General features: G+C 65.5%; 51 protein-coding genes and 1 tRNA gene (2 of these 52 running past the window's edge). 30 read left to right on the forward strand and 22 right to left on the reverse strand.

Features of this window, described 5'->3' with window-relative positions; translation table 11 throughout:
• Window positions 1–1,166, forward strand: the end of a protein-coding gene (locus EKH81_RS09370; protein WP_238392155.1) for an efflux RND transporter permease subunit. 1,402 nt of this gene lie to the left of the window's left edge; only the last 1,166 of its 2,568 coding nucleotides appear in the window; the start codon falls outside the window, past its left edge; the stop codon is at window positions 1,164–1,166.
• 182 nt (window positions 1,167–1,348) lie between these two features.
• Here the strand turns inward: EKH81_RS09370 and EKH81_RS09375 are convergent, their stop codons facing one another.
• Together EKH81_RS09375 and EKH81_RS09380 are read right to left on the reverse strand one after the other, a co-directional pair.
• Window positions 1,349–4,297, reverse strand: coding sequence for a hypothetical protein (locus EKH81_RS09375; protein WP_132058286.1), 2,949 nt, complete (start codon window positions 4,295–4,297; stop codon window positions 1,349–1,351).
• A 669-nt stretch (window positions 4,298–4,966) separates the two neighbouring features.
• On the reverse strand, window positions 4,967–7,300 hold the full coding sequence (locus EKH81_RS09380; protein ID WP_132058287.1) for a COG1361 S-layer family protein: 2,334 nt from the start codon (window positions 7,298–7,300) through the stop codon (window positions 4,967–4,969).
• Window positions 7,301–8,117: 817 nt separating this feature from the next.
• On the opposite strand from EKH81_RS09380, the gene EKH81_RS09385 reads away from it, so the two are divergent.
• From EKH81_RS09385 to EKH81_RS09415, 7 genes are all read left to right on the forward strand, one after another.
• Complete coding sequence (locus EKH81_RS09385; RefSeq protein ID WP_132058288.1) at window positions 8,118–9,110, forward strand: carbohydrate kinase family protein; 993 nt, start codon at window positions 8,118–8,120, stop codon at window positions 9,108–9,110.
• A gap of 112 nt (window positions 9,111–9,222) precedes the next feature.
• A complete protein-coding gene (locus EKH81_RS09390) occupies window positions 9,223–11,187 on the forward strand; it encodes a HEAT repeat domain-containing protein (RefSeq protein ID WP_132058289.1) in 1,965 nt (654 codons plus the stop codon).
• Window positions 11,188–11,229: 42 nt separating this feature from the next.
• Window positions 11,230–11,535, forward strand: a complete 306-nt coding sequence (locus tag EKH81_RS09395) for a MazG nucleotide pyrophosphohydrolase domain-containing protein (RefSeq protein ID WP_132058290.1) — start codon at window positions 11,230–11,232, stop codon at window positions 11,533–11,535.
• 48 nt (window positions 11,536–11,583) lie between these two features.
• Window positions 11,584–12,060, forward strand: coding sequence for a YbaK/EbsC family protein (locus EKH81_RS09400; RefSeq protein ID WP_132058291.1), 477 nt, complete (start codon window positions 11,584–11,586; stop codon window positions 12,058–12,060).
• Between the two features lie 410 nt (window positions 12,061–12,470).
• Window positions 12,471–12,890 carry a DUF4149 domain-containing protein gene (locus EKH81_RS09405; RefSeq protein WP_132058292.1) on the forward strand — a complete coding sequence of 140 codons (420 nt, stop codon included), beginning with the start codon at window positions 12,471–12,473 and terminating at the stop codon, window positions 12,888–12,890.
• Between the two features lie 2 nt (window positions 12,891–12,892).
• On the forward strand, window positions 12,893–13,318 hold the full coding sequence (locus tag EKH81_RS09410; RefSeq protein WP_132058293.1) for a GIY-YIG nuclease family protein: 426 nt from the start codon (window positions 12,893–12,895) through the stop codon (window positions 13,316–13,318).
• Window positions 13,319–13,371: 53 nt separating this feature from the next.
• Window positions 13,372–13,587 carry a YgaP family membrane protein gene (locus EKH81_RS09415; protein ID WP_132058294.1) on the forward strand — a complete coding sequence of 72 codons (216 nt, stop codon included), beginning with the start codon at window positions 13,372–13,374 and terminating at the stop codon, window positions 13,585–13,587.
• A 9-nt stretch (window positions 13,588–13,596) separates the two neighbouring features.
• Here EKH81_RS09415 and EKH81_RS09420 read toward each other — a convergent pair whose 3' ends face one another.
• Together EKH81_RS09420 and EKH81_RS09425 are read right to left on the reverse strand one after the other, a co-directional pair.
• Entirely contained in the window at window positions 13,597–15,132 is a 1,536-nt protein-coding gene (locus EKH81_RS09420; protein ID WP_132058295.1) for a phosphoenolpyruvate carboxykinase (ATP), read from the reverse strand.
• A 227-nt stretch (window positions 15,133–15,359) separates the two neighbouring features.
• Complete coding sequence (locus EKH81_RS09425) at window positions 15,360–16,121, reverse strand: GTP cyclohydrolase III (protein ID WP_132058296.1); 762 nt, start codon at window positions 16,119–16,121, stop codon at window positions 15,360–15,362.
• A gap of 443 nt (window positions 16,122–16,564) precedes the next feature.
• Here EKH81_RS09425 and udk point away from each other — a divergent pair, with 443 nt between their 5' ends.
• The gene (gene udk / locus EKH81_RS09430; protein ID WP_132058297.1) at window positions 16,565–17,308 is read left to right on the forward strand and encodes a uridine kinase; all 744 of its coding nucleotides are present in this window, start codon (window positions 16,565–16,567) and stop codon (window positions 17,306–17,308) included.
• On the opposite strand, the gene EKH81_RS09435 is transcribed toward udk, so the two are convergent.
• Complete coding sequence (locus tag EKH81_RS09435) at window positions 17,309–17,629, reverse strand: DUF5785 family protein (protein ID WP_132058298.1); 321 nt, start codon at window positions 17,627–17,629, stop codon at window positions 17,309–17,311.
• A gap of 144 nt (window positions 17,630–17,773) precedes the next feature.
• On the opposite strand from EKH81_RS09435, the gene EKH81_RS09440 reads away from it, so the two are divergent.
• On the forward strand, window positions 17,774–18,532 hold the full coding sequence (locus EKH81_RS09440; protein ID WP_132058299.1) for a TIGR04282 family arsenosugar biosynthesis glycosyltransferase: 759 nt from the start codon (window positions 17,774–17,776) through the stop codon (window positions 18,530–18,532).
• Between the two features lie 51 nt (window positions 18,533–18,583).
• Here EKH81_RS09440 and EKH81_RS09445 read toward each other — a convergent pair whose 3' ends face one another.
• The 3 genes from EKH81_RS09445 to EKH81_RS09455 form a co-directional block, all read right to left on the reverse strand.
• Complete coding sequence (locus EKH81_RS09445) at window positions 18,584–19,582, reverse strand: type I restriction enzyme HsdR N-terminal domain-containing protein (RefSeq protein WP_162224592.1); 999 nt, start codon at window positions 19,580–19,582, stop codon at window positions 18,584–18,586.
• A gap of 74 nt (window positions 19,583–19,656) precedes the next feature.
• Window positions 19,657–20,418 (reverse strand): hypothetical protein, encoded by a 762-nt coding sequence (locus tag EKH81_RS09450; RefSeq protein WP_132058301.1) that lies wholly within the window; start codon window positions 20,416–20,418, stop codon window positions 19,657–19,659.
• 296 nt (window positions 20,419–20,714) lie between these two features.
• Window positions 20,715–20,861, reverse strand: coding sequence for a hypothetical protein (locus tag EKH81_RS09455; protein WP_162224593.1), 147 nt, complete (start codon window positions 20,859–20,861; stop codon window positions 20,715–20,717).
• Window positions 20,862–21,163: 302 nt separating this feature from the next.
• Here EKH81_RS09455 and EKH81_RS09460 point away from each other — a divergent pair, with 302 nt between their 5' ends.
• The 4 genes from EKH81_RS09460 (at window position 21,164) to EKH81_RS09475 (ending at window position 23,153) form a co-directional block, all read left to right on the forward strand.
• Window positions 21,164–21,403, forward strand: a complete 240-nt coding sequence (locus tag EKH81_RS09460; protein WP_132058302.1) for a helix-turn-helix domain-containing protein — start codon at window positions 21,164–21,166, stop codon at window positions 21,401–21,403.
• A 165-nt stretch (window positions 21,404–21,568) separates the two neighbouring features.
• Window positions 21,569–21,651, forward strand: a tRNA-Ser gene (locus tag EKH81_RS09465).
• Between the two features lie 301 nt (window positions 21,652–21,952).
• The gene (locus EKH81_RS09470; RefSeq protein WP_132058303.1) at window positions 21,953–22,663 is read left to right on the forward strand and encodes a class I SAM-dependent methyltransferase; all 711 of its coding nucleotides are present in this window, start codon (window positions 21,953–21,955) and stop codon (window positions 22,661–22,663) included.
• A gap of 163 nt (window positions 22,664–22,826) precedes the next feature.
• A complete protein-coding gene (locus tag EKH81_RS09475; protein WP_132058304.1) occupies window positions 22,827–23,153 on the forward strand; it encodes a HalOD1 output domain-containing protein in 327 nt (108 codons plus the stop codon).
• Between the two features lie 132 nt (window positions 23,154–23,285).
• Here the strand turns inward: EKH81_RS09475 and EKH81_RS09480 are convergent, their stop codons facing one another.
• The 4 genes from EKH81_RS09480 to EKH81_RS09495 all read right to left on the reverse strand — a co-directional run bounded on the left by EKH81_RS09480 (window position 23,286) and on the right by EKH81_RS09495 (window position 27,708).
• Complete coding sequence (locus tag EKH81_RS09480; RefSeq protein ID WP_132058305.1) at window positions 23,286–23,816, reverse strand: GNAT family N-acetyltransferase; 531 nt, start codon at window positions 23,814–23,816, stop codon at window positions 23,286–23,288.
• Window positions 23,817–23,898: 82 nt separating this feature from the next.
• Window positions 23,899–24,417 carry a hypothetical protein gene (locus EKH81_RS09485; protein ID WP_132058306.1) on the reverse strand — a complete coding sequence of 173 codons (519 nt, stop codon included), beginning with the start codon at window positions 24,415–24,417 and terminating at the stop codon, window positions 23,899–23,901.
• A 98-nt stretch (window positions 24,418–24,515) separates the two neighbouring features.
• Entirely contained in the window at window positions 24,516–25,586 is a 1,071-nt protein-coding gene (locus EKH81_RS09490; protein WP_132058307.1) for a phosphotransacetylase family protein, read from the reverse strand.
• A gap of 10 nt (window positions 25,587–25,596) precedes the next feature.
• Window positions 25,597–27,708 (reverse strand): acetate--CoA ligase family protein, encoded by a 2,112-nt coding sequence (locus EKH81_RS09495; protein ID WP_238392156.1) that lies wholly within the window; start codon window positions 27,706–27,708, stop codon window positions 25,597–25,599.
• Window positions 27,709–27,941: 233 nt separating this feature from the next.
• Here EKH81_RS09495 and EKH81_RS09500 point away from each other — a divergent pair, with 233 nt between their 5' ends.
• From EKH81_RS09500 to EKH81_RS09525, 6 genes are all read left to right on the forward strand, one after another.
• On the forward strand, window positions 27,942–28,478 hold the full coding sequence (locus tag EKH81_RS09500; protein WP_132058308.1) for a CBS domain-containing protein: 537 nt from the start codon (window positions 27,942–27,944) through the stop codon (window positions 28,476–28,478).
• Between the two features lie 161 nt (window positions 28,479–28,639).
• Entirely contained in the window at window positions 28,640–29,752 is a 1,113-nt protein-coding gene (locus EKH81_RS09505; protein WP_132058309.1) for a branched-chain amino acid ABC transporter permease, read from the forward strand.
• On the forward strand, window positions 29,749–31,107 hold the full coding sequence (locus EKH81_RS09510) for a branched-chain amino acid ABC transporter permease (protein WP_132058310.1): 1,359 nt from the start codon (window positions 29,749–29,751) through the stop codon (window positions 31,105–31,107). The genes EKH81_RS09505 and EKH81_RS09510 overlap by 4 nt, the downstream gene beginning before the upstream one ends.
• Window positions 31,108–31,163: 56 nt before the next feature.
• On the forward strand, window positions 31,164–31,937 hold the full coding sequence (locus tag EKH81_RS09515; protein WP_238392168.1) for an ABC transporter ATP-binding protein: 774 nt from the start codon (window positions 31,164–31,166) through the stop codon (window positions 31,935–31,937).
• A gap of 88 nt (window positions 31,938–32,025) precedes the next feature.
• Window positions 32,026–32,730 carry an ABC transporter ATP-binding protein gene (locus EKH81_RS09520; RefSeq protein ID WP_132058547.1) on the forward strand — a complete coding sequence of 235 codons (705 nt, stop codon included), beginning with the start codon at window positions 32,026–32,028 and terminating at the stop codon, window positions 32,728–32,730.
• Window positions 32,731–32,850: 120 nt separating this feature from the next.
• A complete protein-coding gene (locus EKH81_RS09525) occupies window positions 32,851–33,696 on the forward strand; it encodes a M55 family metallopeptidase (protein WP_132058312.1) in 846 nt (281 codons plus the stop codon).
• 24 nt (window positions 33,697–33,720) lie between these two features.
• Here EKH81_RS09525 and EKH81_RS09530 read toward each other — a convergent pair whose 3' ends face one another.
• On the reverse strand, window positions 33,721–34,806 hold the full coding sequence (locus tag EKH81_RS09530; protein ID WP_132058313.1) for a saccharopine dehydrogenase family protein: 1,086 nt from the start codon (window positions 34,804–34,806) through the stop codon (window positions 33,721–33,723).
• Between the two features lie 122 nt (window positions 34,807–34,928).
• Between EKH81_RS09530 and leuS the strand changes: the two genes are divergently transcribed.
• Window positions 34,929–37,637 carry a leucine--tRNA ligase gene (leuS, locus tag EKH81_RS09535; RefSeq protein WP_132058314.1) on the forward strand — a complete coding sequence of 903 codons (2,709 nt, stop codon included), beginning with the start codon at window positions 34,929–34,931 and terminating at the stop codon, window positions 37,635–37,637.
• Window positions 37,638–37,714: 77 nt separating this feature from the next.
• Here the strand turns inward: leuS and EKH81_RS09540 are convergent, their stop codons facing one another.
• Window positions 37,715–38,068: a hypothetical protein gene (locus EKH81_RS09540; protein ID WP_132058315.1), complete on the reverse strand. Its 354-nt coding sequence runs from the start codon at window positions 38,066–38,068 to the stop codon at window positions 37,715–37,717.
• 203 nt (window positions 38,069–38,271) lie between these two features.
• Between EKH81_RS09540 and EKH81_RS09545 the strand changes: the two genes are divergently transcribed.
• Complete coding sequence (locus EKH81_RS09545) at window positions 38,272–39,228, forward strand: phytoene/squalene synthase family protein (RefSeq protein WP_132058316.1); 957 nt, start codon at window positions 38,272–38,274, stop codon at window positions 39,226–39,228.
• On the opposite strand, the gene cruF is transcribed toward EKH81_RS09545, so the two are convergent.
• Genes cruF through EKH81_RS09560 form a run of 3 tightly spaced genes read right to left on the reverse strand, consistent with a single transcriptional unit; the run spans window position 39,225 to window position 42,386 of the window.
• Window positions 39,225–40,082 (reverse strand): bisanhydrobacterioruberin hydratase, encoded by an 858-nt coding sequence (cruF, locus tag EKH81_RS09550; protein WP_132058317.1) that lies wholly within the window; start codon window positions 40,080–40,082, stop codon window positions 39,225–39,227. The genes EKH81_RS09545 and cruF overlap by 4 nt on opposite strands.
• The gene (locus EKH81_RS09555) at window positions 40,075–40,902 is read right to left on the reverse strand and encodes a prenyltransferase (RefSeq protein WP_132058318.1); all 828 of its coding nucleotides are present in this window, start codon (window positions 40,900–40,902) and stop codon (window positions 40,075–40,077) included. The genes cruF and EKH81_RS09555 overlap by 8 nt, the downstream gene beginning before the upstream one ends.
• A gap of 2 nt (window positions 40,903–40,904) precedes the next feature.
• On the reverse strand, window positions 40,905–42,386 hold the full coding sequence (locus tag EKH81_RS09560; RefSeq protein ID WP_132058319.1) for a phytoene desaturase family protein: 1,482 nt from the start codon (window positions 42,384–42,386) through the stop codon (window positions 40,905–40,907).
• Between the two features lie 149 nt (window positions 42,387–42,535).
• Here EKH81_RS09560 and EKH81_RS09565 point away from each other — a divergent pair, with 149 nt between their 5' ends.
• Window positions 42,536–42,844, forward strand: a complete 309-nt coding sequence (locus tag EKH81_RS09565; protein WP_132058320.1) for a hypothetical protein — start codon at window positions 42,536–42,538, stop codon at window positions 42,842–42,844.
• 14 nt (window positions 42,845–42,858) lie between these two features.
• Here the strand turns inward: EKH81_RS09565 and EKH81_RS09570 are convergent, their stop codons facing one another.
• Window positions 42,859–43,572 (reverse strand): class I SAM-dependent methyltransferase, encoded by a 714-nt coding sequence (locus EKH81_RS09570; protein ID WP_132058321.1) that lies wholly within the window; start codon window positions 43,570–43,572, stop codon window positions 42,859–42,861.
• 106 nt (window positions 43,573–43,678) lie between these two features.
• On the opposite strand from EKH81_RS09570, the gene EKH81_RS09575 reads away from it, so the two are divergent.
• The gene (locus EKH81_RS09575) at window positions 43,679–43,945 is read left to right on the forward strand and encodes a hypothetical protein (protein ID WP_132058322.1); all 267 of its coding nucleotides are present in this window, start codon (window positions 43,679–43,681) and stop codon (window positions 43,943–43,945) included.
• A gap of 27 nt (window positions 43,946–43,972) precedes the next feature.
• On the opposite strand, the gene EKH81_RS09580 is transcribed toward EKH81_RS09575, so the two are convergent.
• Together EKH81_RS09580 and btuC are read right to left on the reverse strand one after the other, a co-directional pair.
• Window positions 43,973–45,238, reverse strand: a complete 1,266-nt coding sequence (locus EKH81_RS09580; RefSeq protein WP_132058323.1) for a heme ABC transporter ATP-binding protein — start codon at window positions 45,236–45,238, stop codon at window positions 43,973–43,975.
• Window positions 45,239–45,548: 310 nt separating this feature from the next.
• A complete protein-coding gene (gene btuC, locus EKH81_RS09585) occupies window positions 45,549–46,655 on the reverse strand; it encodes a vitamin B12 ABC transporter permease BtuC (protein ID WP_132058324.1) in 1,107 nt (368 codons plus the stop codon).
• Between the two features lie 60 nt (window positions 46,656–46,715).
• Between btuC and EKH81_RS09590 the strand changes: the two genes are divergently transcribed.
• From EKH81_RS09590 to EKH81_RS09600, 3 genes are all read left to right on the forward strand, one after another.
• Complete coding sequence (locus EKH81_RS09590; protein ID WP_238392157.1) at window positions 46,716–47,891, forward strand: PGF-CTERM-anchored ABC transporter substrate-binding protein; 1,176 nt, start codon at window positions 46,716–46,718, stop codon at window positions 47,889–47,891.
• A gap of 72 nt (window positions 47,892–47,963) precedes the next feature.
• Window positions 47,964–48,245, forward strand: a complete 282-nt coding sequence (srp19, locus tag EKH81_RS09595) for a signal recognition particle subunit SRP19 (protein WP_132058325.1) — start codon at window positions 47,964–47,966, stop codon at window positions 48,243–48,245.
• Complete coding sequence (locus EKH81_RS09600; RefSeq protein ID WP_132058326.1) at window positions 48,245–48,472, forward strand: H/ACA ribonucleoprotein complex subunit GAR1; 228 nt, start codon at window positions 48,245–48,247, stop codon at window positions 48,470–48,472. The genes srp19 and EKH81_RS09600 overlap by 1 nt, the downstream gene beginning before the upstream one ends.
• A gap of 25 nt (window positions 48,473–48,497) precedes the next feature.
• On the opposite strand, the gene EKH81_RS09605 is transcribed toward EKH81_RS09600, so the two are convergent.
• Window positions 48,498–51,854, reverse strand: a complete 3,357-nt coding sequence (locus EKH81_RS09605) for a DUF7282 domain-containing protein (protein ID WP_132058327.1) — start codon at window positions 51,852–51,854, stop codon at window positions 48,498–48,500.
• Window positions 51,855–52,343: 489 nt separating this feature from the next.
• Between EKH81_RS09605 and EKH81_RS09610 the strand changes: the two genes are divergently transcribed.
• From EKH81_RS09610 to thiD, 3 genes are all read left to right on the forward strand, one after another.
• On the forward strand, window positions 52,344–53,372 hold the full coding sequence (locus EKH81_RS09610) for a presenilin family intramembrane aspartyl protease PSH (RefSeq protein ID WP_132058328.1): 1,029 nt from the start codon (window positions 52,344–52,346) through the stop codon (window positions 53,370–53,372).
• Window positions 53,373–53,478: 106 nt separating this feature from the next.
• On the forward strand, window positions 53,479–54,405 hold the full coding sequence (locus EKH81_RS09615) for a sulfide-dependent adenosine diphosphate thiazole synthase (RefSeq protein ID WP_132058329.1): 927 nt from the start codon (window positions 53,479–53,481) through the stop codon (window positions 54,403–54,405).
• A gap of 1 nt (window position 54,406) precedes the next feature.
• Window positions 54,407–55,765 carry a bifunctional hydroxymethylpyrimidine kinase/phosphomethylpyrimidine kinase gene (gene thiD / locus EKH81_RS09620; RefSeq protein WP_132058330.1) on the forward strand — a complete coding sequence of 453 codons (1,359 nt, stop codon included), beginning with the start codon at window positions 54,407–54,409 and terminating at the stop codon, window positions 55,763–55,765.
• Window positions 55,766–56,072: 307 nt separating this feature from the next.
• On the opposite strand, the gene EKH81_RS09625 is transcribed toward thiD, so the two are convergent.
• On the reverse strand, window positions 56,073–56,571 hold the 3' portion of the coding sequence (locus tag EKH81_RS09625) for an ornithine cyclodeaminase family protein (protein WP_132058331.1). The gene runs 500 nt beyond the window's last position; only the last 499 of its 999 coding nucleotides appear in the window; its start codon lies off the right edge, out of view; its stop codon occupies window positions 56,073–56,075.

The following is a 56,571-nucleotide window of genomic DNA, read 5'->3' on the forward strand; positions in this document are numbered from 1 at the left end:
CGGGCTACGCCACCGGACTCGACACCTCGTTTTCGGACGAGGAGTTCCTCCCGCCCGAGGAGACGCCCGCGTACCTCGCCGGTCTGCCCGAACCGTTCGCGCCGAGCGAGTACACCGTCACGCGCGACATCAATTTCCTCGAAGACAACTTCGAGACGAGCGAGGACGAGCAGGTGGTGGTGTACGTCGAGGCACCGATGGAGCGCGACACCGCGCTCGAATCCCTCTACCGCGCTGGCGACGACCCGCCCGAGACGTTCGTCCGGGATGGCCGCCACGCTCGCGAGCAGAGCGTCGTCACCGTCATCCAATCGCTCGCCGCGACCGACCCCGAGTTCGCCCGCCTCGTCGCGCGCAACGACCGCGACGGCAACGGGATTCCCGACGACAACTTAGACCAAATCTACGACGCGCTCTTCGCCTCGGAGTACTCGGCGCTCGCCAGCGAGTACCTCACCGAGGACCGCCGGAGCGCGCGGGTCGTCTACGCGGTGCAGGGCGACGCCGACCAGCGCGAAGTCACCGCCGACGCCCGGACGGTCGCCGACCGATTCCGGTACGAGGCGACCGCGACGGGGAACATCGTCGTCTTTCAGGCCATCTCGGACCTCATCTTCGAGTCGGCCATCGTGAGCCTCGCGGTCGCGCTCGCGGGGACCGCCGTCTTCCTCGTCATCGTCTACGGCGTCCTCCTCGGGCGGCCGTCGCTCGGGGTCGCCAATCTCGTGCCCATCGTGGTCACGGTCGCCGCGCTCGCGGCGACCATGCGCGCGGTCGGCATCTCGCTCAACGCCTTCACGGCGACGGTCCTCGCCATCACCATCGGTCTCGGCATCGACTACTCGGTTCACGTCGTCCATCGGTTCGTAGACGAGTACCAACGAGAACGCAGTCCGCTCCCGGCGCTCGACCGGACGCTCACGGGCACAGGCGGCGCGCTTACGGGAAGCATGTTTACGACCGTCTTCGGCATCGGCGTTCTCGTCCTCGCGGTGTTCCCGGCTATCGGCCAATTCGGCCTTCTAACCGCCCTGAGCGTGGTCTACGCCTACCTCGCGTCCGTCGTGATTCTGCCCTCCGTGCTGGTCGTGTGGGCGCGGGTCGTCGCCGAGCGACGACCCGCGCCCGCCGACGTATCGGGAGACGAATCACCAACCGACGATTGAGAGGCACCCGACCCACGACTGAAAGGCCGTTGACCGACGACGGAGAAAGTCCCGACCCACGACTGAAAGACCGCCGACCGACGACTCGCCGACTGCGGAGTCGCCAGTCGGCGACTTCGCAGTCGGCGGTAGCACTCCTCACGACGCGATACACTCGGAAAAATGAAGCCGAACGGTCGGCGTTACGCTGCTGCTTCGAGCGCCGACGGTGCGACGAACGACTCGTTTCCGGCGGTCTCGTTCGCGAACTCCTCGGGCGAAAGTTCCTCGCCGTCGAGGACGAGCGTCGCGTTGCCGTCAACCGAGTAGTCAGTCAGTTCGCCCGAGAACTGGAACGCGTCCAGTTCGCCCGGCGAGAGCTGGCCCTCGACCGTGGTGTCGGTCACGGTGTCGTTCTCCTCGGCGGTGTTCTCGACCAGCGTCACGTCCTCGCTGAACGTGAAGCTGTAGTTCACCTCGTCGTCGTCGCTCCGGATTTCGACCTCGTTTTCGAGGTCGGCCTGTGCGTCGGTCTCGTTGTCGTCCGCGGCGGTTTCGTTCTCCACCGCGGTGGTCTCATTTCCCACTTCGGTCTCGTTGGTGTCCGTCTCGTTACCGTCGGTGACTTCGGTGGTCTCCTCGACGTCCTCGCCCGCCTCCACGACTTCGAACTGGACGATGTCGGTGTTGTCACCGTCGTCCACTTCGAGCGTGTAGGTTCCGGGCTGGACGTTCTCCGTGCTGAGGTTCACCGACCACTGGCCAGTCCGACTCCACTCGTCGGTCGCGGCCGAGTCGAACTCCTCGGCGCTCGGGCCGTCGATGACCTCGACCGTGATGGTGTTGTCGTCGGGCTTGCGGTTCGTCACGCCCTGCACGACCATCGAGTCATCCGCTTCGATGGGGCTTATCTGCTGTTGGAACGCGTCGCCAGCCTGCTGGTCGACCTCGCCCTCGGGCACGATGGCTTCGACCGAGGTCGAAGCGTCGGCGTACCGGAACGCCTGGCGAAGCACGAGGTCGTCGCTTCCGGCCTCACCGGTCGTCTCGTCGATGATGCGCTCGGTCACTTGCTGCTGAGTGAGACCGAGTCCGAAGCTCTGGACCCAGTTTTCGAGGTCCGCGATTTCCGCACCGTCCTGACCGGGCACGACGCCGTCACCGACGACGGTGTCCCGACCGAGTCCGATGACCATCGCCTCTATCTCGCCCTCGTTGAGCTGTCGGCCCTCTTGGGTGATGAGTTCGATGTCGTCCTCTTCGAAGATGTCGTTGTCGTCCACGCTGACTGTCTCGGTGACGGTGCGACCGCGCGTGTCGACCATCACGACCAGCACTTCGTCGAGACCGGGCGCGACGCCCGACACTTCGACGGTGCCGTCTTCGACTGCGACCTGCTGATTGTAGGTTCTGAAGACCCACGTGGACTGTTGAGTCGTCTCGTTGTCCTGAGTGGTGTTCTGGTCCTGCATTGCCACGGGTTCGCCGACGCCGAACGAGGCGGCGAGCGAACTGTTCTCGCCCGCCTCACCGAGCGTGGGTTCGGAGACGATTATCGAGCTCTGCTCGCTCGTCGCGCTGCTGAACTCCGACGTCGTCAGCGTTTCGCGAACCGTCTCGTTTTCTGCTCGCACGTCCTCGGCCTCGACCACGCCGAAGCGGTAGCGGCCGGGGATGCTCATGATGTCGTTCGCCTGCGAGAGCGTCACGTCGCGCTCCTCCCACTCGCCGTCGGAGTCCACGCTGATGAGGTCGCCCTCGTCGAACTCGCCGTCCTCGTTGACGTCCACGAGCTCCCAGTCGCCCTGGTCGCGGACGTAGATGGCGACGTCGTCCACGCCGGGCGCGGCGGTTCCGGACACGTCCTCTTCCTGTCCGGCGATGTACGTGCCTGCGGGGTTCTCTATCGAGAGCGTTCCCTGGCGCACGTCGAGCGTCCGGTCGTCCTCGGTGTCGCCGACGTCGTCGGCGATTTCTTCGAGGGGTCTGTCCTCCTCGTAGACGTTGATGTCAACGTTCGTGTCGTCGAGGTACGTCGTGTCTATCTGGCCGACGCCGAGTCCGGTGTCCTCGTTGATTTCGAGTTCGGCGTACGCGAAGTCCGCGCTTCCGTCGTCGTTCGTATCGACGGTTCCGCGCTCAACAACGTCGTCGACATCGCGGAAGACGCGCTCGTCCACCTGATTATTCCGGAAGTCGGTGTCTTCGATGGTGACGAAGTGGGTCGCGCCAGCGGTCGAACCGCGGACGGTGTACTGGACGTTCTGGCCGCGCGTCGCTTCGTCACTGTCGATGTCGAGCGAGATGTCCTGGTCGGTGGTCAGCGAGATGGCCGACGAGCGAGTGGCCGAGTCGAAGTCGAGGTTGTCCCAGCCGTCCACCGTGATGGTGTAGTCGCCCGCGTCTTGGTCGCTCAGGTCGATGGCCCAGTAGGCCGAATCGACGCTGGTGTCCTGTAGCTCGCTCTCGTTGAACTGCCCGACGCCCTGCAGGTACTCGACGCCGGTCCCGGTACCGCGCTGGCCGGGGTTCGCGATTCGCTCGGGGTTCTCGGCGTACGCGCCCGTGACTTCCTCGCGCTGGGCGTCCGTGAGCGATTCGACATCGGTCAGCACGTCGCCGGTGATGTCGTTCCCGTTCTCGTCGGTAATCTCCAGCGAGAGGTCCTCGGCGTTCTGGAAGTTCCACTCCGAGCGGATGAGGAGCGTCTCGTCTTCCTGAACCGACGAGCCTTCCACGTCGATGCCGCGCTCGTTGAAGATTTCGAGGTCGGTCACGCGGGGTCGCTGGACCGTCACGCCGATGTTCTGGGCCCGGCCGTCGATGGCGTACTGGCCCAGCTCTTGGTCCTGCGGGATGGGCGTTTCGAGCGGCACGCCTTCCGCGTTACCCGAGACGCCGATTAGGTTCGAGGCGTCCACTGGCTCGCCGTCGTCGGTTACGAGTTCGAGGTCGTCTTCACCTTGATAGACGACCGGCTTCTGCTCCGAGACGACGACCTGATTCGGTCCGCCGACGCCGGGATTGAACGTTGGGTCTTCGCCGCCGCGCTGTACGTCAGCGCCAAGTGCGACTCCGGCCGCCGCGGCCGAGAGCACCATCAGTGCGGAGAAGACGAGTGCGATTGTTTTCTCTCTTGAAATTTGTGTCATTCTGTGTGTCGTGTGTTCGTGGATACGGAGCGTTCGACACCCCCTATCGCTGTTCGACTGCCTGTACCCCCCAACGCGGCGTCGCACGCCGTCACCTCGTCGTCACCGTACCCTGCTGCTTTCCGAGTTTCACCTCGAAACAGTCGAACACCGATTCACGTATAAAGAGCGACGACTGTTTTTGCCCCCCGAACTTAGGTATGACCTAATACCCGGCGGCTATCAGGGGCTGAACATCCAGCAATGGAGAATACCAACACTAATCGGGAATGTCTGACCGCCTATCCGGAGATAGGCCGAGGGTAGTATCGAACGACAATCACGTCGGCGTTTCGCCCCGCTCGCGACCCGATGACGATGCTGACGGCGGGAAATCGGGTAGAAGGCCGTGTTACGCCGTGTTTCGCCGCCGATACGCACGAGGAACGTGTCGGCGAAAAAACTGTACGTCGTCGGAGATGTTAGGGTAAACTAACCGAACTGTCTGCTCGGTGAACGCTCCGCGGTCGGTCCGGGTTCGGCCCGGTTCTCGCGCACTTATATGCCGTTATCCGAAAATTGTCGCCGATTCTCGACCTGACGCGGGGTTCCGTCCGTCGTTACCGCGAGTAATCCGAGGTGTCGCCGGAGCGAGCGACAGTAGGCAGTTGCAGTCACGCGACCGGCGCCTCAAGACAGGAGGCGGGCGAGACTGTCGCGCTTCCACCACGCGAGAGCCAACACGACAACTGCGCCGCCGAGAGCGACGAGTCCGGCCGCGGGGACGTCGGAGGGAAGTCCGAACCCCCCGCGCTCGGCCTCGGTCACGGTCACTGGGACGCGATACGTGTCCGACAGCACCGAGTCGCCGCGCTCGTTCTCGTAATTGAAGTCCATCGAGACGGGGTACACTTTCGGAATCGCGCCGCCCGCCGCGCTCATCCCGAACACGAGGGTGGCCGACTCGCCGGGTTCGAGTCGGGGGACGAACGCCTCGTCGTTGTCGCTCGAAAGCGGGTCGCTCGCGAACAGTTTGGCCTCCACGTCTTCGAGCGTCTCGTTTCCGGCGTTCGTGACCCGGAACTCCACGACCGCCGACGACCCGGCGCTCAGGGTGGCGTTGACCGGTTCGACCTCGAACTCGTCTACGTCCGGGGCCACCTCGACGCGGGCGTCTATCGTCTCGCTGACCCGGAGGTCGCCGTCTTGGTTCCGGTACCGCACTCGGAACGACACCTGCCGGGGGCCGGGTTCGGCCTGCGTGTTCACGTCCACCGCGAACTCGAAGGGGACCGACTCGCCGGGCGCGAGGTCGCCGACCGCGTACTCGGTCTCGCGCGGTTGGAGGTTCGGATTCTCGGTCTCGACGACGACCACCGCGTTCGAGGCGGGGCGGTCGCCCGTGTTGACGACCGACCCGAGCAGGTCGCCGGTCTCGCCGACCCGGAGGCTTCCGCCCACCTCCCGAACGTCGAACGTCTGCTCGTCGCCGACCGCGACCTGCGCGTCGAGTTCGTCGCCGAATCGGGTCTCGCCGTCCTGATTCCGGTAGCGAACTCGGAACGACACCTGCCGTAAGCCGGGGTCGGAGGCGTTCGGCACGTCCACGGTGTACTCGAAGTCGGCCGACTCGCCGGGACCGAGGTCGCCGAGTGCGACCTCGCTCTCGCGCGGTTGGAGGTTCGGATTTTCGGTCCTGAACACGACCACCGCGTCGGTGGCGTTGACTTCGCCGGTGTTGACGACCGTGCCCGAAACCGTGCCGCTGTCGCCGACGCGGAGGTCGCTCGTGGCGTTTCGGAGCGCGAACGTCTGCTCGCGCGCCACCGCGATGCGGGCGTCGAGCGGGTCGCTCGTCCGGGTGTCGCCCTCCCGATTTCGGTACTGCACGCTGAAATCGAGTTGTCGCGGGCCGGGGTCGGTCGTGTTCGCGGTGTCCACCCTGAAACTGAAGTTCGCCGACTCGCCCGGCCCGAGGTCGCCGACCGCGTACTCGGTCTCGCGCGGTCGAAGCGTGTCGTTCCCCCCGCCGAGGACGACCACCGCGTCGGTCACGTTCGCGTTCCCGGTGTTGACCACCCGGCCGGTGACGACGCCGGTGTCGCCGACCGTGAGATTGCTATCGACGTTCCGCAGGCCGAACGCCTGCTCACCCCCGACCGCGACCCCGAACGAGAGGCTGTCGGACCGGCCGCTCACGCCGTTGGGGTCCTGATACGAGACGACCGCGTCCGCGAGGTAGGTCCCCGGTGCGGTGTCCTCGCTCGCGCCGACCGTGACCTCGAAGGTCTGACTCTCGCCGGATTCGAGGCGACCGAGGAAGACGCTGGTGCGGTCTTGGGGTGTGTCTGCTCCGCCGAAGAAAATCGAGGAGTTGCCCGCCGAGAGCGCGACTCGCGTGTCGGTCGCCGTCTGCGTTCCGGTGTTGGTGACGTTCAATCGGTAGGTGGCGGTGTCGCCCGCGGGGACGCTCGTGAGATTTTCGGTCGTGACCGCGAACTCCGGGCGGTCCTCGACCACGACGGTCACGAACGCGGTCTGGGTCCGGGTGCCGTCGCCGTACTCCGGTTGGGCGTTCGTCCGGTAGCGCACGAAGTTGGTGTAGTCGTACGTCACCTCGACTGGAATCTGGTACGTGCCGGGGTCGAGCGACTCCGACACGTCGAACGTGAACGCGAACGGTCCCGACGCGCCCTCGGGGACGCTCCCGGCGAGCACCTCGCCGGAGCGGACATCGATGCCTCTCCGAAGGGTGTCGTCCATCCGGTCCTCGTCGATTTCGAGCCTGACGTTCCGGGCGGTCGTGACCCGCTCCTCGTACTGGGCGGGACCGCCGCGGTCGATGTCGCCGTTGTTCGAGGCGAACACCTCCAGCGTGACTCGCTCGCCCGCGCCGATTCGATTCTCGGTCGCCGAGAGTTCGACGTTCGGACGGCCGACGACCGTTCCCTCTTCTTGGGCGAGTACAGGCGTGACTCCGGCGGCGACCACTAGCGCGACGACGAGGAGCGTTCCGGGCCTCATCGTCGCTCCGTCGGTCGAACGTTGGTCTGCTCAGTCGCTCGGTAGCGGTCGAACTCCCGGTGTCCCGTGTCGCGTCCCCGGTTCCCCATTCCTGACAGGACTTCGCGCGGCGAACCTAAGAAAGCATGGGCTACTAGGGGTGTACGCTTCGAGAGGCTGCCGACGTTCTTTCGCGGGTATCCGGACGATTCGTGTGTCTCTCGACTACCCGCACGTCACCAAGGGGGACTGCAACGCCGAGTCGGTGACTCAGTCGGTCGAGAGGACCGCACTCGCACGTCACCAATGAGGACCGCACCGCGACCGCAGGCCACGCCCTCCCCAGCCGATTCCGTCGCTCACACCTTCGGCGTTCGCTCGGTCATCCCTCGCGCGCTTTGGGCGCGCCCTTGTGGCGCGCCAGCGCGCGCCGTGACCCACGGACGAGGTTTCGCGTGACTCGACGTAGTTCGTGGCGCGTGCGGTCGCACCCCGAAGTGGGTGCGACGAACCGCGCGAGGGATGAGTATCGCAGGCCGAAGGCCGAGAAACGCAGTCGGTTGGGGAGGGCGTGGCGTTCGCGGTTGCGGTGCCGTGCGGTCTCATAGGTGACGTGCGAGTGCAGTTTACGAAGTTGCACAGTTGGCAAAGCGATGCAGTTCACGAAGCTGTGCAGTTCACGAAGTCGTGTAGTTCGCAGAGTCGTACAGTTCACGAAATCGTACAGTCCACAGAATCAACGTTGACCGCAATCGAGAACACACAAATCATCGATACCACACAATCCAGCAAATCCTTTAGCACTCCGAACCGACCCCAAAAACAACGTCTCATATCCATGACGGACTACGACCCAGACGTTCTCGTCGCCGGAGAGACACTGATAGACTTTCTGCCCGAGACCCCGGGGCCGCTCTCGTCCGTCGAGGCGTTCTCCCGGCGGGCGGGCGGCGCGCCCGCGAACGTCGCGGTCGGACTCGCGCGCCTCGACGCGACCCCGTGGTTCTGGACGCGAGTCGGCGCGGACCCCTTCGGCGACCATCTGGCCGAGACGCTCGCGGGCCACGGCGTCCCCGACCGATTCGTGGAGCGCGACACCGACGCCAAGACCGCGCTCGCGTTCGTGAGCCACGACGACGACGCCGACCGAGAGTTCACCTTCTACCGCGACGGGACCGCCGACACCCGGGTCGAACCCGGCGCGATTCCGGACGAGACGCTCGATGCGGTCGAGTGGGTGTACGTCGGCGGCGTGATGCTCGCCGCCGAACCGGGCCGGACCGCGACGCTCGACCTCGCCGAGCGCGCGGCGGCCCGCGACTGCACCGTCGTCTTCGACCCCAACGCCCGGCCCGAACTCTGGACGAGCGCGAGCGAGTTCGCCGACCTCGCGGCAGAGATGCTCGGCCGCGCCGACGTGGTGAAAGCGACCCGCGACGACCTCCGCGAAGCGGGCATCGAAGCCGAAACGCCGTCGGCGCTCGCGCGGGCCGTGTGCGAGCGCGGGCCGCACACCGTCCTGCTGACGCTCGGCGAGTCGGGCGCGTTCGCGTTCGCGACCGACGACGCGCCGTGGGGACCGGACGAGACTTCACACTCCGGATACGAGGTGGACCCGGCCGACACCACGGGCGCGGGTGACGCCTTCACCGCGGGTGCGCTCGCGGCGCTCGCTTCGGACGACGCTGTGCCCGCGAGCGAAGGCGCGTCTCCGCTCGCAGGCGCGTTGGAGTTCGCGAACGCGGTCGCCGCGGTCACCACGACCGCCGCGGGCGCGATGACTGCGCTCCCGACCCGCGAGGAGGTTCGGGCGTTCCGCGACTCGCGGTAACTCTCCGGGTCGTCGGCAACCGGGACCGTCCGAACGTCGTCCGCCCCACTATATCGAATTTGTCATATCAGTATTAAGTATCTTTATGGCTTATCATTCTCTACTGAGGGACATGATTTCTGTCGAAGACGCGAAGCCAGCCCTCAGCGGTGCCGGGGTGGCAGTTGCGGCGTCGTTCGCCGTGAATCCCACGCTCTCGGTCGCGGCGGGTGCGCTGGCCGCGACCGTGACGAAATCGCTCGTCAAGGCGAGGACGAACTTCCTCCTCGCGGGCGGCCTGATGTTCGTCCTCATCGGTCTCGTCGGGTCGGTCGCGGGGACGCTCCCCGGTAGTCCCGTCATCGCGGTCGCTGGCGTGGTCGGCGGTCTCGTCGGCGGGGTGTTCCTCTGGATAGACGCCAAACTCCAGCAGTCCGCGCTGGGCCGAATTGCACGAATCATCTGGACGATTATCAACTTCAAGGCAACGCTCCTCGTCATCATCAAAATCAGTATCGTGCTCCCGCTCACCTTCTTCGCGGGCGTCGCGGGGGCCGAGATTCCCATCATCGGGGACGCCGCGTTCGTGCTGTACTGCTTCGCGGTGCTGGCGTCGTTCTACGCGATGGACCAAGGGAAATCCATCCTTCAGGTTCGCCGAAAGGTCAGGCCGAAGGCGCAGGTCGAAGTCTCCGACGTCAAAACCGCCGCCCAGAAGGCGGAGTCGGCGGCGCAGAAAGCCGAGACCGCCGGAGCCACCGTCCGGGACATGGAGGACACCGACGACGTGAAAGCCGCCGCGTCGTCCGCGAAGGAGAGCGTCGGTTCCGCTCGGAAGAAAGTGAGCGGTGCGGTGTCCACCTCGGATTCTGACGGGGCCGAAGCGACCGTCGCGGACGCCGACGCCCCGGCGTCGGCGTCCGCAGCGACCGGCGGTGCAACGGCCGACGACGAGACGACCCGCGGGAGAGCCGCTGCCGCGCCCGAGACCACCTCTGCGCCCGAGACCACCTCTGCACCCGAGACCACTTCTGCGCCAGAGACCACTGCCGAAACGACATCTCCGACCGACACGGCCGAATCCGTCGCTGGCGGGTCCAAAACCCCCGACTCGTCCGAAGCCAGTTCGTTCGGCTCGGACTCGGTCGGGACGGGGTGGCTAGCCGACACCACGCTCGCGGTGAAAAACGCGGCCTCGAACCCGAAGTCGGTCCGGGTGGGCTGTCGGGTGGACGGCGAGCGAAAACTGGCCGACGACGTTCGGCTAGCGCCCGACGAACGCTCGGAGTGGGACGACCTACCCGACGACTCGGCGTTCGAAGTCGGGGTCATCGTCGAGGGCGGCCCGTCCGAAGGCAAGCGGTTCGCGTCCGGGGGGAGTCATCACGGCGAAATCGGCGTCTTGATACACGACGCCGCTATCGAGTTCACCGACTCGCTCCCCGCCGAGTCGTCGGCCGAGACCGGCGCTGAAACGGCGTCGGGAGACGCCGCGAGCGATAGCGCTGCGAACGCGACCGCGGAGACCGGCGACTCGGGCGCGAGCGAAGACGACGAATTCTGGGCCGATTTCGAGTCGTCGGCCGGGGCGACCGCGACCGGCGGTGCGACGGTCGCCTCTGAGAGCACCGAATCGTGGGACAGCGCCGCGGAGCTGACCGACGCGATTCGCGAGTCGCCGTCGGCCGACCGAGTCGAACAGTTGGCCGAGTTCCTCGACGTTTCGGACCCGAGCGAGCGACTGGAGGCGGTCACGGGGCTTCGGCAATCGACCGACGACTACCCCGAAGCGGTCGAGACGGCAGTGCCGTCGCTGGCGAGTCTGCTCGACGACGAAGACGTGAAGATTCGGCAGGAAGCCATCGCCACGCTCCAGCGTCTCGCGAAGGCCCGTCCGGGCGCGGTCGCGGACGCGACTCGGGAGTGCGTGGACGCGCTCTCCGACGAGAATCCCAAGATTCGAACGATGGCGTGTCGCGTCCTCGGCGAGGTGGACGCCACCCACGTGACGGGGCGACTCGAAGCCCTCTCGAACGAGGACCCGAACAAGGGCGTCCAAGTCGCCGCGTTTCAGGCGATACAGACGATGGACGACTGAACCCCCAAATTTACGACCGAGAGCCGTCAATCGGAGGACACTATGGACGCACAGCGACGGGTCGCCGAGTTCGTCGAGACCCACGACATCGACGCACCGCCCGAGTTTCGCCTGCTCGACCTCGCTTCGGAGTTCGGCGAACTCGCCAAGGACGCGAACGTCTCGACCGACTACGGGTCGGACCCGGACGCACTCTCGCTCTCAGAGGACGAACTCGGCGACGCCGTCTTCGCCCTGCTCGCGCTCGCCGAATCGGTGGACGTAGACGCCGGAGACGCGCTCGATACCGCGCTCGCGAAGTACGAGGACCGCCTCGCGGCGACGGGCGAGGCGGGGTCGGGCGAATAACTGTCCGCCTCCCCGAACTATTTGAACCGTGCCGACACAACCCCCCTCATGCACGACAGAGCGAAGGAGTTCGCCGACCGCGCGAGTCGCGAGTACGACTTCGAAGTGGACGTCCACGAGTTCCCCGAGGGGACCAAGACCGCGAAGGACGCCGCCGACGCAATCGGATGCGATGTCGCCCAAATCGCGAGCAGTATCGCGATGCGCGCCGGCGACTCGCTCGTGGTGGTCGTCACCAGCGGCGCGAACCGGGTCAGCGAGGCCGAGGTCGCCGACCGCCGAGGAATCGCCGAATCCGACGTGAGCATGGCCGACGCCGCCGAAATCAAGTCGGTCTTGGGGTGGTCCATCGGCGGCGTGCCGCCGTTCTGCCACGACGCCGAGGTGCCGGTCTACGTGGACGAGACGCTGACCGAGTTCGAGACGGTGTGGGCCGCCGCGGGGACCCCGGAGGCCGTCTTCCCGCTCGACCCCGAGACGCTGGTCGAGCTTTCGGGCGGCGAAGTCGCCGACGTGGCTGAGTGAACTTCGGTTTTCTATCGGGGAGGCGAATCTTCACAGACCACCCGAGACGTGAATCTTCACCAACCGCCGAGACGTGAATCTTCACCGACCACCCGAGACGCCATCCTTCACCGACCACGGGATGCGCCGCGTCTGCGCGCTCGGTGAGCGCGCAGACGCACGCGGGGAGGAACGGGGCGCGGTGCGATTGCGGTGCGGTCTTCATAGGTACCGGGAGTCGCTCGCTTCTCGGTTGATTCCTCTACGAGTTCGACGGACTCCTTCTTCCCGGCTGACTCCACGCGATTTCGACGGAGTGCTTCTTCTCGGCTGACTCCACGCAATCTCGACCGACCCCTCTACACCGACGTTCCCCGAGACCACTCCTCGCATCCGAACACTTGATTTCGCCCGAATCCGAACCCCCGGCCATGAGCCTGCTTCAAACCGCCCTCGCGGTCATCATCGACGCGGCGCTCGGCATCTGGCTCGGGAGCATCGTCTTCTTCTCGTTCGTGGGTGCGCCGACGACGTTCGACGTGCTCGGCGACGATGCCGGGCGGGTCGTCAACGCCATCTTCCCGAAGTACTACGCGCTCGGGGAAGGTCTCGGCTTCGTGGCGTTCGGTGCCGCCGTGGTCGCGGACCCCGGCGGCCTGCGCGGGGGTGTCCTGCTCCCGGCGGTGGTCCTCGTCGGTCTCGCGTGCACCGCCTACGCCCACCGGATTCTCGTCCCGAAGATGGAGCGGGCGGGCGACGACGCCTTCGCTCGGTACCACAAGCAGTCGGTCGCGCTCAATGCGGGGACGATGCTCGCCGTCGCCGCCGGACTCGTCCTCTCGCATCTCTGAACATGGCCGAAGGCACCTACACCCTGCTCGTGGAACTCCCGACTCCCGAAACGGTCGAGTTCGGCGCGAGAGGCGAACGCGACCTCTCGGCGGGGTGGTACGCCTACACCGGGAGCGCGTTCGGGCCGGGCGGATTCGCGCGCGTCGAGCGCCACCGCGAACTCGCCCGAGGCGAGCGCGGGGCCCGCCACTGGCACGTCGATTACCTGCTCGGCCACCCCGAAACCGAAATTTCGGCGGTCGTGAAGTCCACAGACGCGGACGTAGAGTGCGCCGTGAGTCGAGCCATCGACACCGAAGCAGTGGCCGGAATCGGGGCCTCCGACTGCGACTGTGATTCCCACCTCCGGTACGCACCCGACCGCGAACGTTTGGAATCGGCGGTCCGCGACGCGCACGCGAGCGCCCGTTCGGGCGCTCGCGAGTGAACCAATAAACAGTGGAGTGAACCATTAACTGCGCTCGGTACGCAGACACGAATATGAACCTCCAGCGGAACGTCGGCGGTCTCGACAGAATCGCTCGCGGAGTCGGTGGCGCAGCGCTCCTCGCGGTCGCGGTCGGCGCGTTCGTCTCGGGCCGACGGTCAATCGGCCTCCTCGCGGCGGTCGCGGGCGCTGGTCTGCTGTTCAACGCCGCCACGCAGTTCTGCGGCGTGAACGCGCTGTTGGGTATCGACACCTGCTCGAGAAAATAAGAATCTCGGTCAGTACACCGCGTCCCGAATCTCGTCGGCGAGGTCCTCGAACGTGGCGAGGTGGGTCCGGCGCTCGGTCCGCATCCGTTCCTGTGCGGCCTCGAAGTCCTCGATGTGGTCGGGGACGGAGAACTCCGAGACGTTCATCCCCGGCACCTCGCTCGGAATCGTGAGACCGAGTTCGTCGTCGGCCTCCCACTCGACGGTGCCGCGCGCGATTTCGCGGAGAATCGTCACCGACTCCTCGACGCCGATGTCCTTCGCCTTCGCGCCGATGTGGCCGGTGTTGAGGACGAAGCAGTCCACGCCGAGGTCGGCGATGAGTTCGCGGAACCGATTTCCTTCCTCGCCTTTCGACCCCACGATGAAGGGGTTCGTGCCGACCACGCGGATGGATTCGCCCGCCTTCGAGGGGTCGCCCGCGCTGGTCTGAATCGACTCGCCGAGCATGAACGCCGCGGCGGCCTCCTCGGGCGAGAGTTTGGCGACCGGCGGCATCGTCGGATTTCGGGTGATGAAGAATATCTGGTCCACCGAGTCGAGGTCGATGTCGTCGCCAGCAGACGAGAGGTGGTCGCGGCCGATGACCGCCCGGCCGTTCGAGGTGTGTTCGTCGCTGTCGAAGTCCACGGTGCCGTCGGCGTCCACCGCGACGTTTTCGAGGACCGCCGATTCGTGGGTCACGGCGTCGTACATCGCTGGCTGTTCGTCGGCGTCGAGTCCGATGGTCTTGACGTAGAGACCTTCGCCCTCGCTTCCGGCGACGGTGCCGTCCGGCAGGAGCGCGCACACGTCGTCCTGAAGCATCGTGGCCGATTCGGGGTCGTCGAGCCAGAGACCGTGCGCGGTCAAGGTGGACTTGCCGGTCGCCGAGAGGCCGAGGAACAGTTGGCCAACGTCTTCGAGGTCGCCGGTCTCGTCGTCTCGGAGGCTCACGCGCTTGCTCCCGGCGTGGAGACCGAGACCGCCCTTCCGCTTGGCCTCGCGCATGAACAGTCGGAGGAACGACTTCTTGGCTTCGCCGGTGTAGTCGCTGCCGAGGACCGCGGTCACGCCAGCATCGGGGAGGATTCGGATGGCGGTCTCGTCGTGGTCGGGCACCTGAATCGTCACGAAGTCGGGGTCGGCGTCGGCGTCGGAACCGGCGTCGCCCTCGACCGGTTCGAACAGCTTCGCCCACGCGAGCGCGATGCGGGCCTCGGGCTTCGAGACGTAGAGCCGACAGACGTACGAGTGGTCGGGGTGGCGGCCCATCCGGCGGTCAACGCAGACCATCTCGGTCTCGCGGGCGTACTCGACCGCGGTCTCGATGCGGCCGTAGTCGCTCGGGCCGAACTCGTCGTCCACCGCGTTTTTGGTCTTGTCGGCGTTGCGCGAGCGCTCGCCGCTGACGTACGACGGCGAGCCGAACTCGGTCGTGGTTTCGAGGTCGGCCGAGAACTCGCGGAGTTCGTCGAGCGAGGGGTCGTACACGACGTTGTCCGCGTCGGCCGGGTGTGGGAGCGCAGTCGTCACCGATTGAACTGTCTGCCCGGTTTCTGACATCGAGTGAAGGCTGTGCGCGCGGACGTATAATTATGCACCATTTACCAGCCTCAGCCTGTCAGACGCCGAAATTCTTGCTTTCGATGTGAGTGAATAATTCTCGTTACTGCGCGCTGACGCGACCCCGTTCGTTCGTCCGAACACAGTTGTTTCGCCGCCACTTTACGGCCGATTCGCGCGGATGGGACCGCCTGTCGTCGAGAAAGAGTCGCTTATTCGGGCCGCGTTCAGCAGTCGATGACCACGCGGTCGCCGTCCTCGCGACACTCTTCGAGGGCGTGCTTGGCCGCCATGCCCGCCGACTGGGGGGTCGCAGACTGGCCGACCCCGACCTTGAGTTCGACCGAGACGGTGTCCTCGACGTGCCGGATGGAGTCCTCGTAGGCGTCCTCGTCCAAATCGGGACACACCGCGATGATGTTGTCGCCGCCGACGAAGAAGGCGAGACCCTCGTGGGCGCGCCTGAGATACTGCATGAGTTCGGCGTAGCCCTGCTCGATGTGGATGAACGAGTCGAAGGCGTTCATCCGGTCGGTGTACTTGCCGGTCGCGTCGTTCACGTCGAAGTGCGCGATTTGCACGTCGTCGTCGGCTCGCTCGTCGGGGTCGAGCGTCGTCCCCCGGAGGATTTCGGTCCGAGAGCCGTCTTGGGCGCTCCCGGCGTCTTGGAGGTGCGTGGTCGCGTCCGAGAGCGCGGCGACCGGACTCGGGTCCACGCCGACGCCGAGGCTGACGGTCACGGGGTAGCGGTTCGCGACCGACTCCTGAATCAGCGCGTGGGCGTCTTCGTCGATGCCGTTCGTCACCGCGACCATGTTGTCGAATCGGGTGAAGAAGACGTACCCCTCGCGGTTGCCGACCAACTGGGAGAGGTCGGCGTAGAGTCGCGACTGGAGCGTCTGGAGGTCCACCTCGCGGCGGGGTTCGGGGGTGACTGTCCACGGTCCGTAGTTGTCGATTTGAACGAGGGTTACCTGCGTGTTCGTCACAGTTGGTTCGGGGTTGGAATCGGTGGCTTATAAGCTATCCTAATCTCGGTAGGTGTTCCAGAAATGAGACTCGGAGAGCGGAGTTTATCGGTCTCCAGACGTATCGAGGTTCCGACCGGATTCCGATATTCATCGGCGTCTTCGAAGAAGCTAGCTACTCCCGGTACCTAGGAGAACCGCATTGCGATGCAATACGATGTATTGCATCGCACCGCACCGCACCGCGACGGCCACTCCCTCCCCAACCGACTGCGCTTCTCGCTCCCTGCGGTCGCTCCGATGCTCATCCCTCGCGCGCATGGGCGCAACGCCAAACCGCGGCGTTGCGCCAGCGCGCGCCGGGAGTGCTGGTAGCACCGAGCGCACGTGCATTTCTGGTTCAGATAAAAACGTACGGATTTCATTCCGGGGGATTCAAACCCCCGTCTTCCCTGCATCCGGTAATGACCATCCCGTCGTTCGTCGTCGGCATCGCGGGCGGGACCGGGGCCGGGAAGACGACGGTCGCCCGCGAAATCACCGAGGAGGTCGAAGACTCGGTGACCCGTATTCCGATGGACAACTACTACAAGGACCTCTCGCACTTGGAGTTCGACGAGCGCGCCGAGGTCAACTACGACCACCCCTCGGCGTTCGAGTGGGAGCTACTTCGCGAGCACTTCGGCTCTCTCCTGTCGGGCCAGTCCATCGAGATGCCCCAGTACGACTTCTCGATTCACAACCGCAAGGACGAGACCGAGACGGTCGAACCGACCGACGTCATCGTTCTGGAGGGCATCTTCGCGCTCTACGACGAGGATTTGAACGACATGCTCGACCTTCGGGTGTACGTCGAGACCGACGCCGACGTGCGAATCCTCCGGCGCATCGAGCGCGACGTGGTCGAGCGCGGCCGCGACCTGGAGGGCGTCATCGACCAGTACCTCTCGACGGTCAAGCCGATGCACGAGCAGTTCGTCGAACCCACGAAGAAGCGCGCCGACATCATCATCCCCGAGGGCGCGAACGCCGTCGCGGTCGGCCTGCTGGAGGAGAAGGTCCGGGCCGAGACGTACACCGATTCGGGGTCGGCGTGGCGACTCGGCGACGAGGGGGTCGAACGCGAGGAGCGCGGTCGCTACGCGGTCGGCGACATCCGGGAGAAATCGGCGGGGGAGCGCGACGGATTCGAGGAGTCGTTCGACTGATTACGCGCTCTTCTTCTCGGGGTTGTCGCCCTTCGGGTGGTAGTCCCAGAACCCGCCGGCGCGCATCCCGCGGCCGACCGCCTTGTGGAACTCGACCATCGTGTCGAACTCGCCGTCCTCGACGTGTTCGAAGATGTCGCCGACGCTGACGATTCGCTTGTAGTTGATGCGAATCGGCTCGTCGGCGTGGGCCTCCGCGAACTCCCGCGTCGAGAGCGGGAGGTCCTCCTCCTCGTCGATTTTCTTGGCGATAATCGCCATGCCGTACTTGCGCCCGCCTTCGCTTCCCTCTTCGCCGTCGGGGTCGTGCGGCCAGTCCATACTCGAACGGTCGGTCAGGGGTCCCAAAAGGGTTTCTCTCGACCGCTGGCGCTGGTCGCGGGTAACGCTCTCGTGCTCGGGTAGGACGGCGCGACTCGCACGAAAAACACGCCTTTCAAGGTCCGCGCCGACGGAGTTCCGGCCATGACAGTCATCGCGGTCGTCGCCGACCCGCCCCGGCCAGGACTCGCGCTCGCGACCCTCACCAAGTCGTCGCCGCTCTCGGACTCCGAGGCGGCCGACCTCTACGCCGCGAGCCTCAAAGACACCGTCCGCGCGGTCGAACGGAGCGGCGGCGAACTGCTGGTGAACTACCGGCCCGACGAGATGCTCCCCGACGAACACGCGAGCGAGCAGAGCGCCGAGGCCGAACTCCGCGCGCTGGTCGCGGACGCGCTCGAAGACCCGAGCGAGGCCAGATTCGAGGTGCAGGTCGGCTCGACGCCGTCGGCGCGCGCTGGCAACACCGTCACCCATCTGCTCGACCGCGAGGAAGTCCAGTCGGCCGCGGTGGTGCCCGGCACCGCGCCGATGCTGACCCGCCAGACCATCGACGGCGCGGCCATGAAACTCCGGCGCAACGAGGTCGTCCTCGGCCCGAGCGCGCGCGGCGGCGTCTACTTCGCGGGGTTCACCACCGCCGACCTCGACTTCGAGGACGCCTACGCCGTCCCCGAAATCGAGACGCTGACGACCCGCGGCGCGGACGCGGGCCACGAAGTCGAGTTTCTGGCGACTCAGACGCGCGTCGAGACCGGCGCGGACCTGCTCTCGCTGGTCCCGGTGCTGAACGCTCGCATCGCGGCCGGGCGAATCGTGCCCGAGCACACGACCACCCTGATTCGCGAGTGGGGGCTTCGGGTCGTGGAGGAAGACGGTGAGCCGACATTGGTTCGCGAGTGAAGCGTTTTTAACGTCCAACTCTTTTGGTATCTGTCGAAAGGTAGTTCTGAATCACCAACTGCCGGAGAATTCGCACTCTAGACCCACCTTCACTGGAAGTTCCGATGCGTACCGTTTCTTATTGTCTGAGTTCAAGTTTGTGAGAAGATAGTATCCGCTAGAAAGTTCTTGTTGGCCCCTCATATCGGAACCGTTCGGGTGTTTGGGCTTGTCATTGATTAGCGCACGACTTCCCTGACCGGTTCCGGGAATATACGGGATTTCGATCTCCTCCAGAAGGTCTTCCTCCTCAATAAGATAATTGACGAGGGAAGCCATCGTTTCAGATTGCACGTCTCCAGCAGTTCGATAGACCGTCTCCCCATTTCGACCGAGACAAATGACGTATTCTCCGTCCTCTGGTCCGACATCATCCCCGGATGATTCTCGGATGACCGCTGTCTGATGTGCCTGTTCTTCCAGCGTCTCGATCAGATCATCAACGAAGCCCTTCGCCTCGTTTTCGACTTGCTGTGACACAGAATTTCCAGCCACCTTGGTAACGACGCCAGTTACGTCCTCCGCAAGGTCTTCCTTATTTTTCCGGAGAGAAGTAACTGCGTTCTGTACCGCTTCGATTTTCTCTGCAATCTGTCGCGATTCTCCGGAGTCGATGGACTCACGCGAAAGCGCCCGAAGGGGATGTTCGTTGCTTGGGACGGTCTCAATCGAAAATTTCGCGAGGGAGATTTCGTTGGGCCTGTTGCTGGAAACGTCGCGGCGGAAAATCTCGAACTCGCGTCCGTTCGAGAGGAGTCCCCAATCGACACCGACTTGGCGCATGTAGCTTTTTAATTGGTTCTCGTGACTCTGTCCGAGCGGTGTGTCACACCCTTTCGCTTCTACAAAGACGACAGGCGTTCCCTCTCGCTTGAGAGCGTAATCGACCTTTTTTGTCCCCGACCCCATCTGGACGGAATGCTCAAGTTCAACATCCGAGCTGAGGATCTCCCATCCAAGAAGGTCGATTAGCGGTTCGATAATCTTCCGCTTGGTGTTCTCCTCGTCCATCTGCGGAGAGTTCTTAATAAGCTGAATTGATCGCTCGGTGTAGTGAGATAAGTCCTTGGAGAGCGACATAGTGCTCACTTCGACCCCCGAATGCGCTGAACAAGACCTGCAATCTGTTCTTCACTCTTATTGGTCACATCGTACTCGACTTTTAATTTCAATTGCCCAGCGGCTTCGTCAGCTTTTAACACCATCTCATCAACTTCAGTGGAAACTCCACCAACATCGGTCGTGGTGTCCCTTGTCCCCTCCTCGACAGTTTCCTCTGGTTCGGGAGTTGGGTACTCATCGACAAGCTTGCTGATGAACTTCTCATGTTGGTCGGACACTTCAAGTCGCGTCTCGAACCCTTTCCTGCCCGTGATGAACTTCCCGAGTCCAGCCGCCTGAGCGGTTTTTATTAAGAGATTGATTTCCCTGTCCGTGTGCTCCTCTCCGGTCGATGCTTCAGCCTTCTCTTTGAAGACGCTCTGTTTAATCGCCGGATTTCCGTTGACCTTCTCCACTAAATCACCGGCGTGAATGCGTAGGAGTGTATCCCGATAGGGTTCGTAGAACTCTATTGCCTCACGAAATGCTTTCCGTACGGACTCATCTCCTATATTCTCGGAGTAGCTAATACCCGAGCCACGACCGGTATTCTGAACATGACCATCCTCGACGGTTAAGAAGCCGAGTTTCACGCCATAGTTAATGCTGGCTCGAACCTGCCGTTGGTCAATATCCAATTGGCTGTAGAGGTCGTTCTTCTGGGAGCCGTTAACATCGCGTAAGTGGTTACAGAGGCTGTGTAGCGCCTCGGGTTTTGCTCGACTGGGGAGTTCGACGGAGGCCATCACATAACAGGTTTCTCATCCCCCGTCTAAATAGTTACGGTGCGGGCGTGTAAGATGTCCCGCGAAAAGAACCCGGATATTCAAGCATTTAACGTCCTCTGGACCGCTTTCTCATCTGAAGGGAAAATATGGTGGGAATGGGCTGTTTTGACGGCTATGTTCCGCCAGCGGTATATTTCCACTTATAGAAGATGGATTAAGTAGCGAAAACGCCGCCTCACGGCGTTTTCAACCAAATTCAATAAGATAGCTGAGGATGTTCGCAAATGATTCGACCACCGATCTGGTGTCCGTGTTTACTCTTCGGGTCCTGTAGAACGCCGAACCGAAACACCGTCTGCGGACAGACCGTGTTCCTCAGCAACGTCCAGCACGTTGGTCAGGAACTCCGTGGTCACGTCGTCCCGTGAGACGCCTTCGAGGCGTAGAGTCAGCGTATCCATCTCTCACACCTCCGTCTCGCCGGTCGCCATCAGTTCACGTTGTATCGCGCGTTTGGGGTTCTTCGCGCTGATATCGGGTCGCTGTACGACAGTCTTTTGTCGGCGGATTTCGATAGTTGCCATTGGTCTTCCCTACTGAGAAGGCCATCGTCCGAGTGTTCTAGCACTCGGGCGTTTTCGCGGAATCGAACGCCCCGAGGGATTTCGGCCTTCTACCAATAACCACGTAGTTACTGGCCATAAATATTTCCCTTCAATCACGTAGTCACAGACTTGATGCCCACCGATTCCGAAGGCGGAGTATGAAGCGGGAGCGAAACGAGTCGGGAGAGTACGTCGAGCAAGTGACGCCCGATGCGGTTCTCGACGTTTTCGAGACAGCAGACCTACCGGTACTGACCGCGACGGAGGTGTCCGAAGAATTGGACTGTTCCCGAGCGTCGGCCTACAACAAACTGGAGCAGTTAGTCGCCCAAGGGGAAATCCAGAAGAAGAAAGTGGGCGCACGCGCAGTGGTGTATATTTTTATGAATGATGACTAACAGCATCTCAATGCGTCTCGTGGGAGATACGTCTGCATTCGATTGAATGGTCCTCGGACGTGCGGAGAGAATAACGACACTTTCAAATTTCTCGGGGTTAGACATAGACGTACACCTCGCTATTCGCGAAACTACGTAATTTACCGGGGTGGAACGCCGATTCGTGGTGGGATGGCAGAGCGGCCTATTGCGCCTGCCTTGAAAGCAGGTGGCGTCAAGCCTCCTGGGTTCAAATCCCAGTCCCACCGCATTCTCCGACGAACAGACGCGATACGCAACCCCGGGAGCGGCGCTGTTGAAACGTTCGAGAAGTCACGACGTTGGCCAGTATCGGGGCCGAATGCGGACTCTCCCGAAAGCACGGTCGCTCCGATTCGTTGGTCCCAACCTTTAAATCTCCCCGCCGCGAAATAGTAAGTGAAGAAGAATTAAATTCTAGTTGACAATATTTATCCGCGAGCACCGGCTATCCTTCAGTCCCACTCGAAGTTCACCAACCCCGATTCGGTTCGGTCGTATCGCTCCCCGAACGACGACGGTTACGAGCCAATGGCAGAGAAAAGATACCCTAACACTATCGACTGGGACGAGTACTGGAACGAGGCCGACGAGGACGTGCGAACGGACACGAGTCCGAGCGCGGACCTCGTGTTGGAGCCCTTTGTCGAGTTCCTCGACGCGAGGCTGCCCGACGGACCGGACACCTACGCCGACGTCGGTTGCGGACCGGGTGACTTGGTGTTCGAGGTCTCCGACCGCTACCCGGAGACGACCGCAGTCGGGTACGATTCCGCCGAGGCGGTCCTCGCGGAGAACCGCAAACGCGCACGAGCGACGAATTTGGACATCTCCTTCGAGCGGGCAGTCCTCCCGGAGTTCGAACCCGACCGCCGGTTCGATGTCGTCTCCTGTTTGTTCACGCTCTGCTACGTCGCGGACACCGAGCGCACGATAGAGCAACTCTACGACGCGGTCGAACCCGGCGGCTACCTCGTCATACACTACCACAATCGGCTTGCACAGGCCCACTACCGCACCCTCGCGGAATCGCCCCACGAGTATCTCGACGAGGACTCCGTTTGGAACCCCGAGACGTTCGCCGACCGATTCGAACTCGTCGTCGAGGGGGAGAGTCTACTGTCGTACGAGCGCATCCGTGAGATACTGGGGACGTGGCCACAGAGCGTTTTTTCGGTGGCCGACGACGCCGAACAGTACGGTGCCCACCGCCACGAGCCGCTCGTCTACGTCCCGAAGTGACCGGACAGCCCTCAGTCTTCGGAGCGCCCCTGTTCGACGACTCCTTCGACTGGGAGTACGTTTGCAGGTGGCCTGAATTTCGGCGCGAAAATTGCTGCGACAACTTAAACAGCCTACACATGCAGTGACTAAACCAAAGACTCGGTCCCGCTTTTTCGGTCGCATGGTGGCTTCTCGCCAGCCGACCGACGCGCACACGAAATCAGTCACGTACCGTGCCGACCCCGACGAAACCCCGAGCGAGGCGGTCGTCGCCGCGGTCGCCTCGGCCTCCGACTGCCGACCCACGGCCGCGGGCGCGGACGGGACGGCCCGCGTACTGCCACCGCTCTACGACGCCATCGACCCCGACGCGCTCGACGCGCTGTTCGCCGGTGGCGTCCGGTCGCCCGACCGGCCGCGAGCGACGGCGGGAAAAGTCGAGTTCGTCTACCACGGCCACCGCGTCACTGCACACAGCGACGGGTCCGTGGTCGTCGAACCCCGGTGAGCCGAGGCCGGGATTCACCGCGACTCATAGTAATTGCTGTGACTCTGTATCTGTCTGCAGTCACAGACCGACGAGCTCACCCTCGACAGCCACGAATTTCGAGGGTGCCGAAAATAATCACGGCAATCACTATCAGCTCTCCCACTCGTCGTCCAGCACCCCGTAGTAGCGCACATCTACGTACTCACCATCGTGGTACGCCTCGTCGCGGTGGACGCCCTCCTGTTCGAAGCCGAGTTTCTCCCAGATTCGGCGCGAGGCGTCGTTGTGCGCGAGGACGCGGGCCATCACGCGGTGCATCCGGAGTTCGCGAAACGCGTAGTCGGTGACGAGTCTCGACGCCTCGGTGCCGTACCCCCGGCCGTGGTACTCGGCTGCGAGCCAGAGGCCGATTTCGCAGTGACCCATCCGATGGTCGATGTCGTAGAGACCGATACTGCCGGTCGCCTCGCCGTCCGCGCAAACGAGGAGGTGAACGTCCTCGTCGCTGGAGATTCGCTCCTCGAAGTATTCGCGCTCCTGTTCGGCGTTGATTGGCTTCGCGGTCGTCAGCCCCTCGCGCACGTCGGGGTCGTTGATGGCGTCTCGCAGGAACTCTACGTCCTCGTCTTCGACGGTCCGGAGCGTAATCGAGTCGCCCCGGAGGAACACTGCACCGGGCATGCGAGACGCTACTTCGGGGGCGAACATAAGCGACGGGGAGGTGTGGGAACGACTCCCGCACAGGTCGATTTCCGTCGAGTCGTCAGAACTGGTGGTACGCGTCCCTGACTGACGAGTTCGGCTCGACGGTCCGGCAGTTGCACGCGCGACACTCGAACGTCGATTCGAGATACACGCGGTCGGCCGCGTCGCGTCCGCCGCGCCGGACCTGCCGAACCCCGGTCCGTCGGCGCGAAAACGGGGTTCCACACTCCGAACACGACGAGTGGACGCGAACTGCGTAGTAGCCGACCGCGAACAGAAACGCCGCGAGTCCGACGACGGCGGCGTTCAGCGATGCGCCGACGCCACTCGGTTCCGCGACGAACGTACGGAGTTGCAGAAAGAACGTTCCCGCCCCGACGACTCCCGGCCCGCCGAACACGGCGGGCCGGAATCGGTCGGGGATTCGTGAATCGAGATGACGATAAAATGCGACGACCGCATCGTACGTCAGCGCGTCGTCGTCAGCGAACGGACCCGCGCCGTGCAGGCGCGCGTCAGAGAATTTCTCGGCCGGTGAGTCGCGTCCTCGCTCCCCGTCGTTGGCCCCGTCCAACATTGACAGTCACTCGCACACGAGACCACTTTAAATTTTCTGGAAATTACAGAATTTTGCCACAAATTCAAGGGCCGCCTCCGACTCCGCCGAGGGGGCCTTCAGTCGGCCGCAGAATCGCCCACGACCGCCTCCACGTCGGCGTGGTCGTGGAGCAGGTCGCCCATTCGCTCGACCGTCTCGGCGTCTCTGGTCCGGCCGCTCCGGACGACGTCCTCGGCGCGCTCGACCGTGGTGAGCGTGTCCGACTGGACGAGCAGAATCGGGACGCCCTTCTCCTCGGCCGCGCCGACGATGGCTCCCGGCGGGCGAAAGCCGCCGGTCAGAATCAGACACTTCACGCCGGGCGCTTCGAGCGCGACCCGCTGGAGGTCCGGCCGGTCGCCCCCGGTGATGAGCGCGGCGTCCTTCGTCCGCCGGAGGTGTCGGAGCGCGGAATCGCCGGACATCGCGCCGACGAGGAACCGCTCTACGAACGCGTCGGCGGGCGCGTCGGTGAGTTGCTCGGCCGAGAGTTCGGCGGCGAGGTCGGCGACGGTCACGCCCGCGAGCGCCTGCTCCCGCGGGACGACCCCGAGGACCGACACGCCGCGACCTTCGAGGAACGGCGTGACCTCGGTTTCGAGGTCGTCGAAACTCGCGTCGGGCACGGCGTTGAACAGCACGCCGAGCAGTCGGTCGCCCACGTCGTCGGCGGCCGCGAGAACGCCGTCCACGTCACCGGCCTGTTCGTACCGAGAGATGAGCAGCACCTCGGCGTCGAGCAGTTCGGCCACGTCGGCGTCGGTGAGGTCCACGATGCCGCCCGTGGTGAGCTCGCCGCCGCCTTCGATGACCATGAGGTCCTTGCCCTCCGCGAGGGTGTCGAAGCTCTCGCGGACCTGCTCGCGGAGCTTCTCGGGGTCCTCCTTGCCGCGAATCGCCTGCTCGACGAACGTCGGCGAGTAGACCACGGGTTCGAGGTCGTGCATCTCGGCGTCCAAGTCGAGGAGTTCGCGCGCCAGCATCGGGTCCTCGTCGAGCGTCTTGCCGACGTTGCTCTGGAGGCGGGTCCCCTTGGGTTTCATGTAGCCGACCGAGAGGCCGCGCTCGGCGGCCAACCGGGCCAGCGCGAGCGCGACCGCGGTCTTGCCTGTGCTCTCTTCGGTCGCGGTGACGAGTACGGTTTTCATAGGTTTGTCCTCATAGTTCGTCCCTGTCCACGGTGAGTCGCACGTCCACGGCCTGTACCCCGTCGGGACCGGCCACCAGCGGATTCACGTCGAGTTCGAGTATCGCGGGGAAGTCGGTCACGAGCTGGGAGAGTCGCTGGAGGCTCTCGACGATAGCCTCGCGGTCGGCGGGGTCGCGTCCCCGCGCGCCCCGGAGGAGCGGAGCCGACCGGATTCCATCGACCATCTCAGTTGCCTCGCGCTCGCTCACGGGCGCGACTCGCGTCTCGGTGTCTTCCAGCACCTCCACGAAGATGCCCCCGAGTCCGAACAGGAGCAGGGGACCGAACTGCGGGTCGCGGTTCATCCCGATGATGGTCTCGGTCCCCGAATCGAGGTCCACCATCTCCTGGACCTGCACGCCCAGAATCTCGGCGTCGGGCTGGTAGTTCCGCGCGCGGGTCACGAGGTCCTCGAAGGTGTCGGCCACGTCCTCGTCCGGAACGCCGACCCGGACGCCGCCGATGTCGGACTTGTGGAGGATGTCGGGGCTGACGATTTTCATCACGACCTCGCCCTCGATGTCTCGGGCGGCCGAAACCGCGTCTTCCGGGCGCTCGGCAATCTCGCCTTCGGGCGTCGGGATGCCGTAGGCGTCGAGCAGGCCCATCGCCTCGACGCCGAGGCGATTGTCGCCGCGCTCGTCGGCGCGTGCCAAAATTTCGCGGGCGCGCTCGCGGTCCACGTCGAAGGACTCGGGGGCCTCGTACTCGCGCTCGCGAATCTCGCGGTATCTGACGAGCGAGTCGAGACTCCGGACGGCGCGCGCCGGGTCGAAGTAGTTCGGGATGCCGTGTTCGCGCAGCACCATCTTCGCCGACTCGGTTCGCTCGCCGCCCATCAGCACCGACGCGACCGGCTTGCCGTACTCGGCCTGTCGTTCCCCGATTACCTCCGCGAGGTCGTCGAAGTCGATGACCGCGGTGGGTGCCGAGAGGACGACCGCACATCCGACGTTCTCGTCGGCGAGCGCGATGTCCAACGCTTGCTCGAATCGGTCGATGTCGGCGTCCCCGATGGCGTCGATGGGGTTGTAGATGTTGGCCTCCTCGGGCATCGCCTCCGAGAGCTCCGCGAGGGTGTCCTCCGAGAACGATGCGAGCGAGAGGCTCGAATCGCCCACCGCGTCGGTCGTCATCACGCCCGGTCCGCCAGCGTTGGTCACGATGGCGACCTCCTCGGAGTCGGGAATCGGCTGGCCCGCGAGAATCTGGGCGAAGTCGAACAGCTCTTGGACGTTCTCGACCCGGAGGACGCCCGCCTGTTCGAGTCCGGCCTCGTAGGCCTGCTCGCTCCCCGCGAGCGTGCCCGTGTGCGAGGAGACCGCCTGCGCCCCGGCCTCGGTTCGGCCGGACTTGACCATTACGATGGGCGTGTCGGTGGTCGCCTCGCGCGCCGACTCGATGAACGCCCCGCCGTCTTCGATGCCCTCCAAGTAGCCCAAAATCACGTCGGTATCGGGGTCGTCGCTCCACGCCTCCACGAAGTCGGTCTCGTCCAGCACGGCCTTGTTGCCGAGTGAAACCACGTCCTTGAAGCCGATGCCCTCGTCGTTGGCCCAGTCGAGGACCGCGGTGATGAACGCCCCCGACTGGCTCATGAAGGAAATCGACCCGGGGAGCGCGTTCTCCGGGCCGAAGGTGGCGTTCAGCCCCGAGGGCGTGCTCATCACGCCCAGACTGTTCGGGCCGACCAGATTCAGGTCGTACTCGGCGGCGACCTCGGTGAGTTCGCGCTCCCTGCTCGCGCCCTCGCTTCCGGTCTCGCCGAATCCGGCGGTGATGACCACCACGTTCCGGATTCCGGCCTCGCCGCAGTCCCGGATGGCGTCCACCGCGATGCTCGGGGGGACGACCACCACCGCGAGGCGAACGTCGTCCGAAATCGAAGCCACGTCGGGGTAGCAGTCGAGTCCCAGCACCTCGTCGTACTTCGGGTTCACCGGGACCGTCTCGCCAGCGAAGTCGGCCACCAGATTCCCGGTGATGGCGCGCCCGATGGACCCCTCGGTCTCGGTCGCGCCCACGACCGCGACTCGCTCGGGCGCGAACAGTCCGTCCAAACCGCCCGTGTTCTCGTCCACGGTCGAGGTTCGTCGGGTCCGCGCTTAAAAGTGGCGTCCGCGCGTCGCTTCGATACGAGGCCCGCGAAAGCCACGGCGGAGGGGTCGGGCACGCCCGACCCCTCCGTCGCGCACGGAAATCCCCACCACTCGGTGCCGGACAGCTTCGAGATAGAGAATCACTAACGTAAGTCGGTCGCGCGCATAAGTCTGCCGGGGATACCTTTTAGAGAGGCCATGTCAAAGACTCGCACATGGAAGGCGAAGTGACTGTCAGGGACGTGATGTCCCGCGAATACGTCGGCGTGAGCGAGTCCGACACGGTCCTCGGGGCGGTCCGACTCATGCACGAGGAGGGGGTCGGAAGCGTTATCGTTCTCCGGGGGAGCGACCCGGTCGGCATCATGACCGAGTCCGACGTACTCGGCGTGGTCGCCGCCGAGACCGACCCGTCCGAGACGCCGGTCTCGGCGGTCATGTCCCGGCCCGTCGTCTCGGTCGAGACCGACCGCGCCCTCTCGGACGCCGCGGCCACGATGTCGAGCGAAGACATCCGGCGCGTCCTCGTCACCGACGACGGCGACCTCGCCGGAGTTCTCGACGAGCGCGACGTCATCTCGGCGTCGGCCTCGCTTTCGGGCGTCCCCTCGCTCGGGACCGAACCCCCCGCGATGGCTGACGACCGCGCGGAGTACTCCGACAGGAGTATCTGTGAGACGTGCGGGTCGCTGAGCCGAGAGCTATCCAACGTGAACGGCCAGCTCATCTGTGTCGATTGTCGCGACGTGTGAACGTCGGTCGTGCATGTAGAGTGTCACGTCTCGCGGCGGGATTTCGGATTCGGGCGCGTTCGACGGCCGTTCGAGCGACATCCGCCCGTCTGCGGGCGTATCTGAGTTGGAAAAGTTATTATGGGTCGGGTGGCACAAGGTGACGTGTAGAGTGTTGACAAATGGGTGTATCTGAAACGTATGCACGTGGTCGCCGACTCGCTGGCGAACAGCCGTTCGCCATCGTCGTCGGTCTCGTCGCAGTCTGGCTCGTATGGTTCCTCGTCGAAGGACTCGTCACTGGGCGTATTCGAGTCTCGAACGTCCTTTCGTACGCGTGGGACGGACTGCTACGAGGGCTGATAGTCGGCCTCGCCGGAATCGGGCTTTCGATGACGTACAGTATTCTCAACTTCGCGAACTTCTCCCACGGGGATTACATCACCAGCGGTGCCTTCTCCGGGTGGGCGGTGACGTACCTGCTCGCGGGACTGGGTGAAGCGAACATCGGCTCGCTTCTGCTCGTGGGGGCTGGCGGCTCGGTGTTCGGCGGCGCGCTCGGCATCGGCATCACCACCTCGCCGCTCGCGGTAGTCGTCGGGATGCTCATCGCCGGTGCGGCGTCGATTGGACTGGCGCTGTTCATCGACCGATTCGTCTACAAGCCGATTCGTGACGAGAGCGGAATCGCACTGCTCATCACCAGCGTCGGCGTGGCGTTCGCGCTCCGATACATCATCGTGTTCGTCTTCGGGACGGACGTTCGCGGCACGACCTCCGCGGGCGAGGTGCCGCGAGTGAGCTTCTACCTCATCGACGGCTCGTTCCGAATCAACGCCCACGACATCACGCTTCTCGTGGTCGCAGTCGGCCTGATGCTCGGCGTCCACCTCCTGCTCCAGACGACCAAACTCGGGAAGGCGATGCGCGCGATGTCCGACAACGAGGACTTGGCTCGCATCACGGGCATCCCGACCGAGCAGGTCATCCGCGCGACGTGGATTGTCGGCGGCGGCCTCACGGGAATCGCGGGCTACATGTTCGTCCTCTGGAAGGGGACGCTCGGATTCAACGACGGGTGGCTCCTGCTGTTGCTCGTGTTCGCCGCGGTCATCCTCGGCGGCATCGGCTCCATCTACGGAGCCATCGCGGGCGGCATCGTCATCGGGCTGACCGCGTCGATGTCGGTCATCTGGATTCCTTCGGAGTTCGGCCGCGCGGCGGCGTTCTTCGTGATGATAGTGATTCTACTGTTCAAACCGCAGGGCATCTTTAGCGGGAGGACGACAGCATGACAGAAACAACCCTTTACGACCGGTTCGAGCGCGTCATCGACACCGACCCGAAGCTCGTGGTCGCCGTACTCGCGGTCATCTACCTGGCGTACATCGCGTCGGGAGTCGCGTTCGGGTACAGCCTCCGGGGACAGCTCAATTCGCTCGCGAACCTCACCTTCTACATCGGGGTGTTCGGCATGCTCGCGCTCGCGTTGAACCTCCACTGGGGGTACACCGGGCTGTTCAACATCGGCATCGTCGGCTTCATGGGTATCGGCGTCTACGTGACCGCGATACTCGCGAAACCCCCGGTCGCACAGGGCGGTGCCGCGCAGGTCGGCGGCTTCGGCCTGCCGCTGGGAATCGCGGTCATCGGCGGCGTCTTTATGGCGGCGTTCTTCGGCCTGCTGGTGGGGCTTCCCGCGCTCCGCCTGCGCGCGGACTACCTCGCAATCGTCACGATTGCGTTCTCGGAAATCGTCCGGTTCACGATGATGTCCCGGACGTTCCAGGAGTTCACCGTCCCCGACACCGTCCTCGGCTACGACCTCGCGGCCGACACGGTCGGACTCGGCGGCGGCGGCGGTCTCATCCTCAACTACGCCTCACCGCTCGAAGCGCTGTTACACGCGCTGTATCTCTGGGAGCCGTACCTCGGCTTCGTGAGCTTCGTGCAGGCGAACCTCATCGCCAACAACCCCCGGCCGGTGGTGGACGGCGTCGTGTACGGTCTCCTGCTCCTCGCCGTCTGTGGCCTCTACTACTGGCTGCTGACCTGGACCGGCGAATCGCCGTTCGGCCGGGTTCTCAAAGCGATTCGCGAGGACGAGGACGTGGCGAACGCGCTCGGGAAGGACACGAACCGCTTCAAGCTCAAGTCGTTCGTCCTCGGGTGTGCGCTGATGGGCTTCGGCGGCATCCTCTGGTACGCTGGTCGGGGGAGCATCACGCCGCCGTCGTTCCGACCCAACATCACGTTCTTCGTCTGGATTGCGCTGATAATCGGCGGGGCCGGCTCCAACACCGGGAGCTTCCTCGGCGGCGCGGTGTTCGCGGCGCTCCTGTACGAGGGGCCGCGCTACATCAAGAACCTCATCGAAGTCGCGTTCAACCTCGGCGACGGTCCCGGAAACTTCGGACAGGCGATGGCCGCGCTCGGGTCGCTCGACCCGGTGCCCTTCGTCCTGTACACGCTCAACAGTATCAGCGAACTCCGACTCGTCATCATGGGCGTCGTGCTGATTTGGCTGATGCACAACCGTCCCGAGGGGATGCTCGGCCACCGGAAGGAGACCGCGGCGAGCATCGACCTCTCGCGGCCGGGCGGAGCCAAGTCCGACGCCGCGGCGGCTGACGGAGGTGACCAGCAATGAGCGAAGCCGACGAGTCGGCCGGGGAACCGTCCATCCCCATCGAGGACACCGACGAGATGAGCACCGTCCCGCTCGAAGTCGAGAATCTGCGGAAGACGTTCGGCGGCATCACCGCGGTGGACGACGTGAGCTTCGAGGTCGAGAAGGGGTCGCTCACCGGTCTCATCGGTCCGAACGGGGCCGGGAAGTCTACGACGTTCAATCTCATCACCGGGATGCACGACCCCGATTCGGGGACGGTTCGGTTCAACGGCGAGGAGATTACGGGTCTCGCGCCCCACGAAATCGCGAATCGCGGGCTGGCCCGAACGTTCCAAATCGCGCGCGAACTGGAGGAGATGACGGTGCTGGAGAACATGATGCTCGCGCCGAAGGGCCAAATCGGCGAGACGCTGTGGCGGTCGGTCACGCCGGGCGTCAGAAGCGACGTACAGCGCCAAGAGACCCAACACTTAGAACGCGTGTGGGAGGTGCTCGATTTCTTCGAAATCGACCACCTCGCCGAGGAGTACGCGGGCAATCTCTCGGGCGGTCAGCGGAAACTGCTGGAGATGGCGCGCGCGCTCCTGACCGACCCCGACATGCTCCTGCTCGACGAGCCGTTCGCGGGCGTGAATCCGTCGCTGGAGAAGCGACTGCTCGAACACGTCCACGAACTCCGCGAGCAGGGCTACACGTTCCTCATCGTCGAACACGACATGGACCTCATCATGGAGAACTGCGAGCGAGTCATCGTCATGCATCAGGGACGCGTGCTGAAGGACGGCACGCCGGCCGAAGTCAAACAGAGCGAGGAAGTCATCGAGGCCTACCTCGGAGGTGAAGTATGAGTTCGTCGAGACGTTCCTGCTCGCGCCTCGGGCGCTGTGCGGGCCGCGACTCGCCACCTCACACTCACGCACGCCGGAGGTGGTTCGCGTGAGCTTACTCGAAGTCCGCGACCTCGACGCCGGGTACGGCGAACTGCAAATTCTGACCGACGTGGACCTCGACGTGGCCGACGAGGAGTACGTCACCATCGTCGGCCCGAACGGGGCCGGGAAGTCCACCGTGATGAAGTCGGTGTTCGGCCTGACCACCCACATGGGCGGGACGGTGACGTTCGCCGACGAGGACATCACCGCCACCAAGCCCGAGGACGTCATCCACAAGGGACTCGGCTACGTCCCGCAGAACGACAACGTGTTCGCCGAGCTGAACGTCGAGGAGAACCTCGAAATGGGCGCGTACATCCTCGACGAAGTGCCTCAAGACGCGCTTCGGATGGTGTACGACCGCTTCCCGATTCTCGAAGAGCGCAAGGACCAGAAGGCCGGGACGATGTCGGGCGGCCAACAGCAGATGCTCGCGATGGGGCGCGCGCTGATGCTCGACCCCGACCTGCTCCTGCTCGACGAGCCTTCTGCTGGCCTCGCGCCCGACCTCGTGGACGAGATGTTCGACAAAATCGACGAAATCAACGAGGCGGGCACCGCGGTCCTGATGGTCGAGCAGAACGCCAAGGAGGCTCTTCGGCGGTGCGACCGGGGCTACGTCCTCGTGAACGGCCAGAACAGATACGTGGACGAGGGGGACAAACTGCTGAACGACGAGGACGTCCGGCAGGACTTCCTCGGCGGGTAGTCGAAGTCTCGGCGGCGACTCGAAGCGTCGGCGGAACCGCCGACGCTTCGGTCCGCACCTCGGCTTTTGGAAGAGTTCCGACACGCGAACGCTTTTTGCCGCGCTCTCGGTGATACGAGTATGCGAGTCTTCATTTCGGCCGACATGGAGGGCGTCTCGGGCATCGCGGGCGCACCCGACGTGGTCCGGGGCGAACCCGAATACGAACGCGGCACGGAACTGCTCCACGGCGACGTGAACGCCGCAATCGAGGGCGCGTGCGCTGGCGGCGCGGCCGAAGTGCTAGTCAACGATTCTCATTCGAGCATGCGGAATCTCGACCGCACCGATTTGGACGACCGCGCGACCCTGATTCGGGGCGGCACCAAGCCGCGGTCGATGATGCAGGGCCTCGATTCCGACCACGACGTGGCCTTCTTCGTCGGCTATCACGCGATGGCGGGCACTGCGGGCGCGGTCCTCAATCACACCTTCTTCGGGTCGAAGCTCCTCCGTCTCCGAGTCAACGGCGCGGAGGCGGGCGAACTCGGGTGGAACGCCCGGCTCGCCGCCGCGGAGGGCGTTCCGGTCGGTCTCGTGACCGGCGACGACTACACCGCCGCGGAGGCCCGCGACGAACTCGGAGAGACGCCCGAGACGGTCGCCGTGAAGACGGGTATCGACCGCTTCACGGCCGAGTGTCCGCCGCCTACCGAGTCGCAAGCCGCGATTCGCGACGGAGCCGAGCGCGCAGTCGAGCGCGCCGCGGCGGGCGACCTCGAATCGCCCCCGGTCGAGACGCCGACCCGAATCGCGGCCGACTGGGCGACGACGAATCTCGCGGCGCGCGCCGCGTGCGCGCCGGGCGTCGAGCGCGCGGGCGACCGCACGAGCGCGGTCGCCGGCGACGACTATCCGGAGGCGTTCGAAGCGACCGTCGGGATGCTCCGGGCGGGCGGTCCCGGCGAGAACGAGTTCTACGGGTGAGCGCCGGGACTGTCGGCGTACGCCTCACTTCTCGGTCGTATCGACCCGCGACACTCCGTTCACGTCCTCGCGCTCGACGCCGTCGAACGCCAGCACGTAGTCCGGGCCGAACGCCGACCCGGGCGTCTGGAACCCCGGCGCAACTTCTCCCGAGAGGACGCGCCGGGCCGACTCGACGGCGGTTCGGGCGGTCAAATCGTACGTCTCGGGCGTCCGGAGACGCGCGACCGCACGATTCCCATCGTCGTCCGCGACCTCGCCCCAGATTCGGCTCTCGTTCCGCGCGCGCTCGTCGGCGGTCGGCCCTGAAACCGTCGCGTCGGCGAGTCGCTTCAGGCCCGTTCGAACCGGTCGCGAACCGAGGAGCGGCGCGAGCGGTCGAGTCGCCCGCATCACCTCAGCGGTGTACTCCGGCACCGCGGCGTACGTCTCGACGTTCGGAATCGAGGTGGTGTAGTAGGCCGAGGACACGTCGCCCCACGGAATGGTGATGGTGGGTTTGGCCCCCTGCCCGAAGTCGATGCGCCGGGTCTTCCACGCCGAGGGAACCGGTCGAATTTCGCCGTGCTCCCGAACCGCACCCGGTCGTCCGAGTCCCTCGATTACCGACTTGGCCGTGCCCGACGAGAGTGTGCCGGGAGCGTCGATAGCGAGCGCGAGCCGAGTCGCATCGGGGAGTCGGTCGTGGAGGTGCGCCGCGAGGCAGTCGGTCGGCACCACGTCGAACCCGACCGCCGGGAGCAGAGTCACGTCGGCGTCCTCGGCGTCACGGTCGCGTCGGGCGACGGCTTCGAGCGCGTCGATTTCGCCCGTGATGTCGAGGTAGTCGGTTCCGGTCTGTAGGCAGGCCGAGACGACCGGTCGCGCGGTCTTCGAGAACGGCCCGGCGCAGTTGAGAACGGTCGAAAACTCCGAGAGTTGTCGCTCGACCACTTCGGGGTGTTCGAGGCTAAACACCCGGTGGTCGAGTCCGAGGTCGGTCGCCTGTCGCTCGACTTTCTCGGCGCTTCGCCCGGCGAGGACGGGCGAGAGTCCGGCTTCAACCGCGCACTCGGCGATTAACGACCCCGTGTAGCCGTACGACCCGTAGAGCAGGAGTTCGTTCTCCATGATTCGTACTTGGGTCGTGACGGGCAAAACTCACGGGGCCACGGCGTACGTCGTTTCAGTCACGCATCCGCGTCTGGCAGAAGGGAAAGGTATAGTATCGTCGTGACCTGACTTTCGATATAATGACTTTCGAACCCGAAGCCAAGCGTGAGCGAGGCTTCGACCATACCACAGTCGAACCGAAGTGGCAACGCGAGTGGGACGAGGCCGACGTGTTCCACATCGAGGACGACGCCAAGGACCCCGAGTACGTCCTCGCCATGTTCCCCTACACCTCCGGGAGCCTCCACATGGGTCACGTCCGCAACTACACGATTACCGACGCCTACGCCCGGTTCGAGCGACTCCGCGGCGAGAACGTCCTCCACCCCATCGGGTGGGACTCGTTCGGCCTGCCTGCCGAGAACGCCGCCGAGGAGCGCGACACGAACCCTCGCGACTGGACCATGCAGTGCATCGACTCCATGACCGAGCAGATGAAGGCGATGGGCTTCGGCTACGACTGGGACCGCGAGGTCACGACCTGCGAACCCGACTACTACCGGTGGAATCAGTGGCTGTTCAAGCGATTCCGCGACGAAGGGCTGGTCGAGCGCCAGACCGCCGAACTCAACTGGTGTCCCTCCTGCGAGACCGTCCTCGCCGACGAGCAGGTCGAGGGCGAGGCCGAACTCTGCTGGCGGTGTGACACGCCCATCGAACAGCGCGAGATGAAGCAGTGGTTCTTCACCATCACCGACTACGCCGACGAACTGCTGTCGGAACTCGACGAACTCGACGGCTGGCCCGCCAACGTCCGGGAGATGCAGCGCAACTGGATTGGGCGTCAGGAGGGCGACAGCGTCGAGTTCGAGGTCTCGAACCACGGCCCGGTCGAAATCTTCACGACGCGACTCGACACCATCTACGGCGCGACCTACTTCGCGCTCTCGCCCGGCCACCCCGTCGCTCAGGAAATCGCCGAGGAGAACGACGAGGTCGCCGAGTACGTCCACCGCGTCGAACACGACGACGACGAGGAAGTGGACGAGACCTCGGGCGTGTTCACCGGCGAGTACGCCACCAATCCCGCGACCGGCGAGGAGATTCCTGTCTACGTCGCCGACTACGTGCTGGAGGACGTCGGGACCGGCGCGCTGTACGCCGTCCCGGCCCACGACGAGCGCGACCACGCCTTCGCGAAGGCCCACGACATCCCAATCCGACAGGTCGTGGAACCGGCCGCCGACGCCGACGAGGACCCCGAAGATGTAGACGTGCAGGAAGAAGCCTATCCCGAAGACGGCGTGCTGGTCGAGAGCGGCGAGTTCGACGGTCTCGACAGCGCGACGGCCCGCGAGCGATTCGTGGAGGAGTTCGACGGCGAACACCGTATCGAGTACCGACTCCGCGACTGGGGCATTTCGCGCCAGCGGTACTGGGGAACGCCCATCCCGATGATTCGGTGCGACGACTGCGGTCATGTCCCGGTGCCCGACGAAGACCTGCCGGTCGAACTCCCGGAGTTCGTCCACACCACGGGCAATCCGCTCGACGCCGCAGAAGAGTGGAAACACGTCGAGTGTCCCGACTGCGGCGGCGATGCAGTTCGGGAGACCGACACGATGGACACGTTCGTCGATTCGTCGTGGTACTTCCTGCGGTACGTCTCCCCGGACCTCGAAACCGCACCCTTCGACGCCGAGCGCGCCAGCGATTGGATGCCCGTGGACCGATACGTCGGTGGCATCGAACACGCCGTGATGCATCTGCTCTACGCCCGCTTCTTCACGAAGGTCTTAGACGACATCGACCTCGTGGACGGTGTGCGCGAGCCGTTCACCGAACTGACCAATCAGGGGATGGTCCTCGGCGAGGACGGCCACAAGATGTCCAAGAGCCTCGGAAACGGCGTCTCGCCCCAGCGAATCATCGACGAGTACGGTGCCGACACCGCGCGACTGTTCATCATGGAGGCCGCCCAACCCGAAAAGGAGTTCGCGTGGAGCGCCGACGGCGTTCAGTCCTCGTACCGGTTCCTCCAGAACGTCTACGAACTGGCCGACGAGTACGCCGACGGCGAGGTCACGGACCGAACGAGCGACGAGGCCGCGACCGGCGAGTCTGCCGACTCGCCGGTCGCGGACTACGTGGCGCGGGAAATCGACGCGACCATCGACACCGCGACCGACGAGTACGAGGCGTTCCAGTTCAACCACGCGCTTCAGGCCGTCCGCGAGACGCTCTCGCTGTTGCGCCGGTACCGCGAACACACCGCGCCCGACCCCGAGACCTTCGAGCGCGGACTGGTGGCCGCGGTGAAAATTCTCTCGCCGGTCGCGCCCCACTTCGCCGAGGAAGTCTGGGAGCGACTCGGCAACGAGGGGCTTCTCGCGGAGGCCGACTGGCCCGCCGCCGACGCGCCCGACGACTACCACATCGAGCGCCGACTCGTCGAGAACACCCGCGAAGACGTTCGGGACATCGTCGAAACCGTCGGCATCGAGGACCCCGAAACCATCACGCTCGCGGTCTCGCCCGAGTGGAAGCACCGTGCGCGCGACATCGCGATGAACGCCGACGGAAACGTGGTCGGCACCATCATGGGCGACGAGGAACTCCGTCAGCGCGGCGAGGACGCCGCCGACTTTGCGAAGGACCTCGCCGCTCGGTCGGAGGCGCTCGACGAGCAACTCTCGCCCGAGCGCGAGCGTGCCGCGCTCGAACGCGCCGCGTGGCTGCTCGAACGCGAGTTCGGAGCCGACGTGGTCGTCCAGAGCGCCGAGGACGCCGACCCGGACCTCGCCGGGAAGGCCGAACCCGGCCGCCCGGCCATCGACATCGCGGAGTAGTCGGCCGAACCCGTCCGTAGTCGGCCGGACCCGTCCGGGGCGTCCGCTCGCGGGCGCTCGCGGACCGACCGGAGTCGCTAATCGAACGTCTCCTCGCACCGCGAACACGTCACCCGCTTTTTGCCGCTCGGACTCCGCTCGACCGTGAGGCCGCCGCCCGTGTCGCACTCGGGGCAGACGCCGTTGCCCGTTTCGCGGGCCTGCTGGCGCGCTATCCACGCGAGGTTTCGTTCGAGTTGGGCGACACGGTCGGCGAGCGCGTCGAGCGACGATTCGAGGGCTTCGATTCGGTCGGCGTCCGAATCGACTCCCGCGTCGGAGTCGCCGCCCGTCGATGGGGTTTGGCGCGTCTCGTCCGTGGGTGAGTCTGTGTTTTCGGCGGTCATGTCTGAGTACCGGAACTCGCACTCGTGCGAGTTGTTCGGTACCATATGTCACTCTCCTCCCTCAAAAGTCTGTCCGACGGGCGGGTACGGTGCTGGTCATCCGAGCGGGCTTTCGTCGAGTCCAGCCGTCGCACTCAAATCAAAACAGTGATGCGTTCGCCGACGCCAACAATTAACTCCCACGCGGCCGTACTGCAGGTACCGCGGCACCGCTGCACGGCCGGACTCTCGAACACAGGAGATATCGAATGGTCACTGACCGACAACTCCGACGGAGTAAGACGATACAGCAGCGGACTGGCAGAACCTTCTACTTCGCGACGCGACTGCTCCCCGAGCGGGTGCGCCACCCGACCTACGTCCTCTACGCGTTCTTCCGCGTGGCCGACGAAGTCGTAGACGGCGCGACCGACCTCCCGCCCGAGGAACAGCGCGAGCGACTGGAGCAACTGCGCGCCGAGGCGCTGGGTCGCCGGGAGACCGACGACCCCGTCCTCGCCGCCTTTCAGGAGGTGCGCGAGGAGTACGCCATCCCGGACGACGAAATCGTGGAGTTCATCGACGCGATGCTGACCGACATCGAGAAGAGTCGGTACGAGACGTACGACGAAGTCGAGTCGTACGTCCGTGGCTCCGCGGCCGCCGTCGGGGTGATGATGCAGTCGATTATGGGTATCGAGGACCCCGACCGGGCGCAACCCCACGCGGTCGCGCTCGGCGAAGCGTTCCAGTTGACGAACTTCCTGCGCGACGTGCGCGAGGACATCGAAGACCACGACCGCATCTACCTGCCGGGCACGACCCGGGAGCGTCACGGCGTGACGGAGGCCCAAATTCGGCGTTGCGACCCGACCGAGGGCTTCCGCGCCGCGATGGCCGAGGAGGTCCGGCGCGCCGAGCGCCGGTACCGAACGGGCGTCGCGGGAATCGAGTTTCTCCCCGAGGACTGTCAGTTCGCGGTGCTGTACGCCGCGGTACTGTACGCAGAATACCACCGACTCATCAGGGCGCGAGACTACGACGTGCTCACCTCGCCGCCCGAACTCAGCACGCCGCGAGCGACGTGGCTCTGGGCGAAGACCCGGTGGCACTGGCAGTGGTCGGGCGACCCCGAGACGGTGTTCCGGAAGGTCAGCGCCGTGCCGGACGGCGACGACGCTTCGGGGAGCGCGGAGTTCCCCGGCGGAACCCCGCACGTCGATTAGCTCGACTCGGGGCGCTTTCGACCCACTACGTCGAAGTCGAATCTATCTGTTTTGAGGAGTCCCGCGAACAGCGCGCCAGCCAGCGCCACGGCGACCCAGTTGCCGAAGTAGGCGTTGGTCGCGCCCCAGAGCAGGACGAAGCTCACGAAGTCGTCGAGCATGAACTCACAGTCGTCGAGTCGCGCCGCCAGCGCGTCCGTATCGAAGGCGTACTCGACGGCCGACACCGCCACGAGGCCGCTCAAGACCCACCCGGCGTAGTTCGACAGCGGGACGCCGTAGTAGAGACCGCCGCCGTCGTACGCCCAGAAGCCGATTGCCACCGCCGCCGGGTCCAAGACGAGGTCCACCACGAGCACGAGTCCGAGCGCCGTGACCACCCGCGTCCGGGGGGTGAGTCGCGGAAACAGCAGGAGCGCGAGCAGGTAACTGTTGACCACGAGCGGGAGGAAGAAGACCGGCAGGCCGACCGGCACGCCAGCCACCATCGGTCCCAGTTCGGTCTGGTAGTGGAACTCGCCGTAGGGAAGCCCGGTCGTGATGCCGATAAATTCGATGAGATAGCTGTACGCCGTCACGGCCAGCAGGCCCGCGACGGCCTTCCGGTCCACGAGTGGCGCGAGACCCGCGACGAGGGGCGTCCGCATCACGAGCGTTCCGAACAGCACGAGCGCGGGGTTCATCGCGAGCCACGGCGGGAGCAGTTCCTCGTGGCTCGCCACGAACAGCACCGCGCCTACTATCGGGAAGACGACCGCGATGGTGAACCGATTCTGGTGAACGAGGTCCGAGAGCGCGGTCTCGACCGCATCGCGGTCGAGACCGCCAGCGAGCGACGGGACGGCGCTACCCACGGACGACCCTCCAGAGACCGCCGAGAGTCAGCACCATCCCGACGAACGCGTTTATCGCGGGGAACCACCAGTAGGCCCGCGACACCGACACGTCGGTTTCGGACACCCAAATCGCGAGCAGGGGGTAGAGCGCGAGAAGCGCCCCGGCCCGCCAGTCGAGCAGGCCGAAGGCTCCGGCCGCGAGGAGCCAGCAGACCGCGCAGTACGCCAGCGTCTTGCGCTCGCCCAACACGGTCGCAGTGGTCCGAATCCCGGCCCGGCGGTCGGGGTCGATGTCCGGAACCGCCGAGAAGGTGTGCATCGCCATCGCCCAGAGCCACCCGCCCGCCAGCGCGAGCGCGGGCGGGTGGCGGCCCGCGAGCGCGGCGTACGCGGCCGCGCCCGGCAGAACGTACAGGCCGTTCGAAATCGAGTCGAGCGGCGGCTTGGTCTTAAGCCTGAACGGCGGCGCGCTGTAGGCATAGCCGAGGACGAGGAAGCCCGCGACCCAAATCGCCGCCCGAAACGGGACGACGGCGGCGAGCGCGACTCCCGTGAGGCCGCAGACCGCGACTATCGCGACGACCGTCTTCCCGCCGCGATACCGCGCTTCTCTGTCCTCCTTTTTCGGATTCTCGGCGTCGATATCCGCGTCGAACACGTCGTTGACGCCGTAGAGGTAGACGTTCGCTGGCACGAGGAAGTACGCGAACAGCGCGACTGCGACGGGGTCGAACAGGTCAGGAACCGCCGACGCGCCGTAGGCGACCCCGACGAGGACCGGCCCCGCGAGGTAGAGCCAGAACCGAGGCCGCGAGAGGACGAGGAGGTAGCGGAGCATGGCTACGCTCCGTAGTCCTCGGCGACGGCGTCGGCGGTGTGCTGGCCGCCGATGAGACACATCGGGACGCCGATGCCGGGCGTGGTGTACGACCCCGTGAAGTAGAGGCCCGAGACCTCCGACGACCGGCGATTGGGGCGGAGCGGCCCGGTCTGTCGCAGGGTGTGGGCGAGACCGAGCGCGGTGCCCTCGACGCTGTTGTATCGCTCGGTGAACTCCGAGACCGAGAATCGCTCTTCGACGACGATTCGGTCGCGGAGGTCCACGCCCGCGTTCTCGGCGATGTCGTCCAACACGAGGTCGCGGTACCGGTCGCGGGTCTCCTCGTCGTCGTCCAATCCGGGCGCGATGGGGACCAGCGCGAACAGATTGCTGTGACCCTCGGGCGCGACCGTGTCGTCGGTCTCGCTCGGCACGCAGAGGTAGTACGCCGGGTCGTCGGGCCATCCGGGGTCGTCGAAGGTGCGTTCGAAGTGGGGGTCCCAGTCGGTCGGGAGGACGAGCGAGTGGTGTGCGAGCGGGTCCACGTCGCCCTCGACGCCGAGGTAGAGCAGGAACGCCGAGGGCGCGTAGGTTCGCGAGTCCCAGTAGTCGGCGTCGTACTGGCGCTTCTCGGGCGGGAGGAGTTCCTGCTCGGTGTGGGCGTAGTCGGCGTCGCTGACCACGAGGTCCGCGCGGATGGTCTCGTTTTTGGTCTCCACCCTGAAGTTCCCCGCCTCCCCGCGAATCGCTTCGACTTCGTAGTCCGTTCGGTACTCGACACCGAGTTCGGTCCCCAACTCGGTGATGCCGTCCACGACGCCGCCCATCCCGTCCTCGGGGTAGTAGACGCCGAGGTTGAAATCGACGTGGCTCATCAGATTGTAGAGCGCGGGCGTGTTCTTGGGCGACCCGCCGAGGAAGACGAGGGTGTACTGCATTATCTGGCGGAGTTTCGGGTGGTCGAAGTAGTCCGCGACGTGGTCCTCCATCGACCCGAGAAACGAGAGGCCCCGAGCGTGGCGAAACACGTCCCAGTCCACGTAGTCACGAAACCGGGGCCGGTCGGTGTAGACGAAGTGCTCCATCCCGATTTCGTAGGTGTTCTCGGCCTCCGCGAGATACGCGTCGAGCATCTGTCCCGCGCCCGATTCGTACGCTTCGAACGTCTCCTTCGTCTCCTCGCGGTCGGGCGTGATGGTCACCTCGTCGCCGTCCTTGAAGAAAATCCGGTAGTGGGGGTCGAGATGCTCCAGTTCGTAGTACTCCTCGGGCGAGCGGTCGAAGTGCCCGAAAAATCGCTCGAACACGTCGGGCATCAGATACCACGACGGCCCCATGTCGAACCGGAAGCCGTCGCGTTCGAGCACGCTCGCCCGCCCGCCGAGTTGGTCGTTCTTCTCCACGACTGTCACGTCGGCCCCCGAGTCGGCGAGATAGCACGCCGTCGAGAGGCCGCCGAACCCGCTCCCGATTACGACGACCGACTTGTCCGCGAGTGTCATGTCGATTCGTCGGGGCGCGACCCACATAAAACGATGCGGCAGGCGGATTTCGGCCGGGGGGGGGGGGTCGGCCCAATACTACGCAGACAGACATGATTTAACACCGATACACTTATAGCTGAATCGGGACCCCTTTCCAACGAGAGACGATGGACGGGGCGAAGTTCGCGCTGTTGCTCGGCGTGGGTCTACTGGCGTTCCTGTTCGTGACGACGCTGTACGTCGTCTGGACCCGAATCGTCGGTCTCGACCCGACGGTCGCCCAGCGATTCGCCGCGCTCCCGAGTCCGATTCAGGCGGCTGTCGCCGCGATTTCGGGCGTGATTCTTGGCAGTGTGAGCATCGCCGTCCCGACGGTGCAGACGGGTGTCGTCGCGATGGTCATGCTCGCGGCGAGCACGTTCGCCGCGCTGTTACTGTTCGAACTGGTCCAACAGCGACAGGCGGTTTGGACGTAGCCGCCCGCCTCCACTCACCGTTTCGCGAGCGCGGCCCGATAGTGTGGCCCGTCGTCGCCGTAATCGACCGTTTCTACCTCCCACCCGGTTCCGACCGCGGCCTCCCGGAGGCGGTCGGGCGAGAACAGACGAAACAGCAGGGTTTCGCCCGTGTCGTCCTCGTATTCGAACCACATCACCCGCGAGGCCAGTCCCGGCGTCGGGTCCGGCCGGTAGCCCAACAACTCCGAGACGCGGTTCCGGTCGGGGTCGTAGCAGTCCACCACCGCAGTCGCGTCGGGTCTCGTGACGTGCGCGAGGTCGCCCAAGAATCGGCGGAGTCCCTGCATCGACCCCGCAAGACCCAACTGCGTGCCGATTGCGAGCGCCGATTGGAAGCGGTCGCGCTCGAACGACTCGCGGAGGTCGAACATATCCCCTCGGCGAGCGTCTTCGACGCCGCGCTCGGCCATCGTCTCAACGAGGTGGTCGCTGACTTCGACGGCGACGGTCTCGAACCGTTCCTGAAAGTGAAGGGTGTGACGGCCAGCGCCCGCCCCCACATCGAGTAACGGGCCGTCGAGTCGGGAATCGAGCCACGCACCCGATTCGTCCGCCGCGTCGAACTCGCCGAAGTAGAACCGCTCGATGGGGTGGTCGAGGGTCTGCTCGCCGTCGCGCTGAATCAGCGGTTCGTCCTGTTCGCCCCGGTGGAAGTCGCGAATCGCGCGACCGAACGGGTCCGGCATACGCGAACCGTCGGCCACTGGTGACAAAAATTCTCGTGAGAGACGGTACCGTGAAGCATCCGCCACCGGCGATGGAGTTACGAAGGCGCGAAAAGACGGACGAGACATGGCCACCGTCGGCGACCACTACCGACCGACCGCGGACGACCGAACACCCGGCGTCTACCGCGTCGTCGGCGCGTCGGAGGAGGTGACGCTCCTGCGAGTCGCCGACGGGCGTCGGCGACACACCGGCGAGATACGACGCGTCCCGTCGCGCGCGCTCGACGCCGAGTTCGAGCGCGCGGACGACCCCGACGCGGGACTCTCGCCGGTTTCACTCGCGCGGAACGTCCTCCAAGGCCTCTACTGGCAGATAAGGCAGTTTCTGTAGCTCGGTAGGTGCGGAAATTCGTGTAGCTTATTCGGCGTTTGCGCGCCGGGAGCCTTCGGATTCGGCTTCCGCCACTGCTCTCTCGACTGCCGACAGGAGGTCGTCCGGGCCGACGACGTGCCCGCGCTCTCGGAGTTCCGCGTAGGTCGCGGCGGCGTCGCTCCCCGCGAAGTTGCGCTCCTCGAACGGGCGTTCCTCGACCACGACGACGGAATCGGCTTCGCGCGCGGCTCGGAGGTTCGGGAGGTTTCCAACGCCGACCTCCACGTCGGCGAGGACGGTCACGTCGGCCGCTCTGATTCGGGATTCGACCTCGCGCCGGGCGGCGTCGCCGACCGGCGCGAACGGTTCCTCGGTCACGGCGTCGAGACCGAGCGTCCGGGCGGTTTCGAGGTCCGAGTCGCCCTCGTTGAGCGCGCCGACCGACACCTCGTAGCCCGCGGCCGAGAGGAGATAGAGCAGGCCCGAGACGGTGCCGCCCCCGCCGACGACGTGGACTCGCCCCTCGCGCTCGTCGGGGCGCTCGGGCAGGGCCGTGACGTAGGTCGAACCGGTGACGGGGTGGCTGGAGACCACCGCCCGCGTGTCGAACGCGGCTTCGAGATGGTCCTCCGAGAGGACCGACTCGGGCGGGCCGTTGGCGCGAATCTCGCCGCCCGCGAGCAGGAGGAGTTCGTCGCAGTAGTGGGCCGCGAGGTTCAGGTCGTGGATGGCCGCCACCACGGTCTTTCCGTCGTCGTCCGCGAGGTCCCGGACGAGTTCGAGCGTCCGGACCTGATGATTGATGTCGAGGCTCGCGGTGGGTTCGTCGAGCAGGAGGACCGGCGCGTCCTGAGCCAGCGCGCGAGCGAGCAGGACGCGCTGGCGCTCGCCGCCCGACACCGCGGTAATCGGGCGGTCGGCCAAATGCGCCACCTCGGTTCGCTCCATCGCGGCCGCGACCCGCTCGCGGTCGGTCTCGCCCTCGGTCGAGAACCGCGATTGGTAGGGGTTGCGCCCCATCGCGACTATCTCCTCGACCGGAAAATCGAACGAGAGGCCGGTGTCCTGTGGCACGACCGCGATTCGGCGACTCGCCTCCTTCGAGGAGAGGGCCGCGATTCTGTCGCCGCCGACCCGGACCTCGCCCGCGTCGGGCGCGAGCGCGCCGGTGATAGTCCTGAGAAGCGTGGTCTTGCCCGCGCCGTTCGGCCCGACGAGACCCACGAACCGGCCGTCCTCGACGGTGGCGGTTATTCGGTCGAGGATTCGATTGCCGCCGAGTTCGACCGTCACGTCGTCTATCTCTATCATCGATTTGTGACCCCCCTTATCTCTCGGTTTATATCGAGGTCCCCGAAGAAATCACGGCTGGCAAAGCCGAGAACAGCCAGAAAGCCCCCGCCCGGTCGCGGTCGCTGTGCGGGATATTTCCGCGCTCTCCGCACCGCCCGCGCGGAAATAGTCGCCCGCACAGACGACCACGGGCCTTCGGCCCGCGACCGGGCGGCCCCTTTCAGTCCCACCCGATGTTGTCTGAGTCGCCGAGCATTTGCTGGTGGTTTGTGTCGCTGAGCGCGACGATTCCAAACTCGGCCGAGCGTGCCCGCGTCCAAAACCCACCTCACAGCGCATGCACCTCCCGCGTTCGGAGGAGATAGAGGAAGAACGGCGCGCCGAGAAACGCCGTCACGATGCCGACCGGGAGTTCGGCCGCGCCCGAGCGCGCGACCGTGTCGGTGGCGACGAGGAAGACCGCACCCGCCAGCGCGGAGGTCGGCAGGAGAACCCGGTGGTCGGGTCCGACGAGCAGTCGCATGACGTGGGGGACCACGAGACCGACGAAGCCGATGACGCCCGAGACCGCGACCGCCGCGCCAGTCACGACGCTGGCGACCGCGAGCAGGAGGCGCTTGGTGCGCTCGACCTCGACGCCGAGCGCGTGGGCGTCCTCCTCGCCGAGCAGGAGGACGTTGAGGTCACGGGCGTACGCGAACAGAACGACGAATCCGAGTACCGCGACCGGGAGCGCGAACGTCACGTCGTCCCACGACGCGACGTGGAGGTGGCCCATCAGCCAGAACACCGCCTCGCGGAGGCTCTCGCCGCTGTGGAGCAGGAGAAACGAGACGACCGCGCCCAAGAACGTCTGGACCGCCACGCCCGCCAGCAGGAGGGTCGCCACCGGCGTCCGGCCGTCCTCGGTCGCGAGCAGGTAGACGCCGAACGCGGCGACCATCGCGCCGAGGAAGGCGGCGGTCGGAAGCCCGAACGGGATGGCGAACGGAATCGCGATGGTGGCGACCGCGCCCACCGCCGCGCCCGACGAGACGCCGATGATGGACGGGTCGGCCATCGGATTTCGGAAGAATCCCTGCATCACGACGCCCGCCGTCGCGAGCGCGAAGCCGACCACCGCGCCGAGCGCGATTCGGGGAAGCCGAAGGGTCACGACAATGGTCTCGGCTGTTTGGGGCACCGCGAAGTCGAATATGGGGGTGAATTCGAACGCCGGAAACGGGACCGGAACCGCGACCGCGAGTTCGGCGATTCGGAGCGAGCGCGTGCCGAGTTCGACGCCGGTCGGGACTGCGAGCGCGTTCAACAGCACCTTTCCGACGACGACGTAGTCGAGCGACACCGGACCGATTGCGGCGCTCACGACGACCACGATTGCGAGCGCCGCCGCTAATCCCGCCGACCACGCGGCGGCGCGCGCACCCCAGCGCATGTCTGAAAGCCAGCTTGCTTTAGGTAAATACTTATTGGATACGGTCGGAACGGAGAGTAGATGAACTCCAAGATTGCGAGCGCGCTACTCGCGCTGTTGATAGTCACCGCTGGCGTTCCGGTCGGAGTTTCGGCCGGAGCGTCGGCCGGAGTCACGGCGAGTACAGCACAGGAGGACTGTTCGTTCCCGGCCGAGCATACGGACGAAACGCAAACCGAGGTCAGCGTCGAAGAACGGCCCGAGCGCGTCACTGTCCTCGGACCGAGCGCAGCCCAAACGATGTGGGAACTCGGCGGCGAATCGCAGGTCGTCGGCGCGCCAATCGACCCGTACACCGCGTACCTCGACGGCATCGAGGACAAGCAGAACGTCTCGGCTCCGGGCCGGACCTACGTGAACGTCGAGAAGGTGGTCGCCACCGAACCCGACCTCGTCCTCGCACCGAACGTCATCCCGAACGAGACGGTCGAACAGCTCCGTGATTCGGGGCTGACCGTGTTCAAGTTCGGCGAAGCGACCTCTATCGAGGACATCTACGAGAAGACCGAACTGACGGGTCAGCTCACGGGCAACTGCGAGGAGGCCGACGAGACGGTCTCGTCGATGCAGGACCAAGTCGAGACGGTGCAGGAGACCATCGAAGGCGAGGATAGCCCGCGCGTGTTCGTCTCGCAGGGCGGCGGCTGGACCGCCGGAAACGCCACCTTCGTCAATCACCTGGTCGAACTCGCGGGCGGCACCAACATCGCGGTGGAGGCCGACATCTCCGGCTACCAGCAGATAAGCGAGGAGGTCATCGTCGAGCAGAATCCCGAGTGGATAGTCCAACTCGGCGCGTTCGGCACCTACCCGCAGACCGACGCGTACAACGGGACCGACGCGGTTCAGGACGGCAACGTCGTCACCGTCGATAACAACTACGCGAGCCAGCCCGGACCCCGAGTGGTCGAGCCGATGGTGACGATGGCCCAGGCGTTCTACCCCGACGCCTACGCCGAGGCGAACGGCACTGCCACCACCACCGAGACGACCACGGAAGCGCCGACCACCGACACGCCCGAAACGACGACCACTGCCGAAACCACCGAGGACGCGATGGCCGACGCGACCACCGCTGAGACCGAATCGCCCGACGAGTCGCCGTCCGGCGACTCGTCGGGCGGCGTGCCCGGCTTCGGTGTGCCCGCCGCGCTCGCGGCGCTCGCGGGGGCCGCGCTCCTCGCGCGCCGGAACTGACCGCCGAACGTCGCGCCCTTTTCGTTCTTCCGAACAGGAAAGCTGTTTAACGGGCCGGTCCGACCTTCGGGTATGGTCGAGAAAGTCCTCTGGCCCGCGTACTTCGACGCGGAAAAGAGTCGGAACGAAGGTCGCCGGGTCGCGGCGGAGTTGGCCGTCGAGGAGCCGACGGTAGACGAAATCGCGAAGGCGGTCCAGCAGGTGGGCTACGACGCGATAATCGAACGCGACAAGGCGTACTCCCGGGAGAACTGGACGGAGCGAGGCCGAGTGCTGGTCAAGAACGCCGACGACTCCTCGAAGAACGACCTGATTCAGGCGGTCGCCGCCTACGTCACGGCGCTGAGGGACTGATGCATCGACTCGGCGAAGTCGTCCGGACCGCACAGGGTCTCGCCATCGTGCGATGCTCGGACGACGACCACCCCGACGTGGGCACGCAGGCGGTGGACGAACAGCTAACGACGGTCGGCCGGGTCGTGGACGTGTTCGGGCCGGTCGCCCGTCCCTACGTGGCGGTGTCGCCCGACGAGGGAATCGCACTCCCGACCCTGCTCGGCAAGAAACTCTACGCCAGATAAAATCGGCTCGCGAGAGTCCCGGCGACTACCGGGACCGCCCGAACAGCACCGCCGCGGCCCCGAATCCGAGGAGTGCACCGAGGTCGGTCGCGCTCGCCGGGACTCGGTCGGACGACGCCGCGGTGGTCTCATCGACGGCGGTCGTCTCGTCCCCCACGCCGTCTTCTTCGGGCGTCTCGTCGTCTATCTCGTCTTCCTCAGTCGTCTCGTCGTCGAACACGTTCTCGGTCGTCTCATCGACGACCACGCCGTCTCCCTCCTCGGTGGTCGGAAGCGCGGCGGTCGTAGTGGCGGCCTCCTCGCCACCGAAGTCCACGACCGCCGTGTCGAAGACGAGTTCGTCGGTCTCGTTGAGGTACGGGATGTCAACGTCTTCGTCTTCGGGGTAGCTGAACGCCTCGTCCTCGTCGGTGTCGCGGTGGGGCACCGAGAGCAGTACCTGCTCGCCGGTGAGATCCTCATCGAGTTCGACCGGCACGTCCTCGTACTCGCCGGGTTCGAGGTACTCCGAGGCTCCCACGAACTCGGTCTCGCCGTCGTAGAGCGCGACGAATCCGCCGTCCGGGACGAAGACGGATTCAATCACTACTTCGTCGTCGGCGGTCTGGTTCTCGAAGGTGACGTTGGCGAACTCGGCTTCGGCCGTCGTCGTCGCTTCCGCTGTCGTGGTGACTTCTGCGGTGGTGGTAGTCTCTCTGACGGTCGTCGGTTCGACTTCCGCAGTGGTCGTTTCGGCCACCGTGACTTCATCGACCGTCGTCGTCTCCACACCGATGCCTGTCGTCTCTTCGACTTCGGTCGCTTCGGCGGTCGTCGTTCCTTCGATGGTCGTCGTCTCGTCCGGCAGAATCGTGGTTTCCTCGACGGTCGTTTCTTCGGCGGTGGTTTCTTCGATAGTCGTTTCTTCGGCGGTGGTTTCTTCGATAGTCGTTTCTTCGGCGGTGGTTTCTTCGACGGTTGTCTCCTCCACAGTCGTCTGCTCGACGGTCGTCGGGAGTTCGGCGGTCGTGGTTTCGACTCCCTCGCCGTCGAACGCCACGATTGCAGCGTCCGAGATGAGTTCGTCGGTCTCGTCGAGGTACGGGAAGTCCTCCTCGCCGCCGGTCTCGGCGAAGTCGTACGTCTCGTCGTCGTCGGTGTCGCGGTGTGGCACCGAGAGCAACACCTGCTCGCCGTCGAGGTCCTCGTCGAGTTCGACCGGCACGTCCTCGTACTCGCCGGGTTCGAGGTACTCCGAGGCTCCGACGAACTCGCCGTCGCCGTCGTAGAGCGCGACGAATCCGCCCTCGGGAAGCGCGACCGAATCGACGTCCACGTCGCCGTTTTCGGCGCTCTTGTCCTCGAAGACGACGCTCGCGACGTCGGGAACGTCCGGTTCTGGCTCGGTCGTTTCCTCGGCGGTCGTCGTTTCTTCTGCTGTCGTTTCCTCGACTCCCGTAGTCTGTTCGACAGTCGTGGTTTCCTCGGCCGTGGTGGTCTCTTCGACCGTGGTTTCTTCCGCAGTCGTGGTCTCCTCGACTGTGGTCGTTTCCTCGGTAGTCGTGGTCTCCTCTGCGGTCGTGGTTTCTTCCGCAGTCGTGGTCTCCGCGACTGTGGTCGTCTCCTCAGCCGTAGTCGTCTCCGCGACGGTCGTCGTCTCCGGAGTCGCCGTCTCGGTCGTCGTCACCTCCTCGACCTGCGAGGAGGATTCGCTCGCGGTCTCCTTAAGTTCCTCCGGGGAGATATCGGGGTTTTCGGCGAGCGCGTCGCTCGCTTGGGTCGCGCCCTGTCGCGCCGCGGTCCGAATCTGTCCGACCTCCTCGACGCCCTCTTCGGCCGCGGCCTGCGCCGCGCCGGACGCCGAACCGAGCGAGATGACCTGAATCTGCTGAATGTTCACTTCCTGAATCTGGACGACCGTCCCGGCGGCCGCACCCTGCGATGCCGCCTGAATCTGCTGGACGTTCGCGACCTGACTCTGTGAGATGCCGCCGGTCGCCGCGCCCTGCGAGGCCGCCTGAATCTGGCGGACGTTCACGACCTGATTCTGAATCGCCGACCGGAGCGCGCCGTGGGACGCCCCCTGCGAAGCGGCCTGAATCTGGGCGACGTTCGCCTCCTGGGACTGGACGAGCGAACCGTACGCCCCGCCCTGCGTGGCGGCCTGAATCTGGCGGACGTTGACTGTCTGGCTCTGGACGATGCCGCCCTTGGCCGCGCCGTTCGCGGCGGCTTGGACCTGCCGGACGTTCACGACCTGATTCTGGACCGCCGACCGGACCGCGCCCTGGGCCGCACCCTGCGCGGCGACCTGAATCTGGACGATGTTCACGATTTGGACCTGCACGACCGTGACCTGCACCAGCGCGCCGCGGGCCGCGCCTCGCGCGGCCGACTGAATCTGGTCGACGTTGACCTCTTGGGTCTGGACGACGGCACCGGTCGCCGCCCCGGTCGCCGCGACCTGAATCTGCTCGATGGTGACCTGCTGGGTCTGGCTCACCGCACCCGCGGCCGCGCCCTTGCACGCCGACTCGGTTTTGTCGGGGCGCTTGGACTTCTTCACGCCGCCCTTGGCCGCGCCGAGCGCGGCGACCTGCACCTGCTTCACGTCGGCGCGCTGGGTCTGGACGAGCGCGCCGTCCGACGCACCGCGTGCGGCGGCCTGAATCTGCTCGACAGCGACCTTCTGACGCTGGTCGAGCGAGCCGTAGGCCGCGCCCTGCGCGGCCTCCTGAATCTTGCCGAGGTGGTCCACGTCGTTTTCGGCCGCCGACTTCGCCGCGCCGTGGGACGCGCCCTGCGCGGCCGACTGAATCTGTTCGACGCTGGCTTTCTGTCGCTGTGCGAGCGCGCCGTGGGACGCGCCGTACGCCGCGCCCTGAATCTGGCGGACGTTCGCGGTCTGGTCCTGCTGTATCGGGCCGGCGGTCGCGCCCTGCGCGGCGACTTGCACCTGCTCGACGTTCGCGTCCTGCGACTGGACGAGCGCGCCGTGGGCCGCACCGCGCGCGGCCGACTGAATCTGGCGGACGTTCGCGGTCTGGCTCTGGGTCGCCGCCTCGACCGCGCCCTCGACCGCGGCGCGGCGCTTCTCGGGTTCGACGGTCGCGCCCGACTCACGTGCGAGGAGTGCACCCTCTATCGCGCCGCGAGTCGCGGCCTGCCGTCGCTGATTCTCGTTCGCCTGATTGCTGCCCTGCGCGGCACTCTCGCCGCGAATCTCGGCGGTCTGCGTTTCGGCTAGCACTTCGGGACCGTCAATCGCGGCCCCCGCGCGCTCGGCCGCCGACGAGTCGGCGGCGCTCGGGGTCCGGTCGGCCGGTACCGCGCCGACTGCCGCGCCCGACGTTACGAGCAGGCCGACGACGAGGACGGTCACTGCGTGTCCGATTGTTGGCATGGGTCTCTTACGCACGCACATCGGCTCCGGATTTGAACCCCGAGAACGGTTGATTCCGTTCGCGGGATTAGGCCGGGCCGACTCGGTTTTCAGCCGTCGATACCGCGGATTAACGCTCGTTACTCGGCGGCGCGTCGGGCGGTCATCGGCGCATCCGGCGGGACTGGGCAGGTGACACATCTGGCGGGGAATCGACCAGTGGACCACTCTGTGGGGTGGGAATGAAAGGGGCCGTCTGCTCGCGTTCATTTCAGTCGCCTCAGCGACCCCTATCCGCGCCGGTGCGGTGCGGTGAGGCGCGGATATGTCGCTGAGCGACCGCGAGCGGGCGGGGGCTTTCTATATCCTTTCAATTCTGTTATTCCTACTTCAGAGCAGTCGAGACCATTCAAAACCACTCCAAAAGACGCCAACGACTTCGAACACAAATCACACCGCCCACCACTCGAATCCACAACCGCAAAGTCCGAGGGCTGTGAGGTCTCCGGCATGAAAGACAGAACGCGCGTGTTCGCGGCGACCGGATTCACCGTCGCGCTGTTTCTCCTTGTCCAACTCGGCGCGCTCGCGCTGGTCGAACCGTTCCAGCAGGCGGGCTACCAGCAGGTCGAGAACCCCTCGGACCCCACGAACAGCCTCGTCTATCTCGTCGCCATACTCGTGATGACCGCCATCATGCTCGCCATCATCAAGTTCGAGGTGGACTGGCTCCTCCGGGGCGGCATCATCCTCACGACCGGCCTGCTGTCGTGGTACGTCTTCTCGGTCGTGGTCCCGCCGGTCGTCACCGCCACGGTCGGGGGCGCACCGGTGAACGTCCTCGCAGTCGGGGCCGCCGCGGCCGTCGCGCTCGCGCTGGTGGTCCACCCCGAGTGGTACGTCATCGACGGCGCGGGCGTCGTCATCGGCGCGGGCGCGGCCGGACTGTTCGGCATCAGTTTCGGCCTGCTCCCCGCGATTCTCCTGCTCGCCGTCCTCGCAATCTACGACGCCATCAGCGTCTACGGCACCGAGCACATGCTGACGCTGGCCTCCGGCGTGATGGACCTCAAGATTCCGGTCGTCCTCGTGATTCCGCTCACGCTCTCGTACTCGTTTCTCGACGAGGACGAATCGAACGAGACGGAGGATGGAGATGAGGCGGGCGAGTCGGAAGACCGCGAGGAAGCGGAAACGGTCGCGGAAGAATTTGAGAACCACGACGAGGCCGAGCGCCCCGAAATCACCGACCGGGACGCCTTCTTCGTCGGTCTTGGCGACGCGGTGATGCCCTCGGTGATGGTCGCCAGCGCGGCGTTCTTCGCGCCCCCCGAATCGCTCGTCTCGGGCATCGCGCTCAATCTCCCCGCGCTGACCTCGATTATCGGGACGATGGCGGGCCTGCTCGTCCTGATGTGGATGGTGGCGAAGGGCCGCGCCCACGCCGGACTCCCGCTGCTCAACGGTGGCGCAATCGGCGGGTATCTCGTGGGAGCTTTGGCGAGCGGAATGACGCTCACGGCGGCGTTGGGACTGTAGCTCGATTTCGTCGTTTTCGCTCGTTTTCGTTCGACCCGACAGCCGACACTCGGCCCCGAGTGCCGACTCCGCAACGTTTAACTACCGAGTCATAACACTAGGTGGTATGTCGTTCGACGGATTCAGCGACGTGGACGAAGCACAGGTCACCAACGCGATTACGGACGCGTGGAGCGAGGAGTTCCTCGGTCGAACCGACACCGACGTACTCGTGGTCGGCGGCGGTCCCTCGGGATTGATGGCCGCGAAGGAACTGGCGAGTCGGGGGGTCGAAGTCACCGTCGTCGAGAAGAACAACTACCTCGGCGGCGGCTTCTGGCTCGGGGGCTTCCTGATGAACAAACTCACCGTTCGCGACCCCGCCCACGAGGTCCTCGACGACCTCGGCGTTCCGTACGAGGCCAGCGACGAGGCCGACGGTCTCTACGTCGCCGACGGCCCGCACGCCTGCTCGGCGCTCATCGAGGCGACGTGCGACGCCGGGGCCGCCATCCAGAACATGACCGAGTTCACCGACGTCGTGGTCAGGGAGGACCACCGGGTCGCGGGCATCGTGATGAACTGGACGCCGGTCCACGCGCTCCCGCGCGAACTCACCTGCGTGGACCCGATTTCGGTCGAGTCCGACCTCGTCATCGACGCGACCGGTCACGACGCCGTGGTGGTGTCGAAGCTACAGGAGCGCGGCGTCGTCTCGGCCCCCGGCATCGAACACGCCGACGAACACAACACCGGGATGGACGCCTCGGGCGACGACGAGTACGGCGCGCCCGGCCACGACTCGCCCGGTCACGACTCGATGTGGGTCAACGAGAGCGAGGACGCCGTGGTCGAACAGACCGGTCTCGTCCACGACGGACTCGTCGCGACGGGTCTCGCGACCGCGACCACCCACGGGCTTCCGCGGATGGGGCCGACTTTCGGCGCGATGCTCCTGTCGGGCAAGCGCGCGGCCCAGTGCGCGCTCGACGAACTCGACGCCGACGCCCCCGCCGTGTCGCTGACCCGGACGCCCGCCGCTGGCGACGACTGAGATGTCGGGCGTTCCGGTCGCGCTGACCGTCGCCGGGTCCGACAGCGGTGGCGGCGCGGGCGTGCAGGCCGACCTCGCGACGATGACGGCCCGCGGCGTCCATGCTACGAGCGCGCTCACCGCCGTCACCGCCCAGAACACGACCGGCGTTCGAGCGAGCGAGGTGCTCGCTCCCGACCTCGTGACCGACCAGATAGACGCGGTCTTCGCAGATTTCGAGGTCGGGGCGGTCAAAACCGGGATGCTCGGCGACGACCGCGTGGTCGCGGTCGTCGCCGACGCGCTCGCGGGCGCCGACGTTCCGGTCGTCGCGGACCCCGTGGTCGTGGCCGAATCTGGCGACCGACTGCTCTCGCCTCGCGGGGTCGAGCGCGTCCGCGAAGCCCTCCTGCCCGCGGCGTCGCTGGTCACGCCGAACGTTCCCGAAGCCGAATTCCTCGCTGACCTCACCATCGACGGCCCCGACGACGCCCGAGAGGCGGGTCGTCGGCTCTGCGAACTGGGTGCCGATGCCGCCCTCGTCACCGGCGGCCACTTCGAGGGCGACCCCGCGGACGTGCTGGTGGCCGACTCGGGAGACCGGACCACTTCGACCCGGACGTTCCGCGCCGACCGCGTGCCCGACGCCGCGACCCACGGGAGCGGATGCACGCTCTCGGCGGCTATCGCGGCCGAACTCGCCCGCGGTACGGAACTCCCGGCGGCCGTCGAACGCGCCGAGCGCCACATCGACCGCGCGATTCGGTGCGGCCGCGAAGTCGGGTCGGGAGTCGGACCGGTCGAACACCTCGCGCCGACGAAGGCCGCCGCGGGGTCCGCGGCGGCCTGCGACGCCGTCCGGGAAGTCGTCCGGGAATTCGAGCGCCGGAACGTCTCGCGCCTGCTTCCGGAGGTCGGAACGAACGTCGCGGTCGCGCCCGACTGCGCGGTCGAACCCTCGGACGTGGTGGCGGTCGAAGGCCGGATACACCGAGTCTCCGCCGGTTCCTCGGGCGACGTGACCAGAGCGACCGGCGGGGTCGCCCCCGGTGCGTCCGACCACGTCGCCCGGTTCCTGCTCGGAATCCGCGAGACCGACCGCGGAATCTCGGCGGCCTGTAACGTCCGGGCCGACGAGGAGGTGGTCGCCGAGGTCCGCGACCGGTGGGAAACCGTGACGGTTGACCGTGCGAACGAACCCGAAGACGCCGACGGGACGATGGACTGGGTCGCGCGGGAAGCGATGGCGGGCCGGGAGTCGGCACCCGACGCGGTGGTGGACGGCGGGGCCGTCGGTAAGGAGTCGATGATTCGAGTGGTGGCGGCCGACGCCGAGAGACTTGCCGAGAAAATCACTCGCCTCGCCGCCGAACTGGAGTGACCTCCGGCGACCTCCGCTCGCTCGACGGTCGTGCCATGTCATCACGAATGATTTGCGAACGACCACCCACCCCTAGCTCGAACGACATACTCAAGTGCGAGTAAATATTTAGTAGAGCTATGAACTGGGAACATCCCCGAAACATGCCCAACGCACAGCACAAGAAAAAGGAGTCCAAGTCCGGAACCAGTTCGAACTTCATCGCGGCGATGATGCTCGCGGCCTGAACTCCGGAAAACACCTCGATTCCACGTCTCGATTTTTCAACGGTCACTCGAAGCCGAATCCGACTACCCCCAAGTCCCAACTACCGCCCGGTCAGCGCCTCGCTCGCTGGCGCGAACGAGATGGTCGAACCGAGACCCTCGTCGGTCGCTTTCTCGTAGAGCATGTGTGCCGCCGCCACCGTCTCGATGCCCGTACCGCCGCTGTCGAACACCGTGATTTCGTCGTCTGACTCCCGGCCCGGCACCTTCCCGGCCACGACCTCGCCGAGTTCGGCGTAGACGTGGTCTTCGGAAATCGCGCCCGCTTCGACCGCCGCGAGGAACGACCCCGCATCTTGGGTCGCGCGGTCGCGGAGGTCCGGGACGTACTTCGCGCGCTCGATGGTCGTCACGTCGAGTTCCTGCTTCTTCGGGTGGTACTGACCCATCGCGGTGACGTGAGTCCCGTCGGCGAGCAGGTCGCCGTCGAACACCGGGTCGCTCGCCGTGGTCGCGGTGATGACGATGTCGGCCTCCTCGATTGCGGCGGCGCTGGAGGCGACCGCGGCCACCGACGCGTCCAACTGCTCGTTCATCTCT

This window comes from Halorussus amylolyticus (assembly GCF_004143485.2).
Classification (GTDB): domain Archaea; phylum Halobacteriota; class Halobacteria; order Halobacteriales; family Haladaptataceae; genus Halorussus; species Halorussus amylolyticus.

Coding starts and splice junctions, on each gene's coding strand:
- EKH81_RS09380 (WP_132058287.1), bottom strand. CDS start 7,300: ATGAGGCCCGGAACGCTCCTCGTCGTCGCGCTAGTGGTCGCCGCCGGA.
- EKH81_RS09450 (WP_132058301.1), bottom strand. CDS start 20,418: ATGGCCTCCGTCGAACTCCCCAGTCGAGCAAAACCCGAGGCGCTACAC.
- EKH81_RS09420 (WP_132058295.1), bottom strand. CDS start 15,132: ATGTCAGAAACCGGGCAGACAGTTCAATCGGTGACGACTGCGCTCCCA.
- EKH81_RS09615 (WP_132058329.1), top strand. CDS start 53,479: ATGTCGTTCGACGGATTCAGCGACGTGGACGAAGCACAGGTCACCAAC.
- thiD (WP_132058330.1), top strand. CDS start 54,407: ATGTCGGGCGTTCCGGTCGCGCTGACCGTCGCCGGGTCCGACAGCGGT.
- EKH81_RS09400 (WP_132058291.1), top strand. CDS start 11,584: ATGCACGACAGAGCGAAGGAGTTCGCCGACCGCGCGAGTCGCGAGTAC.
- EKH81_RS09505 (WP_132058309.1), top strand. CDS start 28,640: ATGGGTGTATCTGAAACGTATGCACGTGGTCGCCGACTCGCTGGCGAA.
- EKH81_RS09375 (WP_132058286.1), bottom strand. CDS start 4,297: ATGACACAAATTTCAAGAGAGAAAACAATCGCACTCGTCTTCTCCGCA.
- EKH81_RS09390 (WP_132058289.1), top strand. CDS start 9,223: ATGATTTCTGTCGAAGACGCGAAGCCAGCCCTCAGCGGTGCCGGGGTG.
- EKH81_RS09440 (WP_132058299.1), top strand. CDS start 17,774: ATGACAGTCATCGCGGTCGTCGCCGACCCGCCCCGGCCAGGACTCGCG.
- EKH81_RS09405 (WP_132058292.1), top strand. CDS start 12,471: ATGAGCCTGCTTCAAACCGCCCTCGCGGTCATCATCGACGCGGCGCTC.
- EKH81_RS09525 (WP_132058312.1), top strand. CDS start 32,851: ATGCGAGTCTTCATTTCGGCCGACATGGAGGGCGTCTCGGGCATCGCG.
- EKH81_RS09510 (WP_132058310.1), top strand. CDS start 29,749: ATGACAGAAACAACCCTTTACGACCGGTTCGAGCGCGTCATCGACACC.
- EKH81_RS09410 (WP_132058293.1), top strand. CDS start 12,893: ATGGCCGAAGGCACCTACACCCTGCTCGTGGAACTCCCGACTCCCGAA.
- EKH81_RS09480 (WP_132058305.1), bottom strand. CDS start 23,816: ATGCCCGGTGCAGTGTTCCTCCGGGGCGACTCGATTACGCTCCGGACC.
- leuS (WP_132058314.1), top strand. CDS start 34,929: ATGACTTTCGAACCCGAAGCCAAGCGTGAGCGAGGCTTCGACCATACC.
- EKH81_RS09475 (WP_132058304.1), top strand. CDS start 22,827: ATGGTGGCTTCTCGCCAGCCGACCGACGCGCACACGAAATCAGTCACG.
- EKH81_RS09600 (WP_132058326.1), top strand. CDS start 48,245: ATGCATCGACTCGGCGAAGTCGTCCGGACCGCACAGGGTCTCGCCATC.
- EKH81_RS09545 (WP_132058316.1), top strand. CDS start 38,272: ATGGTCACTGACCGACAACTCCGACGGAGTAAGACGATACAGCAGCGG.
- EKH81_RS09435 (WP_132058298.1), bottom strand. CDS start 17,629: ATGGACTGGCCGCACGACCCCGACGGCGAAGAGGGAAGCGAAGGCGGG.
- EKH81_RS09605 (WP_132058327.1), bottom strand. CDS start 51,854: ATGCCAACAATCGGACACGCAGTGACCGTCCTCGTCGTCGGCCTGCTC.
- EKH81_RS09565 (WP_132058320.1), top strand. CDS start 42,536: ATGGACGGGGCGAAGTTCGCGCTGTTGCTCGGCGTGGGTCTACTGGCG.
- EKH81_RS09500 (WP_132058308.1), top strand. CDS start 27,942: ATGGAAGGCGAAGTGACTGTCAGGGACGTGATGTCCCGCGAATACGTC.
- EKH81_RS09580 (WP_132058323.1), bottom strand. CDS start 45,238: ATGATAGAGATAGACGACGTGACGGTCGAACTCGGCGGCAATCGAATC.
- EKH81_RS09445 (WP_162224592.1), bottom strand. CDS start 19,582: ATGGACGAGGAGAACACCAAGCGGAAGATTATCGAACCGCTAATCGAC.
- EKH81_RS09415 (WP_132058294.1), top strand. CDS start 13,372: ATGAACCTCCAGCGGAACGTCGGCGGTCTCGACAGAATCGCTCGCGGA.
- EKH81_RS09610 (WP_132058328.1), top strand. CDS start 52,344: ATGAAAGACAGAACGCGCGTGTTCGCGGCGACCGGATTCACCGTCGCG.
- EKH81_RS09485 (WP_132058306.1), bottom strand. CDS start 24,417: ATGTTGGACGGGGCCAACGACGGGGAGCGAGGACGCGACTCACCGGCC.
- srp19 (WP_132058325.1), top strand. CDS start 47,964: ATGGTCGAGAAAGTCCTCTGGCCCGCGTACTTCGACGCGGAAAAGAGT.
- EKH81_RS09555 (WP_132058318.1), bottom strand. CDS start 40,902: ATGCTCCGCTACCTCCTCGTCCTCTCGCGGCCTCGGTTCTGGCTCTAC.
- EKH81_RS09490 (WP_132058307.1), bottom strand. CDS start 25,586: ATGAAAACCGTACTCGTCACCGCGACCGAAGAGAGCACAGGCAAGACC.
- EKH81_RS09590 (WP_238392157.1), top strand. CDS start 46,716: ATGAACTCCAAGATTGCGAGCGCGCTACTCGCGCTGTTGATAGTCACC.
- EKH81_RS09515 (WP_238392168.1), top strand. CDS start 31,164: ATGAGCACCGTCCCGCTCGAAGTCGAGAATCTGCGGAAGACGTTCGGC.
- btuC (WP_132058324.1), bottom strand. CDS start 46,655: ATGCGCTGGGGTGCGCGCGCCGCCGCGTGGTCGGCGGGATTAGCGGCG.
- EKH81_RS09455 (WP_162224593.1), bottom strand. CDS start 20,861: ATGGATACGCTGACTCTACGCCTCGAAGGCGTCTCACGGGACGACGTG.
- EKH81_RS09470 (WP_132058303.1), top strand. CDS start 21,953: ATGGCAGAGAAAAGATACCCTAACACTATCGACTGGGACGAGTACTGG.
- EKH81_RS09570 (WP_132058321.1), bottom strand. CDS start 43,572: ATGCCGGACCCGTTCGGTCGCGCGATTCGCGACTTCCACCGGGGCGAA.
- EKH81_RS09540 (WP_132058315.1), bottom strand. CDS start 38,068: ATGGTACCGAACAACTCGCACGAGTGCGAGTTCCGGTACTCAGACATG.
- EKH81_RS09385 (WP_132058288.1), top strand. CDS start 8,118: ATGACGGACTACGACCCAGACGTTCTCGTCGCCGGAGAGACACTGATA.
- udk (WP_132058297.1), top strand. CDS start 16,565: ATGACCATCCCGTCGTTCGTCGTCGGCATCGCGGGCGGGACCGGGGCC.
- EKH81_RS09560 (WP_132058319.1), bottom strand. CDS start 42,386: ATGACACTCGCGGACAAGTCGGTCGTCGTAATCGGGAGCGGGTTCGGC.
- EKH81_RS09530 (WP_132058313.1), bottom strand. CDS start 34,806: ATGGAGAACGAACTCCTGCTCTACGGGTCGTACGGCTACACGGGGTCG.
- EKH81_RS09395 (WP_132058290.1), top strand. CDS start 11,230: ATGGACGCACAGCGACGGGTCGCCGAGTTCGTCGAGACCCACGACATC.
- EKH81_RS09575 (WP_132058322.1), top strand. CDS start 43,679: ATGGCCACCGTCGGCGACCACTACCGACCGACCGCGGACGACCGAACA.
- EKH81_RS09460 (WP_132058302.1), top strand. CDS start 21,164: ATGAAGCGGGAGCGAAACGAGTCGGGAGAGTACGTCGAGCAAGTGACG.